At 53.5% G+C, this 57,671-nt stretch carries 53 protein-coding genes, 4 tRNA genes and 2 pseudogenes (1 of these 59 running past the window's edge); 15 read left to right on the plus strand and 44 right to left on the minus strand.

Going from position 1 to position 57,671, the window contains the following annotated elements; genetic code table 11:
• Positions 1 to 154: 154 nt before the first annotated feature.
• From hemG to pepQ, 4 genes are read right to left on the minus strand one after another with little or no spacing between them, the layout of a single operon-like run.
• Positions 155 to 700, minus strand: coding sequence for a menaquinone-dependent protoporphyrinogen IX dehydrogenase (gene hemG, locus F4V72_RS21830; protein ID WP_053511014.1), 546 nt, complete (start codon positions 698 to 700; stop codon positions 155 to 157).
• Positions 701 to 711: 11 nt separating this feature from the next.
• Positions 712 to 2,163, minus strand: a complete 1,452-nt coding sequence (gene trkH, locus F4V72_RS21835) for a Trk system potassium transporter TrkH (protein ID WP_023247422.1) — start codon at positions 2,161 to 2,163, stop codon at positions 712 to 714.
• A 38-nt stretch (positions 2,164 to 2,201) separates the two neighbouring features.
• Complete coding sequence (locus tag F4V72_RS21840; protein WP_053528811.1) at positions 2,202 to 2,816, minus strand: IMPACT family protein; 615 nt, start codon at positions 2,814 to 2,816, stop codon at positions 2,202 to 2,204.
• The gene (gene pepQ / locus F4V72_RS21845) at positions 2,816 to 4,147 is read right to left on the minus strand and encodes a Xaa-Pro dipeptidase (RefSeq protein ID WP_023247420.1); all 1,332 of its coding nucleotides are present in this window, start codon (positions 4,145 to 4,147) and stop codon (positions 2,816 to 2,818) included. Before pepQ ends, F4V72_RS21840 begins: the two co-directional genes overlap by 1 nt.
• Positions 4,148 to 4,336: 189 nt before the next feature.
• Here pepQ and fadB point away from each other — a divergent pair, with 189 nt between their 5' ends.
• Together fadB and fadA are read left to right on the plus strand one after the other, a co-directional pair.
• Positions 4,337 to 6,526: a fatty acid oxidation complex subunit alpha FadB gene (gene fadB, locus F4V72_RS21850; protein ID WP_136058582.1), complete on the plus strand. Its 2,190-nt coding sequence runs from the start codon at positions 4,337 to 4,339 to the stop codon at positions 6,524 to 6,526.
• 9 nt (positions 6,527 to 6,535) lie between these two features.
• A complete protein-coding gene (gene fadA / locus F4V72_RS21855) occupies positions 6,536 to 7,699 on the plus strand; it encodes an acetyl-CoA C-acyltransferase FadA (RefSeq protein ID WP_023247418.1) in 1,164 nt (387 codons plus the stop codon).
• A 135-nt stretch (positions 7,700 to 7,834) separates the two neighbouring features.
• Here fadA and fre read toward each other — a convergent pair whose 3' ends face one another.
• Both fre and ubiD read right to left on the minus strand, forming a co-directional pair.
• Entirely contained in the window at positions 7,835 to 8,536 is a 702-nt protein-coding gene (gene fre / locus F4V72_RS21860) for an NAD(P)H-flavin reductase (protein ID WP_023247417.1), read from the minus strand.
• An 85-nt stretch (positions 8,537 to 8,621) separates the two neighbouring features.
• Entirely contained in the window at positions 8,622 to 10,100 is a 1,479-nt protein-coding gene (gene ubiD / locus F4V72_RS21865) for a 4-hydroxy-3-polyprenylbenzoate decarboxylase (RefSeq protein ID WP_024149612.1), read from the minus strand.
• Between the two features lie 185 nt (positions 10,101 to 10,285).
• Between ubiD and rfaH the strand changes: the two genes are divergently transcribed.
• Complete coding sequence (rfaH, locus tag F4V72_RS21870; protein ID WP_001192410.1) at positions 10,286 to 10,774, plus strand: transcription/translation regulatory transformer protein RfaH; 489 nt, start codon at positions 10,286 to 10,288, stop codon at positions 10,772 to 10,774.
• Positions 10,775 to 10,781: 7 nt separating this feature from the next.
• On the opposite strand, the gene tatD is transcribed toward rfaH, so the two are convergent.
• The 9 genes from tatD to udp form a co-directional block, all read right to left on the minus strand.
• Positions 10,782 to 11,564, minus strand: a complete 783-nt coding sequence (gene tatD, locus F4V72_RS21875; protein ID WP_023247415.1) for a 3'-5' ssDNA/RNA exonuclease TatD — start codon at positions 11,562 to 11,564, stop codon at positions 10,782 to 10,784.
• A 41-nt stretch (positions 11,565 to 11,605) separates the two neighbouring features.
• Complete coding sequence (tatC, locus tag F4V72_RS21880) at positions 11,606 to 12,385, minus strand: Sec-independent protein translocase subunit TatC (RefSeq protein ID WP_023247414.1); 780 nt, start codon at positions 12,383 to 12,385, stop codon at positions 11,606 to 11,608.
• Positions 12,386 to 12,387: 2 nt separating this feature from the next.
• Positions 12,388 to 12,936, minus strand: coding sequence for a Sec-independent protein translocase protein TatB (gene tatB, locus F4V72_RS21885; RefSeq protein ID WP_023247413.1), 549 nt, complete (start codon positions 12,934 to 12,936; stop codon positions 12,388 to 12,390).
• Between the two features lie 3 nt (positions 12,937 to 12,939).
• Positions 12,940 to 13,194 (minus strand): Sec-independent protein translocase subunit TatA, encoded by a 255-nt coding sequence (tatA, locus tag F4V72_RS21890; protein ID WP_000508972.1) that lies wholly within the window; start codon positions 13,192 to 13,194, stop codon positions 12,940 to 12,942.
• 205 nt (positions 13,195 to 13,399) lie between these two features.
• The gene (ubiB, locus tag F4V72_RS21895) at positions 13,400 to 15,040 is read right to left on the minus strand and encodes a ubiquinone biosynthesis regulatory protein kinase UbiB (protein ID WP_000187557.1); all 1,641 of its coding nucleotides are present in this window, start codon (positions 15,038 to 15,040) and stop codon (positions 13,400 to 13,402) included.
• Positions 15,037 to 15,642, minus strand: coding sequence for a ubiquinone biosynthesis protein UbiJ (ubiJ, locus tag F4V72_RS21900; protein ID WP_023247411.1), 606 nt, complete (start codon positions 15,640 to 15,642; stop codon positions 15,037 to 15,039). Before ubiJ ends, ubiB begins: the two co-directional genes overlap by 4 nt.
• A gap of 9 nt (positions 15,643 to 15,651) precedes the next feature.
• Entirely contained in the window at positions 15,652 to 16,407 is a 756-nt protein-coding gene (ubiE, locus tag F4V72_RS21905; RefSeq protein ID WP_000229009.1) for a bifunctional demethylmenaquinone methyltransferase/2-methoxy-6-polyprenyl-1,4-benzoquinol methylase UbiE, read from the minus strand.
• 95 nt (positions 16,408 to 16,502) lie between these two features.
• Complete coding sequence (gene rmuC, locus F4V72_RS21910; RefSeq protein ID WP_082324025.1) at positions 16,503 to 17,933, minus strand: DNA recombination protein RmuC; 1,431 nt, start codon at positions 17,931 to 17,933, stop codon at positions 16,503 to 16,505.
• Between the two features lie 140 nt (positions 17,934 to 18,073).
• On the minus strand, positions 18,074 to 18,835 hold the full coding sequence (gene udp / locus F4V72_RS21915; RefSeq protein ID WP_136058583.1) for a uridine phosphorylase: 762 nt from the start codon (positions 18,833 to 18,835) through the stop codon (positions 18,074 to 18,076).
• Positions 18,836 to 19,094: 259 nt separating this feature from the next.
• On the opposite strand from udp, the gene F4V72_RS21920 reads away from it, so the two are divergent.
• A complete protein-coding gene (locus F4V72_RS21920) occupies positions 19,095 to 19,907 on the plus strand; it encodes a dienelactone hydrolase family protein (RefSeq protein ID WP_079796627.1) in 813 nt (270 codons plus the stop codon).
• Positions 19,908 to 19,986: 79 nt separating this feature from the next.
• Here F4V72_RS21920 and F4V72_RS21925 read toward each other — a convergent pair.
• Together F4V72_RS21925 and metE are read right to left on the minus strand one after the other, a co-directional pair.
• Positions 19,987 to 20,118, minus strand: a pseudogene (locus F4V72_RS21925) (SEC-C metal-binding domain-containing protein); the annotation flags it as partial.
• 215 nt (positions 20,119 to 20,333) lie between these two features.
• A complete protein-coding gene (gene metE / locus F4V72_RS21930; protein ID WP_023247406.1) occupies positions 20,334 to 22,598 on the minus strand; it encodes a 5-methyltetrahydropteroyltriglutamate--homocysteine S-methyltransferase in 2,265 nt (754 codons plus the stop codon).
• Positions 22,599 to 22,846: 248 nt separating this feature from the next.
• On the opposite strand from metE, the gene metR reads away from it, so the two are divergent.
• Positions 22,847 to 23,800, plus strand: a complete 954-nt coding sequence (metR, locus tag F4V72_RS21935; RefSeq protein WP_053510994.1) for an HTH-type transcriptional regulator MetR — start codon at positions 22,847 to 22,849, stop codon at positions 23,798 to 23,800.
• Here metR and F4V72_RS21940 read toward each other — a convergent pair.
• From F4V72_RS21940 to pldB, 3 genes are all read right to left on the minus strand, one after another.
• Entirely contained in the window at positions 23,688 to 24,587 is a 900-nt protein-coding gene (locus tag F4V72_RS21940; RefSeq protein ID WP_023247404.1) for a carboxylate/amino acid/amine transporter, read from the minus strand. The genes metR and F4V72_RS21940 overlap by 113 nt on opposite strands.
• A gap of 80 nt (positions 24,588 to 24,667) precedes the next feature.
• Positions 24,668 to 25,468, minus strand: a complete 801-nt coding sequence (yigL, locus tag F4V72_RS21945; protein ID WP_023247403.1) for a sugar/pyridoxal phosphate phosphatase YigL — start codon at positions 25,466 to 25,468, stop codon at positions 24,668 to 24,670.
• A gap of 15 nt (positions 25,469 to 25,483) precedes the next feature.
• Complete coding sequence (gene pldB / locus F4V72_RS21950; protein ID WP_023247402.1) at positions 25,484 to 26,500, minus strand: lysophospholipase L2; 1,017 nt, start codon at positions 26,498 to 26,500, stop codon at positions 25,484 to 25,486.
• A gap of 110 nt (positions 26,501 to 26,610) precedes the next feature.
• Between pldB and rhtB the strand changes: the two genes are divergently transcribed.
• Entirely contained in the window at positions 26,611 to 27,231 is a 621-nt protein-coding gene (gene rhtB, locus F4V72_RS21955; protein ID WP_023247401.1) for a homoserine/homoserine lactone efflux protein, read from the plus strand.
• A gap of 39 nt (positions 27,232 to 27,270) precedes the next feature.
• On the opposite strand, the gene rhtC is transcribed toward rhtB, so the two are convergent.
• The 3 genes from rhtC to pldA all read right to left on the minus strand — a co-directional run bounded on the left by rhtC (position 27,271) and on the right by pldA (position 30,737).
• Positions 27,271 to 27,891, minus strand: coding sequence for a threonine export protein RhtC (rhtC, locus tag F4V72_RS21960; protein WP_023247400.1), 621 nt, complete (start codon positions 27,889 to 27,891; stop codon positions 27,271 to 27,273).
• A 63-nt stretch (positions 27,892 to 27,954) separates the two neighbouring features.
• A complete protein-coding gene (gene recQ, locus F4V72_RS21965) occupies positions 27,955 to 29,784 on the minus strand; it encodes an ATP-dependent DNA helicase RecQ (RefSeq protein WP_023247399.1) in 1,830 nt (609 codons plus the stop codon).
• A gap of 83 nt (positions 29,785 to 29,867) precedes the next feature.
• The gene (gene pldA, locus F4V72_RS21970) at positions 29,868 to 30,737 is read right to left on the minus strand and encodes a phospholipase A (RefSeq protein ID WP_023247398.1); all 870 of its coding nucleotides are present in this window, start codon (positions 30,735 to 30,737) and stop codon (positions 29,868 to 29,870) included.
• 164 nt (positions 30,738 to 30,901) lie between these two features.
• Here pldA and yigI point away from each other — a divergent pair, with 164 nt between their 5' ends.
• From yigI to F4V72_RS21990, 4 genes and pseudogenes are all read left to right on the plus strand, one after another.
• On the plus strand, positions 30,902 to 31,369 hold the full coding sequence (gene yigI / locus F4V72_RS21975; protein ID WP_001277136.1) for an acyl-CoA thioesterase YigI: 468 nt from the start codon (positions 30,902 to 30,904) through the stop codon (positions 31,367 to 31,369).
• A 43-nt stretch (positions 31,370 to 31,412) separates the two neighbouring features.
• The gene (gene rarD / locus F4V72_RS21980) at positions 31,413 to 32,309 is read left to right on the plus strand and encodes an EamA family transporter RarD (protein WP_053510992.1); all 897 of its coding nucleotides are present in this window, start codon (positions 31,413 to 31,415) and stop codon (positions 32,307 to 32,309) included.
• Between the two features lie 201 nt (positions 32,310 to 32,510).
• Positions 32,511 to 33,355: pseudogene (locus F4V72_RS21985) on the plus strand (YPO3983 family protein).
• On the plus strand, positions 33,355 to 33,831 hold the full coding sequence (locus F4V72_RS21990; RefSeq protein WP_079796628.1) for a DUF943 family protein: 477 nt from the start codon (positions 33,355 to 33,357) through the stop codon (positions 33,829 to 33,831). The pseudogene F4V72_RS21985 and the gene F4V72_RS21990 overlap by 1 nt, the downstream one beginning before the upstream one ends.
• Positions 33,832 to 33,925: 94 nt before the next feature.
• Here F4V72_RS21990 and corA read toward each other — a convergent pair whose 3' ends face one another.
• The 8 genes from corA to lptM all read right to left on the minus strand — a co-directional run bounded on the left by corA (position 33,926) and on the right by lptM (position 41,027).
• On the minus strand, positions 33,926 to 34,876 hold the full coding sequence (gene corA, locus F4V72_RS21995) for a magnesium/cobalt transporter CorA (RefSeq protein WP_000947142.1): 951 nt from the start codon (positions 34,874 to 34,876) through the stop codon (positions 33,926 to 33,928).
• 154 nt (positions 34,877 to 35,030) lie between these two features.
• Positions 35,031 to 35,087 carry a YsgD/CorL family protein gene (ysgD, locus tag F4V72_RS24555; RefSeq protein ID WP_212723238.1) on the minus strand — a complete coding sequence of 19 codons (57 nt, stop codon included), beginning with the start codon at positions 35,085 to 35,087 and terminating at the stop codon, positions 35,031 to 35,033.
• Positions 35,088 to 35,345: 258 nt separating this feature from the next.
• Positions 35,346 to 37,508: a DNA helicase II gene (gene uvrD / locus F4V72_RS22000; protein ID WP_000383436.1), complete on the minus strand. Its 2,163-nt coding sequence runs from the start codon at positions 37,506 to 37,508 to the stop codon at positions 35,346 to 35,348.
• Positions 37,509 to 37,643: 135 nt separating this feature from the next.
• Positions 37,644 to 38,360, minus strand: coding sequence for a 5-amino-6-(5-phospho-D-ribitylamino)uracil phosphatase YigB (yigB, locus tag F4V72_RS22005; protein ID WP_023247395.1), 717 nt, complete (start codon positions 38,358 to 38,360; stop codon positions 37,644 to 37,646).
• Positions 38,360 to 39,262: a tyrosine recombinase XerC gene (xerC, locus tag F4V72_RS22010; protein WP_000132874.1), complete on the minus strand. Its 903-nt coding sequence runs from the start codon at positions 39,260 to 39,262 to the stop codon at positions 38,360 to 38,362. The genes yigB and xerC overlap by 1 nt, the downstream gene beginning before the upstream one ends.
• Positions 39,259 to 39,966, minus strand: a complete 708-nt coding sequence (locus tag F4V72_RS22015) for a DUF484 domain-containing protein (protein WP_023247394.1) — start codon at positions 39,964 to 39,966, stop codon at positions 39,259 to 39,261. Before F4V72_RS22015 ends, xerC begins: the two co-directional genes overlap by 4 nt.
• Complete coding sequence (gene dapF / locus F4V72_RS22020; RefSeq protein ID WP_063389951.1) at positions 39,963 to 40,787, minus strand: diaminopimelate epimerase; 825 nt, start codon at positions 40,785 to 40,787, stop codon at positions 39,963 to 39,965. Before dapF ends, F4V72_RS22015 begins: the two co-directional genes overlap by 4 nt.
• Before the next feature lie 36 nt (positions 40,788 to 40,823).
• The gene (lptM, locus tag F4V72_RS22025) at positions 40,824 to 41,027 is read right to left on the minus strand and encodes an LPS translocon maturation chaperone LptM (protein ID WP_023247392.1); all 204 of its coding nucleotides are present in this window, start codon (positions 41,025 to 41,027) and stop codon (positions 40,824 to 40,826) included.
• 138 nt (positions 41,028 to 41,165) lie between these two features.
• On the opposite strand from lptM, the gene cyaY reads away from it, so the two are divergent.
• The gene (cyaY, locus tag F4V72_RS22030; protein ID WP_053510983.1) at positions 41,166 to 41,486 is read left to right on the plus strand and encodes an iron donor protein CyaY; all 321 of its coding nucleotides are present in this window, start codon (positions 41,166 to 41,168) and stop codon (positions 41,484 to 41,486) included.
• 95 nt (positions 41,487 to 41,581) lie between these two features.
• Here cyaY and cyaA read toward each other — a convergent pair whose 3' ends face one another.
• Complete coding sequence (gene cyaA / locus F4V72_RS22035; RefSeq protein WP_023247390.1) at positions 41,582 to 44,128, minus strand: class I adenylate cyclase; 2,547 nt, start codon at positions 44,126 to 44,128, stop codon at positions 41,582 to 41,584.
• 376 nt (positions 44,129 to 44,504) lie between these two features.
• Between cyaA and hemC the strand changes: the two genes are divergently transcribed.
• The 4 genes from hemC to hemY are packed head-to-tail and all read left to right on the plus strand — an operon-like array spanning position 44,505 to position 48,573.
• Positions 44,505 to 45,446, plus strand: coding sequence for a hydroxymethylbilane synthase (gene hemC, locus F4V72_RS22045; protein WP_023247389.1), 942 nt, complete (start codon positions 44,505 to 44,507; stop codon positions 45,444 to 45,446).
• Positions 45,443 to 46,183, plus strand: a complete 741-nt coding sequence (gene hemD, locus F4V72_RS22050) for a uroporphyrinogen-III synthase (RefSeq protein ID WP_023247388.1) — start codon at positions 45,443 to 45,445, stop codon at positions 46,181 to 46,183. The genes hemC and hemD overlap by 4 nt, the downstream gene beginning before the upstream one ends.
• A 21-nt stretch (positions 46,184 to 46,204) precedes the next feature.
• On the plus strand, positions 46,205 to 47,374 hold the full coding sequence (gene hemX / locus F4V72_RS22055; RefSeq protein ID WP_023247387.1) for a uroporphyrinogen-III C-methyltransferase: 1,170 nt from the start codon (positions 46,205 to 46,207) through the stop codon (positions 47,372 to 47,374).
• 2 nt (positions 47,375 to 47,376) lie between these two features.
• Entirely contained in the window at positions 47,377 to 48,573 is a 1,197-nt protein-coding gene (gene hemY, locus F4V72_RS22060; RefSeq protein WP_044136175.1) for a protoheme IX biogenesis protein HemY, read from the plus strand.
• A gap of 588 nt (positions 48,574 to 49,161) precedes the next feature.
• On the opposite strand, the gene F4V72_RS22065 is transcribed toward hemY, so the two are convergent.
• The 12 genes from F4V72_RS22065 to rfbA form a co-directional block, all read right to left on the minus strand.
• A tRNA-Pro gene (locus F4V72_RS22065) sits at positions 49,162 to 49,238 on the minus strand.
• Between the two features lie 42 nt (positions 49,239 to 49,280).
• A tRNA-Leu gene (locus F4V72_RS22070) sits at positions 49,281 to 49,367 on the minus strand.
• A gap of 20 nt (positions 49,368 to 49,387) precedes the next feature.
• Positions 49,388 to 49,463: transfer RNA gene (locus tag F4V72_RS22075), tRNA-His, on the minus strand.
• Between the two features lie 54 nt (positions 49,464 to 49,517).
• A tRNA-Arg gene (locus F4V72_RS22080) sits at positions 49,518 to 49,594 on the minus strand.
• Positions 49,595 to 49,696: 102 nt separating this feature from the next.
• The gene (thrP, locus tag F4V72_RS22085) at positions 49,697 to 51,082 is read right to left on the minus strand and encodes a bifunctional threonine/serine APC transporter ThrP (RefSeq protein WP_023247385.1); all 1,386 of its coding nucleotides are present in this window, start codon (positions 51,080 to 51,082) and stop codon (positions 49,697 to 49,699) included.
• Between the two features lie 206 nt (positions 51,083 to 51,288).
• Complete coding sequence (wecG, locus tag F4V72_RS22090; protein WP_023247384.1) at positions 51,289 to 52,029, minus strand: lipopolysaccharide N-acetylmannosaminouronosyltransferase; 741 nt, start codon at positions 52,027 to 52,029, stop codon at positions 51,289 to 51,291.
• Positions 52,026 to 53,384 carry an ECA oligosaccharide polymerase gene (gene wzyE / locus F4V72_RS22095; protein WP_063389949.1) on the minus strand — a complete coding sequence of 453 codons (1,359 nt, stop codon included), beginning with the start codon at positions 53,382 to 53,384 and terminating at the stop codon, positions 52,026 to 52,028. Before wzyE ends, wecG begins: the two co-directional genes overlap by 4 nt.
• On the minus strand, positions 53,381 to 54,460 hold the full coding sequence (locus F4V72_RS22100) for a TDP-N-acetylfucosamine:lipid II N-acetylfucosaminyltransferase (RefSeq protein ID WP_053510977.1): 1,080 nt from the start codon (positions 54,458 to 54,460) through the stop codon (positions 53,381 to 53,383). The genes wzyE and F4V72_RS22100 overlap by 4 nt, the downstream gene beginning before the upstream one ends.
• The gene (gene wzxE / locus F4V72_RS22105) at positions 54,457 to 55,707 is read right to left on the minus strand and encodes a lipid III flippase WzxE (RefSeq protein WP_023247381.1); all 1,251 of its coding nucleotides are present in this window, start codon (positions 55,705 to 55,707) and stop codon (positions 54,457 to 54,459) included. The genes F4V72_RS22100 and wzxE overlap by 4 nt, the downstream gene beginning before the upstream one ends.
• A 1-nt stretch (position 55,708) precedes the next feature.
• Positions 55,709 to 56,839: a dTDP-4-amino-4,6-dideoxygalactose transaminase gene (gene rffA, locus F4V72_RS22110; RefSeq protein WP_023247380.1), complete on the minus strand. Its 1,131-nt coding sequence runs from the start codon at positions 56,837 to 56,839 to the stop codon at positions 55,709 to 55,711.
• Between the two features lie 4 nt (positions 56,840 to 56,843).
• The gene (gene rffC / locus F4V72_RS22115; protein WP_136058584.1) at positions 56,844 to 57,521 is read right to left on the minus strand and encodes a dTDP-4-amino-4,6-dideoxy-D-galactose acyltransferase; all 678 of its coding nucleotides are present in this window, start codon (positions 57,519 to 57,521) and stop codon (positions 56,844 to 56,846) included.
• Positions 57,499 to 57,671, minus strand: the final stretch of a protein-coding gene (gene rfbA / locus F4V72_RS22120) for a glucose-1-phosphate thymidylyltransferase RfbA (RefSeq protein WP_023185210.1). 709 nt of this gene lie beyond the right edge of the window; 173 of the gene's 882 nt are visible here — the last part of the coding sequence; its start codon lies beyond the right edge, outside the window; the stop codon is at positions 57,499 to 57,501. Before rfbA ends, rffC begins: the two co-directional genes overlap by 23 nt.

The raw sequence follows: 57,671 nt of genomic DNA on the forward strand, positions 1-57,671 counted from the left end.
TTTTCTCCGTGAGGCTCTGGTCTGAACCCCGCTGACCCGGCGGCCTGTGTGCCGTTGTTCCGTGTCAGTGGTGGCGCATTATAGGGAGTTATTTCCGCCTGACAAGAGGAAATTTAAAATAATTTTCTGAGTGCGCACTTTTTATGCTTTACGCTTATTTTGCCGACGATTTGTTAGTTAAATGGGCTATTTCACGGGCAAAGTTCGCAACCTGATCCCAGTCGGTGTACACCACTTCTTTACTGGTATCCGTTTCGCCGCCCGACATCTTCATAATAAGCTTGATCATCAGACGGTCATACCAGCGATAGCGGGGATAGCGAAGCGCGCCGGCAATGACAGCGCAATGATCAGGTCGCCACGGAGAACTCATCAAAAACTTACGCGCGTAGCTGTTAGTCTGCGGCGTCCGTTTTTCCGCTTTACGCGCCACCAGGTTAACGGAATAAAAGGCGCTCGGCATTCCGTTCAACCGCGGAGCGTATTTCTTAACGAACTCCTGGAAGGCGCTGTGGTAATGACCATAACGAATGGACGCGCCAATCACTACGCGATCATAGCTATCCCAGTCTGGCTCTTCTGCGCGATGGAGATTAACGACATCGGCCCAGATCCCCATCTCTTTGAGTTCAGAAGCCAGATAAGAGGCAATTTCGCGCGTTTGTCCGTCCCGGGTAGAGAAAAGAATCAATGTTTTCACGTGTTACTCCATTATTCACGCCAGAAAGTCGGGGTAAAAAGTACCAGCAAAGTGAATACTTCCAGACGACCAAATAGCATGTTGGCGATGAGTATCCATTTCGCAACCGGATTCATACTGGCGAAGTTATCAGCAACAACCCCCAGCCCCGGTCCCAGGTTATTAAGCGTAGCCACTACCGAGGCGAAAGCCGAGAAATCATCTACGCCTGTAGCGATAATGGCCAGCATACTGACAATAAATACCAGCGCGTAGGCAGAGAAGAATCCCCAGACGGCTTCCAGAATACGTTCTGGCAGCGCCCGGTTCCCCAACTTAATACTGTAAACGGCATTCGGATGCACCAGACGTTTGAGTTCGCGGTTCCCCTGTTTAAACAACAGCAGAATGCGGATAACCTTTAACCCCCCGCCCGTTGACCCGGCGCAACCGCCAATAAACGCAGAACATAGCAGCAAGACTGGCAAAAACAGCGGCCAACGCGCAATGCTGTCCGTGGTAAACCCTGCCGTTGTCGCCATCGACACAACCTGGAAGAACGCCTGATTTAGCGTTGTCAGCGCCGAGTCGTAGATATTATGGAACCACAGTACCAGCGTGCAGATCACCACCAACGTCAACTGTACGCCGATGAACATGCGGAATTCCGGATCGCGCCAGTATACTTTCAGGCTACGCCCACTTAATAAAGAGAAATGCAAACCATAGTTACAACCGGAGATCAGTAGGAAAATAGCGATGATGGTATTAATAGTGGGACTATCAAAATAGCCTACGCTGGCGTCATGCGTTGAGAAGCCGCCGATAGCGATAGTGGCGAAGCTGTGTCCGATAGCGTCAAACGCGGGCATCCCCGCAAACCATAGCGCCAGTGCGCAGGCTGCCGTTAGCAAGACATAGATAAGCCACAGCGTTTTCGCCGTCTCCGCAATACGCGGGCGCATTTTGTTATCTTTCAGCGGCCCCGGCATTTCCGCCCGATAGAGTTGCATCCCCCCGACGCCGAGGATAGGGAGAATCGCCACCGCCAGCACAATGATCCCCATGCCGCCAAACCATTGCAGCATCTGACGATAAAAAAGAATGGCGTGCGGTAATGAATCCAGCCCCACCAGCGTAGTGGCACCCGTGGTGGTTAACCCAGAGAACGATTCAAAAAAAGCATCGGTAATGGTGAGGTTAGGGCTTTCCGAGAAAATAAACGGCAGCGCACCCACGCTGCCCAGCACGGTCCAGAACAGCACCACGATAAGAAATCCTTCGCGGGATTTCAGCTCGCCCTTTTCCCTGCGGTTCGGCCACCACAGCATGGAACCGATCGCCAGCGCGACAAAAAAGGTCTGCGTGAACGCCCTTCCTGCGCCATCACGATATATTAGCGCTACCAGTCCCGGGAGAATCATTGTCCCCGAAAATAAGATAACCAGTAGTCCAACGATTCGGGTAATGGCGCGAAAATGCATCTCTGCCGCTTCCTTTATTCTTAACAATGAGGTGGGGATTATTCTTCAATCGCTAACAATTGCAATGAACCACGGCTAAAATCCGCCAGTTTTGTGGAAAATGCATTCACATGAGTAAAAGGAAGCGCCACCCTGAGCCAAACAGACGCCTGGTAATCGCTGGAAACGATCTTCCCGGCAAACTGTCCTAATAATGCTTCGATTCCGGCCAACTGACCGTACTCACACTGCAAAGTATATTCGGTTAATGGCGTCTTGCGCTGTGTGGCAAGCTGACGTAATGCTTGATTCACGCCGCCGCCATAGGCTTTTACCAGCCCGCCCGTACCCAGCAGAATACCACCATAGTAGCGCACGACGACGGCGGTAATCTCTCCGACGCCGCTGCCCATCAATTGCGCAAGCATCGGCTTGCCTGCCGTTCCCGCCGGTTCACCGTCGTCTGAAAAGCCCAGTTGCTGTGAGTCGTCCGGCGCCCCCGCCACCCACGCCACGCAATGGTGACGCGCATCAGGATGCTCAGCTCTGACTGACTCAACAAACGCTTTCGCCGCGTCTACGCCATCGGTATGCGCCAATAGCGTAATAAAGCGGCTTTTTTTGATCTCTTCAACAACGGTGACCGACGCTGCAGGGATTAACCAACTGTCCATTACGCCAGTTTTAAATCCCGCGTCATGTTTTCCACGCCGTTTTCGTGGATGATCACGTTATCTTCAATGCGAATACCGCCGAAAGGCTTGAGCGCTTCAATTTTCTGCCAGTTGAAGTGCTTGCTGAACGGCCCTTCGCGCCACGGCGCTAACAGCGATTCGATGAAGTAAATCCCCGGCTCAATGGTCAACACCATTCGCGGCTGTAACACACGCGTGCAGCGCAGATACGGGTATTTGGACGGCGCAGCGAGATGCGTACCGGAATCATCCTGCATAAACCCGGCCACATCGTGTACCTGCAGACCCAACGGATGACCAATACCGTGCGGCATAAACGGCCCGGTGAGATCATTTTCCACCATCGCCTCTTCACTCATGTCGGTAATGATTTGATGTTTACGCAGCAGCGTCGCGATGCGCTGATGGAACTGAATATGATAATCCACATAGCTGACGCCCGCCTTCATGGTAGCGATCAGCGCCAACTGTTCGTCGTTAACATCTTTCACCAGGTGGGCGTAGTCGTTATCGCTTTTCGCTGACCAGGTCCGCGTCAGATCCGCCGCGTAGCCGTTGTATTCCGCGCCCGCATCCAGCAGGAAGCTGCGCATTTCAGACGGCGCCTGATGATCCAGTTTAGTGTAATGCAGCACGGCGGCATGTTCGTTCAGCGCCACAATATTGCTGTACGGAACATCGGTATCACGATGACCCGTGGCGGTCAGGTACGCCAGGTTGATGTCAAACTCGCTCATGCCGGAACGGAAGGCTTCTTCTGCCGCGCGATGGCCGCTCACCGCCATTTTCTGCGCTTCACGCATACAGGCCAGCTCATAATCCGTTTTATAGGCGCGGTAGTAATGCAGATAGTCGATAACACCTTTCGGGTTGATGTTGTTGGCGGCGATATCCAATTGTAGCGCGCGCTCAGGAACCGGGCCGATATAGCCGATATTGCCACGCGCGGCAGGCAGTTGGCTGCCGATGCCATCCGCTTTCGGCAAGGCGACGACCTCGACTTCTTCCGTCCAGAAGGACGTTGGCAGCGGTTCAACGTTATGCCAGTAATCGACGGGCAGATAAAACCACAGTTTGGGTTTGTTGACGCCATCAACCAGCAACCAGCAATTTGGAACCTGAGTTACCGGCACCCACGCTTTAAACTGTGGATTCACCTTAAACGGATAAGGGTGATCGTCGAGAAAGACGTTGAATAGCTCGCCGGAGTGAATAAGTAACGCATCCAGCCTAAAGCGCGCCAGAACATCACGCGTCCGTTCTTGTAAGGTAACGATATGATTTTTATAGAGCGCGGCCAGTGATTCCATTTTTTACCCTTCTGTTTTTTTGACCTCAAGTCCCCGCATCTTAGCACATCGCTCCATGAGAGCGTGATCTCTGCCGAGCGTGATCACATCGGCATTTCTTTAATCATTCATTTGCATTTTATTAACACAAAATACACACTTTGCCTCATCTGGTACGACCAGATCACCTTGTGGATTCAGGAGACTGACATGCTTTACAAAGGCGACACCCTGTACCTCGACTGGCTGGAAGATGGCATCGCCGAACTGGTGTTCGATGCTCCAGGCTCGGTCAATAAACTCGACACCGCAACCGTCGCCAGCCTCGGCCAGGCGCTTGAGGTGCTGGAAAAGCAACACGATTTAAAAGGGCTGCTGCTGCGCTCTAATAAAGCGGCCTTTATTGTCGGCGCGGACATCACCGAATTTCTTTCACTGTTCCTCGTACCCGAAGAGCAGTTAAGCCAATGGCTGCATTTCGCTAACAGCGTCTTTAACCGTCTGGAAGATTTACCCGTACCGACCCTTGCCGCCGTAAACGGCTATGCGCTGGGTGGCGGGTGCGAATGCGTGCTGGCGACCGATTACCGTCTGGCGACACCAGACCTCCGTATCGGTCTGCCGGAAACCAAACTGGGCATCATGCCGGGCTTCGGCGGCTCCGTTCGTTTGCCGCGTATGCTGGGCGCGGACAGCGCGCTGGAGATTATCGCGGCGGGTAAAGATGTCGGTGCTGAGCACGCGCTGAAAATCGGCCTTGTGGATGGCGTGGTCAAACAAGAGAAACTAATTGAAGGCGCGATAGCGGTGTTGCGCCAGGCCATTGCCGGCGACCTTGACTGGAAAGCCAAGCGCCAGCCGAAGCTGGAGCCGTTGAAACTCAGTAAGATTGAAGCGGCGATGAGCTTTACCATCGCCAAAGGCATGGTCGCACAAACGGCAGGTAAACATTATCCGGCGCCGATGACCGCAGTGAAAACCATTGAAGCCGCTGCGCGTTTTGGTCGTGAAGAAGCGCTGAATCTGGAAAATAAAAGCTTTGTTCCACTGGCGCATACCAATGAGGCTCGCGCGCTGGTCGGTATCTTCCTCAACGATCAGTATGTAAAAGGTAAAGCCAAAAAGCTGACCAAAGATATTGAGACGCTGAAACAGGCAGCCGTACTGGGCGCGGGCATTATGGGCGGCGGTATCGCTTACCAGTCGGCCTGGAAAGGCGTACCGGTCATCATGAAAGATATCAACGATAAATCGTTGAGGCTGGGCATGACCGAAGCGAGCAAGCTGCTGAACAAACAACTGGAGCGCGGCAAGATCGACGGTCTGAAGCTGGCGGGCGTCATTTCGACCATCCACCCGACTCTCGATTATACCGGTTTCGATCGCGTAGATGTTGTTGTCGAAGCGGTGGTCGAAAATCCGAAAGTGAAAAAAGCGGTACTGGCGGAAACGGAAGAGAAAGTGCACCCAGAAACCGTGCTGGCCTCGAATACCTCCACCATTCCGATCGGTGAACTGGCAAACGTCCTGAAACGTCCAGAAAACTTTTGCGGAATGCACTTCTTTAACCCGGTACACCGGATGCCGCTGGTTGAAATTATTCGCGGTGAGAAGAGTTCAGACGAAACCATTGCCAAAGTCGTCGCCTGGGCAAACAAAATGGGCAAGACGCCGATTGTGGTCAACGACTGCCCCGGCTTCTTTGTTAACCGCGTGCTATTCCCCTATTTCGCCGGTTTCAGTCAACTACTGCGTGACGGCGCGGATTTCCGCAACGTCGATAAAGTGATGGAAAAACAGTTCGGCTGGCCGATGGGCCCAGCCTATCTGCTGGATGTTGTCGGTATTGATACCGCGCATCACGCACAGACGGTAATGGCGGCAGGCTTCCCGCAACGGATGCATAAAGAGTATCGCGATGCGATCGACGCGCTGTTTGACGCCAGCCGTTTTGGGCAAAAAAACGGTCTGGGCTTCTGGCGCTATAAAGAAGACAGCAAGGGTAAGCCGAAGAAAGAAGAAGATGCCGCTGTGGATGACCTGCTGGCAAGCGTCAGCCAGCCGAAACGCGATTTCAGCGACGACGAGATTATCGCCCGCATGATGATCCCGATGATTAACGAAGTGGTTCGCTGTCTGGAAGAAGGCATTATCGCAAGCCCGGCGGAAGCCGATATGGCGCTGGTCTACGGCCTGGGCTTCCCTCCGTTCCACGGCGGCGCGTTCCGCTGGCTGGATACACAGGGCAGCGCGAAATATCTTGATATGGCGCAGCAGTATCAACACCTCGGCCCGCTGTATGAGGTGCCGGAAGGGCTGCGTAATAAAGCGCGCCATAACGAACCGTATTATCCCCCGGTTGAACCAGCCCGTCCGGTTGGTTCTCTGAAAACGGCTTAAGGAGTCACAATGGAACAGGTTGTCATTGTCGATGCTATTCGCACCCCGATGGGCCGTTCGAAAAGCGGCGCGTTTCGCAACGTGCGGGCAGAAGATCTCTCCGCCCACTTAATGCGTAGCCTGCTGGCGCGTAATCCGGCGCTGGAAGCGGCGACTCTCGATGATATTTACTGGGGCTGCGTACAACAAACGCTGGAACAAGGCTTCAACATTGCCCGTAACGCCGCGCTGCTGGCAGAAATTCCCCATTCGGTACCGGCGGTCACCGTCAACCGTCTGTGTGGCTCCTCGATGCAGGCGTTACACGATGCAGCGCGAATGATCATGACCGGCGACGCACAGGTTTGTCTGGTAGGCGGCGTGGAGCATATGGGGCATGTGCCAATGAGCCATGGCGTCGATTTTCATCCGGGTCTGAGCCGCAACGTCGCCAAAGCGGCAGGGATGATGGGGCTGACGGCGGAAATGCTCTCCCGCCTGCATGGTATCAGCCGGGAAATGCAGGACCAGTTCGCCGCGCGTTCTCACGCCCGCGCCTGGGCCGCCACCCAATCTGGCGCATTCAAAACGGAGATTATCCCGACTGGCGGTCATGATGCCGATGGCGTACTGAAGCAGTTTAATTACGATGAAGTGATCCGCCCGGAAACCACGGTCGAAGCGCTATCAACGCTGCGTCCGGCATTTGACCCTGTCAGTGGTACGGTTACGGCGGGCACCTCATCCGCGCTTTCCGATGGCGCAGCCGCCATGCTGGTAATGAGCGAAAGTCGCGCCCGTGAGTTGGGCCTGAAACCTCGCGCCCGTATTCGCTCAATGGCAGTGGTAGGTTGTGATCCGTCAATTATGGGTTACGGGCCGGTGCCGGCGTCAAAACGGGCGTTGAAAAAAGCAGGACTATCGGCCAGCGATATCGATGTATTTGAGATGAACGAAGCATTTGCCGCGCAGATCCTGCCATGCATTAAAGATCTGGGACTAATGGAGCAGATAGACGAGAAGATCAACCTCAACGGCGGCGCGATCGCGCTTGGTCATCCGCTCGGCTGCTCCGGAGCACGTATCAGCACTACGCTTATCAACCTGATGGAGCGTAAAGACGCGCAGTTTGGTCTGGCGACGATGTGTATTGGCCTGGGTCAGGGCATCGCCACGGTGTTTGAGCGGGTTTAATTATTTCAGCCCGGGCACCCGATAAAACATGCCGGATGACGACGCTGGCGCGTCTTATCCGGCCTACAACGTATCGTTTCCACGAGAAAATTTAGTTGCCGTTCTTCCCGCCTGTCAGGGGCGGGTTTTTTGCTTTTAAATGAATGCGAATGCATCACCAAACAGACGATCTTCCCGCGCGTTACGCTCGTTACAGAACAGATCGCGGGCGATTTTCGCCATCTCAAAACGTCCGGCAATATAAATATCGTGCCCCGCCAGCGTACCGTGATCCTGCAATACTGCTGTAAGTACCGTTCCTGTACGTCCACGCCAGCCCTCTTCCGGCTGCTCGACAACAGGTTCAATACGCAAATTCGGATGGTTAACAGAGAGCGCTTCCAGCTCAGAGAGATCATAGAGGTGCTTTTCTTCGCGACCGCCCCAGTAAATGGTAACATCGCGGGCCGGGTTGCGCGCCAACGCCGTCAACAGGATGGAGCGCACATAAGAAAAGCCCGTACCGCCCGCGATCAGAATCAACGGACGATCTTCATCGTCACGTAGCCAGGCGTCGCCATGCGGAATATCGACGACGATTTCCCGGTCTTTCAGAATCCGATCCATGACCGCCATCGCATACAAATTGAGCTCGGAAGCGCCAATGTGTAATTCAATAAACCCTTTCTCGTCCGGCGTTGAGGCCATCGAAAACGGGCGTTTATCACGCTCGTCCATTACGACCATCAAATACTGACCAGCGCGGAATGAAAACGCCGCGTCCGGCACTAAACGAACCCGATATACGGTATCGGTGATAGCTTCTACCGAGGTCACTTTACAGCTTAAGGTTGTCATGCGCTCCCTCTGTCGGGTGTCGGGTCAATACCGACATTTTTCAAGCCGCGTCGCCGCTGCCTGAAATGTCGGTGTCCGCTTTCAGTTATTTAAAGATAGCCAGCTCATCCCAAATCGCATCAATACGCGCGGTAACTTCAGGATCTTTAACAATAGGACGACCCCACTCGCGTTGGGTTTCGCCCGGCCATTTGTTTGTGGCATCCAGCCCCATTTTTGAACCCAGCCCGGAGACCGGCGAGGCAAAATCCAGGTAATCAATCGGCGTATTTTCAACCAGCACCGTATCCCGCGCAGGGTCCATACGGGTGGTAATCGCCCAAATCACATCATTCCAGTCGCGTGCGTTAACGTCATCATCGCAAACGATAACAAATTTCGTATACATAAACTGGCGCAAAAACGACCAAACTCCCATCATGACGCGTTTCGCATGACCAGCGTACTGCTTTTTCATCGTCACTACCGCCAGGCGATAGGAACACCCTTCCGGCGGCAGATAAAAGTCGACGATTTCCGGAAATTGTTTTTGCAGAATAGGCACGAAAACTTCATTGAGCGCCACCCCTAATACCGCTGGCTCATCGGGCGGACGTCCGGTATAGGTGGAGTGATAGATGGCATCCTCACGTTGCGTAATATGCGTAACGGTAAAGACCGGGAAGTTATCCACTTCATTATAATAGCCCGTATGATCGCCATAGGGTCCCTCCGGCGCCATCTCTCCCGGCTCAATGTAACCTTCAAGAATAATCTCGGCGCTGGCAGGCACTTCCAGATCGTTAGAAAGGCATTTAACCACTTCAGTTTTCGTGCCGCGCAGCAAGCCCGCAAAGGCATATTCCGACAGAGTATCGGGAACGGGAGTCACGGCGCCAAGAATTGTCGCCGGATCGGCGCCTAATGCGACGGAGACCGGGAAACGTTCGCCCGGACGCGCGGCTAACCACTCCTGAAAATCCAACGCGCCGCCGCGATGGGACAGCCAGCGCATAATCAGCTTATTTTTACCTATCAACTGCTGACGATAAATGCCCAGGTTTTGCCGTTCTTTGTGCGGGCCGCGCGTTACCGTCAGTCCCCAGGTAATCAGCGGCGCGGCGTCGTCCGGCCAACAGGTCATGATAGGGAGGCGCGTTAAATCGACATCATCGCCAGAAGCGATTTTCTGCTGACAAGGCGCGCCGCGTAACCGTTTCGTTGGCATGTTCAGCACTTGCTTAAACTGCGGCAGCTTGTCAAACAGATCGCGAAAACCTTTCGGCGGCTCAGGTTCTTTCAGAAACGCTAATAATTTACCCACTTCCCGTAATGCGGAAACATCATCCTGCCCCATGCCCATCGCCACGCGCTTTGGCGTGCCAAAAAGGTTGCACAGCACCGGCATTGAGTAACCTTTAGGATTTTCAAACAGCAACGCAGGCCCACCGGCACGCAGCGTGCGGTCAGCGATTTCCGTGATTTCCAGATGAGGATCCACAGGTATTGTGATGCGTTTTAGTTCCCCCTGCAGCTCAAGTAGCGTCAGGAAGTCGCGTAAATCGTGATATTTCATGGCGTCCATAGTAGCCTCTTGGTAAGCGCATCATTATACGGCGTTCATCATCGGGATGCTGTAGTTTTGTTAAATTAGCGTGAACTCTGGCAACCAACGCAAACCCAGATGCGGCTTGAAGGATGAAGTGTATAATTAACTTCGCGCATGGCTTTTGCTATGCTTGCGCCCCGAACAAGCGGATAAGAGTCATTATGCAATCCTGGTATTTACTGTACTGCAAACGCGGGCAACTTCAGCGTGCCCAGGAACACCTCGAAAGACAGGCGGTAAGCTGCCTGACGCCGATGATCACCCTGGAAAAAATGGTGCGCGGAAAACGTACCTCCGTCAGCGAGCCGCTCTTTCCTAATTATCTGTTCGTTGAATTCGATCCGGAAGTGATACATACCACTACGATCAACGCCACGCGCGGCGTCAGCCATTTTGTGCGCTTTGGCGCGCATCCTGCGATCGTGCCCTCCAGCGTTATTCATCAGCTTTCTATCTACAAGCCCGAAGGGGTTGTCGATCCTGAAACCCCCTATCCCGGCGATAGCGTCATCATCACGGAAGGCGCATTTGAAGGGCTGAAAGCGATTTTTACCGAACCGGATGGCGAAACGCGTTCGATGTTACTGCTTAATTTACTCAATAAAGAAGTGAAGCAGAGCGTAAAAAACACCGGTTTTCGCAAGATTTAGCGATCGTTCAGAATACGACCTCAAATAAGGTTCTGGCGTTGGCATCTGTCATCGCCGCTAACCATTGCGGATCTTCACCACGCCATAGCGCGATGCGCTCCAGGATGTGAGGCAGATAAGCGGGCTCGTTGCGTCGTGACATCGGTTTCGGCGTAAGATCGCGAGGCAACAGATACGGCGCGTCGGTTTCTATCAGTAGCTTTTCCGCTGGAATAAACGGTAATAGTTCACGTAGCTCAAGCCCGCGTCGCTCGTCGCAAACCCACCCGGTAATACCGATATAGATTCCTCTGTCCACACAGGCCTGCATTTGCTGGCGTGAACCGGTAAAGCAGTGCAGTATTGCGCCGGGAAGACTATCCAGCCAGGGATCAAGCAATGCCAGAAATCGCTCATGCGCGTCCCGGCAGTGCATAAAGATTGGCATCTGTAATTCGGCGGCAATTTGTAGCTGCGCCTGAAAGGCACGCTCCTGCTCCTGCGGCGTGGAAAAATTGCGATTGAAATCCAGCCCACACTCACCGATAGCGACGACTTCCGGCTGGTTCGCCAGCGCAATAATGGTGTCTTCAGACGCGGATGACCACTGGCTGCTGTCATGGGGATGGACGCCTGCCGTCGACCAACAATGAGGGTAGCACCGCGCCAATTTTAACGCCTGCTGACTTTCATGGATGTTCGTTCCGGTCAGTAGCATACCTTTTACTCCCGCCGCAAACGCACGGGCGACCACATCATCACGATCTTTTGCAAACTGGCTGCTGGTTAAATTAACGCCAATATCAAACATGCTTGCCCCCATATGACAACCGCCCTGGCGGGCGGTTGTACTTAGTCTTCAGTATGCGCGGCCTTTTCGGTCTCGGCCTCGTTATCTTCGTCGCGCGTCCGTCGCTTACCGACATAAAAGCGTGAGCAGAAAACGCCAATTTCAAACAGGCAGTACATCGGTATCGCCAGCAACGTTTGCGAGAAAACATCCGGCGGCGTAAGCAGCATTCCCACAATGAATGCCCCGACCAGGATATAAGGTCGTTTTTTACGCAAATCTTCCGGCGTGGTGATGCCCATCCAGCATAGCAACACTATCGCCACCGGCACTTCAAAGGCTACGCCAAAGGCCATAAATAGCGCCATGACAAAGCTAAGATAGCTGGCGATATCCGTCGAAACCTGTACCCCTTCCGGCGCCGTATGCGTCAGGAAACCAAAGGCCAAAGGGAATACGACAAAATAGGCGAAGGCCATACCAATGTAGAAAAGCAGCGAGCTGGATACCAGCAACGGTACGACCAGGCGGCGCTCATGCTTATACAGCGCCGGGGCGATAAAGGCCCAAACCTGGTACAAAATGACAGGCGCGGATAAGATCAAAGACACCATGAAGGTGAGTTTGATAGGCGTAAAAAACGGCGACGCCACATCCGTCGCAATCATTGTCGCCCCTTGCGGCATCTGTTTAATCAGCGGTGCGGCGACTAAATGATAAATATCATTGGCGAAATAAACTAACGCCAGAAAAATCAGAAGTACTGCGACGATGCAGTTTAGCAGGCGCTTACGCAACTCAATCAGATGCGTGATAAGCGGTTGAGTATCTTCTACAGCCATGTTTACGGTTTATCACTCGACGAGGGGGATGATTCGACAACAGGCGCAGCGGATTTCTTCTCGGCGTCTATCGTGGCTACGGAGGCGGTTTCCGTCGACTCAGGCACGTTAGCTTTAACGGGCTCCGGCTTTTGTTCCGGCGCGCTCACCTGTGTTTCAGCGGCGGCAGGGGTGACACCCTCATGCTGCGTTTCGTTCCCTTTTACCACCGGATTATGGATGGTATGCGCTTCATCGCTCGCTTGTTCGGGATCGTTAGCGCTGTAGGTGCGTTTCATCGACTCTGCGGCCTGACGCAGTTCATCCATAGATGCTTTCAGTTCGGGAGTCAGATTTTCCAGGCTCGCCTTTTCGACTTTTTTCAGACTGTCCTGGAACTCCTGAAGTTTCAGTTCCTGAGTCAGTTCATTCTGAACCGTTGTCGCAAGGGACCGCAACGCGCGAATCCAGCCCGCTACCGTTTTTACCGCTACTGGCAATCGTTGCGGCCCCAACACAATGAGGCCGATAACGAACACTAACAGCAGTTCGCTAAAACCGATATCAAACACGGATTATACCTGCTCTTTATCTTGGCTTTTAGCGTCTTCCTTTTTCGCTTCGCCTTGCTTATCCGCGATAGATTTAGCGGTAAAATCAGCGTCCTGACTGGTTTTATCCTGTTTGGCATCATCATCGCTCATGGCCTTTTTAAAGCCTTTGATAGACGCGCCAAGATCGGAACCGATGGAACCGAGTTTTTTGGTGCCGAACAGCAGTACGACGATGACGGCAACAATCAACAACTGCCAAATACTGATACCACCCATACATGTTCCTCTGTGATAGATGATGAATTATTAGGGCCGCATTATACACATTATCCTTCGCGCTGCCTCTTTGTTAGCCGCTTTCGCCCGCCCTATTCACATACTTTTACATACGACCGGGACGACATTGACTTGCGGCCTGAGAACTGCCTCGAGTGATAATATGTACCTGCGTGACACAACCGGCGTTGAGCGATAAAAAATCTCAACGAGTTTTACGCCAGCCAACCAGCCAGACAACTACGCCGCCGACCATGAGCCAGCCAGGCATCAATCCCCATTCAGGACGGTTGACGAGTAAAAATGACCCGCTCAGTAACAGCGTTGCGCCAATTCCCAATAAATAACGAGACTGACTTTGACGCACATGGTTTACCTGTAACTCGCGCGCAATCTTATCAACACTGTGCTGTAAATATTTGCCCTGGCGCAAACTGTCGTACACCAGTTCAGGTATTTCTGGCATTTTTTCGACCCAGAACGGCGCTTTTTCTTTAAGAGCCCGCGTGAGAGCCGGAATACCCACCTGATCTTTGATCCATGACTCAAGAAACGGCTTCGCCGTTTTCCACAAATCAAGCTGAGGATAAAGTTGCCGCCCAACCCCTTCAACATACAATAATGTTTTCTGCAACAACACCAGTTGCGGCTGGACTTCCATATTAAATCGACGTGCTGTATTGAAAAGGTTTAACAACACATGACCAAACGAGATTTCCGCGAGCGGCTTTTCAAAGATAGGTTCACAGACAGTGCGGATGGCAAACTCAAAATCTTCAACGTTGGTATCTGGTGGAACCCAGCCTGAATCGACATGCAGCTCCGCCACCTTTCGGTAATCGCGATTAAAGAACGCGATAAAGTTTTCTGCCAGATAGCGCTTATCTTCTTTGTTTAGCGACCCGACGATACCGCAATCAATGCCAATATATTGCGGATTTTCAGGGTGTTCATAGCTGACAAAAATATTTCCCGGATGCATGTCCGCATGGAAAAAGCTATCGCGGAAAACCTGGGTGAAGAAAACTTTGACCCCGCGTTCCGCAAGCAGTTTCATGTTGGTGCCGTTCTTTTCCAGCGCCGCCACATCCGAAACCGGAATGCCGTATATCCGCTCCATCACCATCATGTTCTGGCTACAGTAATCGGAGTACACCTCCGGGATATACAGCATGGGACTATTTTCAAAATTGCGCCGTAGCTGAATCGCGTTGGCCGATTCCCGCAACAGATTCAGCTCATCGATCAGCGTTTTCTCATACTCACGCACCACTTCCGTCGGGCGCAGACGACGCCCATCCGGCAACAGGCGTGGCACCCAACGGGCAAGGCGATAAATCAATTTCAGGTCTGCCTGAATTACCGGCAAAATATCCGGGCGAATGACTTTAATGACTACGTCTTTACCGTTTGATTTCAATCGCGCGGTATGTACCTGGGCGATTGACGCCGACGCTAAAGGCTGGATATCAAAGTCGTCAAACCAGGCTTCGACAGGTAATCCCCCCATCGCTTCTTCAATCTGGGCTTTCGCCAGCCGACCATCGAATGGCGCGACTTTATCCTGGAGCAACGCGAGCTGATCGGCGATTTGCGGCGGGAACAGGTCACGGCGCGTGGAGAGCATCTGACCAAATTTGATCCAGACCGGCCCCAGCTCTTGCAACGCCAGTCTTAATCGTTCACCCAGCAATTTATCTTTATGCCGGTTTGGCATCCAGAACAGCGAATAGCGCCATAACCGGAGTGGCAGTGTAAGACGCATTCGGGGAATGAGTTCATCAAGGCCGTAGCTTAAAAAGGTGCGGATGATGAAATATAGGCGCCGTACTTCACCTGGCGTCATTTGGCCTCCAGTTTTTCCAGCCGTGTGGTCAGAGCCTCTACGGCGCGCTCAACAGCCGCGGTTTCTTCTGCAAACCATGCGACTTCCAGCGGGCCAGGCGCCATACGCCACTCTTCAGTGATCGCTTCAGCGGCATAACGCTGCTGGCGCTGAAACCCGTGGCGCAGGAATTTAGCCCCGCCACGCAGGACCTTACCGATACTTTCCGCCGCAATATCGCCAGTGTATGGCGCCAACAGCTCCGCAGGATCGAATTCGGCGAGATCGGCGAGCGCCACAAAATTTTGCACGACCTGAATATCGCCCTGCACTTCCAGTTCGCCGCTGCGAATCAGCGCGGCCAACTGCTGACGATCGCGTAGTTTTGGCAAAACGCCAGCTTGTGTGATTACCGTACAGTCCGCTTCGCCTTCCCATGCCCCCAGCACATCAACCTGGCGTTCGCTGAATACCAGGACTAATGGCGTCGAAAATCCCTTGAGCTCCACACGCAGTACTTTTCCCTGTAAGCGCGTTCTGGCTGATTTCAGCGCTGGCGAACGATACAGAAACGTATTGAGGAGACCTTCAATTCCTGCGGTCACTAAGGGTTTAAAAGGCATTCCACCCTCCTAGAATTTATAACCACGGTGCAATGCCACAACGCCCGCCGTCAGATTGTAATAATCCACGCTCTCAAATCCGGCATCCTGCATCATGGCTTTTAAGGTATCCTGATCGGGATGCATACGGATGGATTCCGCGAGATACCGATAGCTATCCGCATCGTTCGCGACCATCGAGCCAATACGCGGTAAAATATGGAAAGAATAGGCGTCATACGCTTTACTCAGCGGCTCAATGATAGGCTTAGAAAATTCAAGCACCAGTAAACGTCCGCCGGGTTTCAACACACGGAACATTGACCGCAGAGCTTTTTCTTTTTCCGTTACATTGCGCAAACCAAACGAAATGGTAATGCAATCAAACGTATTGTCAGGGAAAGGCAGTGCTTCGGCATTCGCCTGCACATACTCTACGTTGCCGATCACGCCGATATTACGCAGCTTCTCACGCCCCATTTTGAGCATAGAATCATTAATATCCGCCAGGATAACTTTGCCAGTTTCCCCGACCATACGTGAAAATTTCGCGGTAAGATCGCCCGTACCGCCCGCTAAATCGAGAACGGTTTGTCCACGACGCACGCCACTGCAATCAATGGTGAAGCGCTTCCACAAACGATGAATGCCAAATGACATTAAGTCATTCATCACATCGTACTTTGACGCCACAGAATGAAAAACGTGGGCCACCATGTCAGCTTTCTGCTCTTTAGCGACGGTCTGAAAGCCAAAGTGCGTCGTTTCTTGTGAATCTTCCACCATCTCAGTGCCTGCTTATCGATAAAAATGTTCAAGAAGTGTAACAGATTGGGCCAATTTGCCCTACTCTGCGCCAGGACTAAACTACTCCGTATGGGTTAACTTAACTGCTGCTTCACCCGTTCATCATTGGGATAATGTTCGTCTTGTCGCCCTTCAGGAATCGATCGTAAACGATATTCTTCATCTTGCGTAACGGCCTGTTCCGCTAAATCCGGATTAATCTCGCGTTTGATTTCCACGCCTAACCCCCGGAAGGCCTCCGCCTGCGCCAAAACGTTGCCACGCCCCGACGCGAGTTTTTTCATCGCCTGGCGGTAGTTATCCTGCGCTTTATCCAGACTCTGGCCGATCGCTGACATATCATCAACGAACAGCCGCATTTTATCGTAGAGCTTACTGGCTCTGTCCGCGATGTGCTGCGCATTGCGGCTCTGGTGTTCATAGCGCCACAGGTTGGCGATTGTCCGTAATGCCACCAGTAGCGTCGTGGGACTTACCAGCATAATGTTATTTTTCAGCGCCTCGGTTATCAGTTCGGGCTGTTTATCTAACGCCAGCAGGAAAGCGGGTTCTACGGGGATAAACATCAGAACATAGTCCAGCGAGCGGAGCCCGGGAAGCTGCTGATAGTCTTTACGCCCCAGTAAGCGAATGTGATTGCGCACCGAGGCGATGTGCTCCTGTAAAGCAGCCTCGCGCGTATAGTCATCTTCAGCATTAAAGTAACGCTCATAGGCGACTAACGTCATTTTAGCGTCGATGACGACATCTTTGCCCTGCGGCAAGCGGACGATGACATCCGGCTGCATCCGCGAGCGCGCATCGTTCTCAATACTGACCTGGGTTTCGTATTCGTAGCCTTCACGCAGTCCGGATGCCTCCAGTACCCGCGTCAGCACAACTTCGCCCCAGTTTCCCTGCGCCTTATTGTCCCCTTTCAGGGCGCGCGTCAGGTTGATTGCTTCCTGCGCCATCTGCGCATTAAGCTGCTGCAAGTTACGAATTTCGTGCGCCAGCGTATGCCGCTCCTGCGCTTCTTTGCCAAAACTCTCCTGAACCTGACGGCGAAAACCGTCCAGTTGCTCACGCAGCGGCGTCAGCAGGCTATTCAGGCTTTGTCGGTTTTGTTCGTCTACACGACGATTACTGTGTTCAAAGATACGGTTCGCCAGATTTTCAAACTGTTCGCTTAAACGCTGTTCGCTGTTGATCATCTGACGGATTTTGTCTTCCGCGTGTTGCTGAGTCGCTTCCAGACGGGTCGTGACTTCACGTAGATCGGCTTCCAGAGAGGTATTAATACTGTGCAGGCTACGCAGTTCGTTATTAAGTAACTCGCATTCGCTACGCCAGTGCGCTTCTTGCGCTAATTGCTGCCGGGCTGCGCTCAGTTCGATATCCAGCTCCCGCCGTTCTTCGATAAGCTCGGCGCGGATTTGATCGGCGTGCGCTTTCGTCGCCAGCCAGCCAATAACCGCCCCAGCCGCCAGCGCCACGACGGCACTTATCATAAGAGTAATATCCACAACGCCTCCCCCTGGAACCACACAGTCCTGCACAAAATAGAATTGTGCTGTATAAACGTCCAGTTTAAAAGGAATTTCCTGCGAGGCGCCACGCAAAAAGAAAAGGCCGAACACGTCGGCCTTTGCAAAAGAGAGGGGAATTACAGCAGACGACGGGCCGCTTCCACGACGATTTTCACCGCGTGGCTTTCAGTTTGTTTCATCGTTTCCGCATTCGGAATCTCTTGTTGGGTACGGTTGACGATAACCCCCGCCACCATACCTGCGCGTAAACCCTGGCTTGCACACATGGTTAACAGCGTAGCGGATTCCATTTCGTAGTTCATCACGCCCATCGCCTGCCACTCTTCCATAGAACCTTTGAAGTGACGAACAACGCGACCAGAATAGGTGTCGTAACGTTCCTGACCCGGATAGAAAGTGTCGGAAGAGGCAGTTACGCCAACGTGAGTCGTGGCGCCAATCGATTTCGCAGCTTCAACCAGCGCAGTGGTGCAGGAAAAGTCGGCAACGGCCGGGAATTCCATCGGCGCAAAATGCAGGCTCGCCCCATCCAGACGAACGGATGCGGTCGTTACCAAAACGTCGCCGACATTGATGTGCGGCTGAATCGCCCCCGTGGTGCCGATACGCAAGAAAGTACGAATACCCAGTTGCGCCAGTTCTTCCACGGCAATAGAGGTAGACGGGCCGCCGATACCGGTAGAGCAAACGATAACTGCTTTGCCATCCAGCTCAGCGCGCCAGGAGGTGAATTCGCGGTGAGATGCCAGCTTAACCGGCTTATCCATCAGCGCGGCGATCTTTTCCACACGCTCTGGATCGCCAGGGACGATGGCGAGCTGGGCCCCTTGTAAATCGTTTTTGGTGAGGCCGAGATGAAAAACATCAGACTTGGACATATAAAACTCCTCTGTGAATCGGGTTTGTCAGAAGAAGCAAAAAGACACTTTACCTAAGGCATAAAGATATTTTCGTGACAGCCATCACTATGGCGTAAAACAATTGCACTCGCTTACCATTAAAAAGTGATGTGCATCACAATAAATAATCAATATCGCCAGGCGTTGCACAAAAGATAGCCGCTTTAAGGCAATGTGGTTTGTTACACACTGTCTATAGTTAAGATTGCGCTATTTTTTTAAGGGTACGGAGAATACCATGACAACGACACATCCATCCGGCTTTGCACCTGCAGCCTCCCCGCTTGCCCCTACGATGATTCATACGCCTGATGAGGCCATTAGCGCGGGGATAACGTCCATTCCTTCTCAGGGCGACGATATGCCAGCCTATTACGCCAGACCAAAAACGAGCGACGGCGCGCTGCCTGTGGTCATTGTGGTGCAGGAAATTTTTGGCGTACATGAACACATTCGCGATATTTGCCGACGACTGGCGCTGGAAGGCTATCTCGCTATCGCGCCGGAACTCTATTTCCGCGAAGGCGACCCCAATGATTTCGCCGATATACCCACATTATTGAGCGGGCTGGTGGCTAAAGTACCGGATTCGCAAGTCCTTGCCGACCTGGATCACGTCGCCAGTTGGGCTTCGCGCAACGGTGGGGATGCGCATCGGCTGATGATCACCGGTTTTTGTTGGGGAGGCCGGATAACCTGGCTGTACGCCGCGCACAATCCACAGTTAAAAGCGGCGGTAGCGTGGTACGGCAAGCTAGTGGGCGACACGTCGCTCAACTCGCCGAAGCATCCCGTTGACATTGCCACCGATCTTAACGCGCCGGTACTGGGTTTATACGGCGGGCAGGATACCAGTATTCCACAGGAGAGCGTGGAAACCATGCGTCAGGCGCTACGCGCCGCTAACGCGAAGGCGGAAATCGTGGTCTATCCCGATGCAGGGCACGCATTTAATGCCGACTATCGTCCGGGCTACCACGAAGCCTCAGCAAAAGACGGCTGGCAAAGAATGCTGGAATGGTTCGCGCAGTACGGTGGGAAAAAAGGCTAACAACAGCGCATTACGATGTTTGTTGGGTCTACGATACCGGAGTCGGTGTAGGCTCAACAACGCGTCATAACCACGTTAGCTATGCTTTACCGCAGCATTTTTTATATTTTTTGCCGCTGCCGCAGGGACAGAGGTCGTTGCGGCTGACGACGCTCCCATTTTTACGCGCGTCCTGCGCCAGCCAGCGCATGAGCGACGCCATCGGATAGACCGCCACAATACTTTCCAATGACGCTATCCACCTGGTGATCATTCATACGTCGGATCTTTTTATTATCATGATCGCCAAGTAGCCAGATCAGAAAATAAAAAAAGAAATGAGAAGAACGGTAAACAGTGACAACAGTTGGTCAGGTAAAGCGCAGGCGCTACCCGTCAAAGGGTAGCGCCGCCTTGATGCCGGATAAACGCAGCGGCCAGGCTGGATTATTTCGCCTGACGCAGATTGTGTGCCGCTTTGACCATGTTCGCTAACGCCGCGCGGGTTTCCGGCCAACCGCGAGTTTTCAGACCGCAGTCCGGATTCACCCACAGGCGTTGTGCCGGAATACGCTGTGCCGCTTTCTTCAGCAAGGCTTCGATCCACTCGACGCTCGGCACGTTCGGCGAATGAATATCATACACGCCCGGCCCGATTTCGTTCGGATAATCGAACGCTTCAAACGACTCCAGCAACTCCATATCGGAACGCGAGGTTTCGATGGTGATCACGTCCGCATCCAGCGCCGCAATGGAGTCCATGATGTCATTAAACTCGCAGTAGCACATATGGGTGTGAATCTGGGTGTCGTCTTTCGCTACCGCCGCGTTGATGCGAAAGGCTTCTACGCCCCATTCCAGATAGGCGTCCCAGTCGCTGCGACGCAATGGTAAACCTTCGCGTAGCGCCGGCTCGTCGATCTGAATAATCCCGATCCCCGCAGCCTCCAGATCCGCTACTTCATCACGCAGCGCCAGCGCAATCTGTTTCGCAATCGTTTCGCGGGTCACGTCTTCGCGGGGAAACGACCAGCAAAGAATAGTCACCGGGCCGGTCAGCATCCCTTTTACCGGCTTGTCGGTCAGCGACTGGGCATATTTTGCCCACTCCACGGTAATCGGCGCCGGACGACTGATATCGCCGATTACCACCGGCGGCTTCACGCAGCGGGAACCATAGCTTTGCACCCAACCATTCTGGGTAAAGACGAAGCCGTCCAGGTGCTCGCCAAAATATTCCACCATGTCGTTACGCTCGGCTTCGCCGTGTACCAGCACGTCCAGCCCTAAACGTTCCTGCTCAATGATCGCCTGCTTGATATGTTCAGCGATGCCGGTGCGGTAGTTATTCGCGTCGAGGTTGCCCTTTTTGAAGTCCAGGCGCAGACCGCGAATCTCCGTGGTTTGCGGGAACGAACCGATAGTCGTCGTCGGCCAGGCGGGAAGCTTAAAACGGGCGCGTTGCGCTTCAGCACGCACCTCATAAGGATTCTCACGCTGGCTATCCTGCGCGGTGATCGCCGCCAGGCGTTTTTCTACCCCGGCATTATGGACGCGGGTTGAGTGGCGACGAGCCTGAATCGGCGCGCTCCACTCGGTAATCGCCGATGTGTCACCGCTGTTCAGCGCATCACGCAGCAACGCCAGTTCACCGCATTTTTGCAGCGCAAAGGCAAACCAGCTTTTTACTTCCGCATCCAGACGCGTTTCGACGCTGAGATCGATCGGACTGTGCAGCAAAGAGCAGGAGGATGCTACCCACAGCGCGCGTTTGCCCACAATGTCGTTAATCTGCGCGTGTTTCTCGGTCAAATCGGCGCGCCAGACATTACGCCCGTTAATCAAACCCGCAGAGAGCAGCCAGTCGGCCGGCAGACGTTGATGCAGTTCCGATACATCATCTTTGCCATGAATGAGGTCAACATGTAGCCCCTGTACCGGCAGCGCGATAATAGTATTAAGGTTTGGCGTCACGCCTTCAAAATAGGTTGTCAGCAACAGCTTCACCTGGCCGGCGAGCGCGTCGTAAGCCAGTTTGAAGGCATCCAGCCACGCCTGCGGCAGTTCCAGTACCAGCGCTGGTTCGTCAATTTGTACCCACTCGATACCACGCTTTGCCAGCTCAGCCAGCACTTGCTGATACACCGGCAAAATGTCTTTCAGCAACGTCAGGCGGTCAAACGGCTCGCCTTTCACTTTGCCCAGCCATAGATACGTGACAGGCCCCAGCAATACGGGTTTGATCTTATGACCCAGCGCCAGCGCTTCATCCACTTCCTCCAGCAATTGTGTCCAGGTGAGTCTGAACTGCTGGCCTTTGCTGAATTCCGGCACCATGTAGTGATAGTTAGTATTAAACCATTTGGTCATTTCCGCTGCCGCCGCCGGTTCGCCAGTCGGCGCGCGACCGCGGCCAATGCGGAATAGAGTGTCAATGTCCACGGAACCGTCGTTGTTCTGATGACGAGCCGGCACATTGCCTAACAGCAGGCTGGTGGTCAGAACATGGTCGTACCAGGCAAAGTCGCCTACCGGCAGCAGATCAATACCCGCTTGTTTCTGCTGCTCCCAGTGACGCGCGCGCAGTTCGCGCCCAACCGCCAGCAGTTCTTCACGGGTAGCGTTCCCCGCCCAGTAGCTCTCTTGCGCTTTTTTCAGCTCGCGACGCAGGCCAACGCGAGGAAAACCGAGGGTGTGAGTCAATATTGTCATTTTACTTCCTCTCTTATTTTATTGAATCTGAAAGTAAAACTCTAAATAGTTCGGCTTGCAGGAAGGCGGCGACACAGCGCATCCCCAGGAGCTTACTGAAGTAAGTGACTGGGGTAAGCAAGGAAGCCAACGCATCTGCAAGTCGAAATATGACGAGTTTTGGACGTCTGGATGTTTACACATCCATAATGTAAAGGTACTGTATATTCCTCAAGCGCAATTTGTTCATGGCGAAGTGAAGGACTTTCATGATCGAGATTAAACACCTGAAAACACTCCAGGCATTGCGGAATAGTGGATCGCTGGCTGCCGCGGCGGCGGTGCTACACCAGACCCAATCCGCTCTGTCTCACCAGTTCAGCGATCTGGAACAACGCCTTGGCTTCCGCCTGTTCGTGCGTAAAAGCCAGCCGCTGCGCTTTACGCCGCAGGGGGAGATTCTGCTGCAACTGGCAAACCAGGTGCTGCCGCAAATCAGCCGTGCGCTACAGGCATGCAACGAACCGCAGCAAACTCGTCTGCGCATCGCTATTGAATGTCATAGCTGTATTCAGTGGTTGACCCCGGCGCTGGAAAACTTCCGTGCAAACTGGCCGCAGGTAGAAATGGATTTCAAATCCGGCGTCACTTTTGATCCACAACCAGCCTTGCAACAAGGCGAGCTGGATTTGGTGATGACGTCGGATATTTTGCCGCGCAGCGGGCTGCACTATTCGCCGATGTTCGATTTTGAAGTCCGACTGGTGCTGGCACCCGACCATCCGCTGGCCAGCAAAACGCAGATTACGCCGGAAGATTTAGCCAGCGAAACGCTGTTAATTTACCCGGTGCAGCGCAGCCGACTGGATGTCTGGCGACATTTCCTGCAACCGGCGGGTATCAGTCCGCCGCTGAAAAGCGTGGATAATACGCTATTGCTGATTCAGATGGTGGCAGCCAGGATGGGGATTGCCGCCCTGCCGCACTGGGTGGTGGAAAGTGTTGAGCGCCAGGGTTTGGTGGTGACCAAAACCCTGGGCGATGGTCTGTGGAGCCGTCTGTATGCCGCCGTGCGCGACGGCGACCAGCGCCAGGCGGTGACCGAGGCGTTTATTCGCTCGACGCGGAATCACGCCTGCGATCATCTGCCGTTTGTGCGGAGCGCGGAGCGACCCATTTTCGATGCACCCACAGCGAAGCCAGGATCACAGCCGCGCCTGTAATAAAACTTGGCCAGTGGGGCTGCTGATGCCAAATTGCGAGATTAACCAGCAGTCCTGCGGGAACATGCATATTATTCATAATACCCAGCGTCCCGGCGTCCACCTGGGTAGCGCCATAGTTCCACATAAAGTAGCCAATGCCGGACGCCACCACGCCGAGAAACACCAGAATGCTCCATTGCAGCGTGGTTTCCGGCAACTGTTGCGCGTTCCCCAACAGCGACCATGCCACCGCCGCCACCAAAAACGCCCCCAGATAGAACCACGCAAAGGCGTTGTGCTGCGGCATGGGGCGGGTCTCCATCAGACGTTTATACCCCACCATTCCGATAGCGAAACTGATATTAGAAAGCTGCACCAGGAGCAAACCTACCCAAAAATGGTCGGTCACACGATCGTAGCGAATAATCCCGGCACCAATCACCGCCAGCAACGCGCTAAATGCATAGCCCCAGCGTAAACGACGCTGACTCATCACATCGTAAATCAGCGTGATATAGAGCGGCGTCAGAACGGTAAACAGCAGCAGTTCGGATACGGTCAGGTAGAGGTAGGCATGGAAGCTCAACATATACATGATGCCAAGCTGCATCGCCCCCACCAGCATATACAGGCTGATGGTTTTTAGGTTGTGCCCGCGAGTACGCAAAAACGGCAGAAAAACGAGCGCCGCCAGCCCAACGCGTATGAGCACCGCGAAATAGCTATCGACATGCCCGGCAAGATACTCGCCAAATAGACTAAAGGAGAAAGCCCACAGGATAGTGGTAATGATAAGTAGCGCCACAATGGATGTCTCTTAAAACAGGGAACACCCATTGTAGCGGAGAGCGAAGTTGACAACTGGTCAACTAACAAACAATCACGTCAGCGTAAGAAGAGTTCGCGTAGGTAATGCGGCACGGCGTTATCAGCGTTGATGCCGATCACCTCAAGTTCGGGATACAGGTCTTTCAGACGCTGGTGCGCATTGCCCATGATGCAGCCTTTACCCGCCATTGTGAGCATTTCAGCGTCGTTCATCCCGTCGCCAAAAGCGATACACTCTTTCAGGCTGTACCCCATCGCATGAGCGACCGCTTCCAGCGCATGACCTTTCGACACTCCGCCCGCCATCACTTCCAGACAGGTCAGCGTGGAGAAGCTCACGTTTACCCGATCCCCCCAGCGCGCGTTAATCGCCTGCTCCAGCGGCAACAACTTTTCATGGGTATCGCTGGTGAAAAACACTTTGCTGACGCCCTCCGGCTCCAGCAGCGCAGGCTCAAACAGCGAGTAGTTAAATACCGCCTCTTTGAAAAAACGCATTTCATCCGGGCGATGACGGTTCATAAACCATTCGTCGTCGCGATAAACGTTGGTGACGATGTCCGGGTTCGCATTCACCACCCCGAACAGGTCGCTGGCAATGTCGCGATCCAGATTATGCGTAAAAACCAAATTCCCGTCGGTATCGTGCACTCGCGCACCGTTGGAGGTGATCATGTAAGACTTGATTTCAAGATTATCGCGGATTTGCCCTACATCGACATGATGACGACCAGTGGCAAAGACAAAATGGATACCGCGTGCGGTCAACAGCTTCAGAGTCTCTTTGGCATAAGGGGACAACGTATGGTCGGGGGAGAGCAGCGTGCCATCTAAATCAGACGCAACAACCTGATACATAATAAAATTTAACCTCTAAGCAAAGCGATTTCCGCTGGATAAATTAGGCTTGTTGAAAAATCCAACAATGGCGTTAAGCGCGACTGAGCGCATGGCGTCCTTTTCAAAAAGGATCTCATGGTACGCGCCTTTGATAACCAGCGGTTTTCCCCCTTCACAAGGGTGCCCCGCCGCAGCGCGAATTTCACAAAAACGATCGTGGGTGCGGTTATCCACTACCCGCTCTTCTTCCGCCTGAATCAGTAGCGTAGGCGTCGCGTCATCGCTCGCCCCCGCCAGTACCTGCTCACCCGCCAGAATGCCTTCGCGCACCCAATGCCAGGTGGGGCCGCCGACGCGCAGTTGCGGCTCGTCGGCATAAAATCGTAAGTTGCGCTGATAACGCTGGCGGCTGTGGGTCAGCGCATTCATCCCAAACGGTAACGCCCGCCACTGACCGGTACCAATGGCGTAATCTTCACGGATGCGCTGGTGCCCTTCGGCCCAGTCGAGAATATGGCGCACCATGAAGGAAGGCAAGCGTATCACAATACCAAACATCGGCGCGGTGAGCGCAATAGCGTCGCACCGCACACGATGGCGTTGCAGGAACAAGGTGGCTATCGCGCCCCCCATTGAGTGCGCAAGAATATAACGCTTACGCCACGGCCCCGGCTCAATTTCCTGTTGCCAGAACGCCGCTAAGTCCTCAACATAATCGTTAAAATGATCAACATGACCCCGATGCGGGTCCGATAACATTCGCCCGGAGCGCCCTTGCCCACGGTGGTCGATGATGAAGATATCAAAACCGAGATGAAAGAGATCGTACGCCAGTTCAGCGTATTTTACGTAACTCTCAATGCGGCCAGGACAAATGATGATCGTCCGATCGTTGGAATCGGTCCGAAAACGGACAAAACGTACCGGAATGTTGCCCACGCCGATAAACTCCGCCTCTTCCCGCTGACGCCAGAAATCAGTCAACGGCCCCATAGCAAAAGCAGCGAACGCATTTTCTCTTGTTTCCCAGTCCTTTTGCTGCTGAAACATCGGGTATCCGGCCTCATTTACCAGGTAAAATCGTTTTTTGCGTCGTGTCTGACACAACACAGCGGCAGTAGCGTATTGTGGCACAAAAACAGACAACCAGGGAGTTTCACATGACCTTTGAATGGTGGTTCGCCTATCTGCTGACCTCAACTCTGTTGAGTCTTTCTCCGGGTTCTGGTGCCATCAATACCATGACGACGTCTATCAACCATGGATATCGTGGCACAGCGGCTTCTATCGCCGGACTCCAGACCGGGCTGGGTATACATATCGTACTGGTGGGCGTCGGACTGGGTACGCTCTTTTCGCGCTCGCTCATCGCTTTTGAAATCCTGAAATGGGCTGGCGCGGCTTATCTTATCTGGCTGGGTATCCAGCAGTGGCGCGCCGCAGGCGCTATCGATCTGCATACCCTCGCCCAGACGCAATCGCGGGGCCGATTGTTCAAACGCGCGATATTTGTCAATCTAACCAATCCCAAAAGCATTGTCTTTCTTGCCGCCCTGTTTCCGCAATTCATCATGCCGCAGCAACCGCAACTGGCGCAGTACCTCATTCTCGGCGTCACCACGATTGTGGTTGATATGATTGTGATGACCGGTTACGCCACGCTGGCGCAACGCATTGCCGCCTGGATTAAAGGACCAAAACAGATGAAGGCGCTGAATAAAGCGTTTGGTTCGTTATTTATGCTGGTAGGCGCGCTCCTGGCGTCGGCAAGACATGCATGATAGTAGTGCCGGATGACGTTTATCCGGCCCGGAGGTAAATTAACGCGAAATAATCAGGTGAATGCCAAAGCCCGCAAACAGAGCGCCGGCAAAGCCATCAATCCATTTCGCCAGACGCTGATAGCCGCGGCGCATTTTCGGCAGCGCGAACAGGCTGGCGACCACAGTAAACCAGGCCAGCGTTTCCAGGGTGATTAACGCGAAAATACCCCAGCGCGCCGCAGCGCCGACGTTATCGCCGACGAACAGTGAAAAAACGGAACCAAAATAGATAATCGCTTTCGGATTTGACAGATTGGTCAACAGCCCTTTGAGAAAGCTGCGCCCGCTCTGCGCCAGTTCAACGTGCGGAGAAGGCACCGCCGCATCTTGTTTTTTCAACGCGCCGCGCAGCATCTGATAGCCCATCCAGCACAGGTACAGGCCGCCGCCTACCATAATGATCGTATGCAACCAGGCCATTTTTTCGATGATAAGATGCAGGCCAAGCAGCGCCACGCCCGCCCATACCATCACGCCGCAGGTAATGCCCAGTACGCCCATCATCGCTTCTTTACGCGAACGGCTGACGGCAGTTTGAGACACGAAGAAAAAGTCGGGGCCGGGGCTCATTAGCGCAACGATGTGCACCATTGCCACGGTGAAAAATAGCATCATCATAAAAATGACTCGCGGGAAAATAGTTCAGTGAGTCACCATCCTGGCACTTTTTTGCCGGGCTGACTACTCTTCGTCATCACCATCGACATGCGCGCGGATGAGCGCCATGAATTCTTTCCCGAAGCGCTCCAGTTTTCGCATCCCAACCCCGTTAACGCTCAACATCTCGCTGGCGGAAACCGGCATCTGTTCCGCCATCTCTATCAGCGTGGCGTCGTTAAAGACCACATACGGCGGGATATTCTCTTCATCAGCGATAGCTTTACGCAGCTTGCGCAACTTAGCGAACAATTTGCGATCGTAATTACCGCCGAATGATTTCTGCATCACGCGGGGTTTGAGGGCGACAATGCGCGGCACCGCAAGCTTGAGCGGAACGTCTCCACGGAGTACCGGACGCGCGGCATCCGTCAACTGTAATGCGGAATGCTGCGCAATATTTTGCATTACCAGCCCCAGATGAATGAGCTGGCGAATCACGCTCACCCAGTGCTCATGGCTCTTTTCTCGTCCCATGCCATAAACCTTGAGTTTGTCATGACCGAAATCGCGGATGCGTTGGTTATTCGCGCCGCGGATCACCTCGACGACGTAGCCCATGCCAAAACGCTGGTTAACCCGACCAATGGTAGAAAGCGCAATCTGGGCATCGTTTAAGCCATCATATTGTTTGGGCGGATCGAGACAGATATCGCAGTTACCGCACGGTTCTTGTCGGCCTTCGCCAAAGTAATTAAGCAATACCAGGCGACGGCAGGTTTGCGCTTCGGCAAAAGCGCCCATCGCATTCAGTTTATGCCGTTCAATATCCTGAAGCTGTCCGGCTGGTTTCTCTTCCAGACAACGACGCAGCCAGGCCATATCAGCCGGATCGTAAAATAACATGGCTTCCGCAGGCAGTCCGTCGCGCCCGGCGCGGCCCGTTTCCTGATAGTAGGATTCAATATTGCGCGGGATATCGAAATGCACGACGAAACGTACGTTAGGTTTGTTTATGCCCATTCCAAAAGCGACGGTCGCCACCACGATTTGCAGATCGTCGCGCTGAAATTTTTCCTGCACATCGGCGCGAATAGCGTTTTCCAGCCCCGCATGATAGGCCGCCGCGCTAATGCCGCGGCTTTGCAAGCGCGCGGCAGTATCTTCCACTTTCGCCCGGCTGTTACAGTAGATGATACCCGATTTGCCGCGTTGCTCCTGAACATAGCGCATTAGCTGATCGAGCGGCTTAAACTTCTCCATCAGCATGTAGCGAATATTTGGTCGGTCAAAGCTACTGATCTGGATTAACGGATCGTTAAGCCCAAGCAAACGAATAATATCCAGACGCGTGGTGTCGTCGGCGGTGGCGGTCAACGCCATAAACGGCAAAGCGGGAAAACGCTGGCGAAGCTGACCGAGAGCCGCATATTCCGGACGGAAATCATGTCCCCATTGCGAGATACAGTGCGCTTCATCCACCGCTAGCAATACCGGATTCCAGTGCGCCAGATGATCAAGAAAGTTGTCCAGCATCAGGCGTTCCGGCGCAATATACAGCAGACGAATCTGTCCAGTACGGCACCCCGCCATCACCTCAAGCTGCTGCTCGCGGCTTTGAGTGGAGTTCAGACACGCCGCCGCCACACCGTTCGCCAGTAGCTGATCGACCTGGTCTTTCATCAACGAGATCAACGGCGAAACGACAACGGTCAACCCGTCCAGTAACAACGCGGGGATTTGATAGCACAAAGATTTGCCGCCGCCGGTGGGCATGACGACCAGACAGTCGCGACCGGAGAGCACAGTATCAATAATCGCTTCCTGGCCCGGGCGAAACTGTTGGTAGCCAAAGGTTTCCTGCAAAACCTGTTTAGCCCCTGATTCCAGATTCAACACTTCCGCCTGCGCCACATTAACCCCGTTCACCATAAATCAAAACAGGCGCTATTTTCAGCGCCTGCGAGAGAAACTGCAATGTTTAAAATACAATCCGATCAGAAGATATCGTTGAGCATCACGCCGACGCCGACACGTGTCTGATTAAAATTATAGTCGATCAGTGATTCGCCATAGCCGCTGTACACCTGGGTATAAAGTCGGACATGTTTGGTGACCGGATAGCTTAATCCAAGCTCCGCGCCGCCATATCCTGTATTCCAGTTGTACTGGCCTTTGGCGCTTAATACCGCCTCGCCCAGGTGATAACCGATTTTAAGCTGGTAATAACCCATATATTTGGTAATGTCCGGATTATCGTCGGTACTGCCAATCACGTACCACGGTTTGACCTCTACCAGCCAGTTGCCGTTTTCGGCCATCAGACGGGTATACAGACGGTTCCAACTGCGCGAGGTGGGGTCCGAACGTCCGTTAGAGTCATGGTTGTAGCCCATCTCTACGTCGCGCAGCGTCCAGCCGGCAAAGCGATAATCCGTAGCAAAACCAAGAAAAAGCTGCGGTTCGTAGTTGGTTTCACGAAACGGCGAAGACTCTTTACTGTTGGAAAGCTGCCACCAGGATTTCTGCGTATAGGAAGCGCCCAGTACCGAGTTCGGCCCCAGTATTCCGCGCCACAGCGGAAACGCCAGACTCAACTGAAATTTCACTTCATCTTTACGTGCGTTTTCAGACCAGTTGTAGGTACGAATGGCCTCTTTGTTCAGATCGCTGGTGTTCGTGTAGATCAAGTAGTTCGTGTCATAAGGGTAAAGCGTAAAAGGGTTATCATGCTCCTGTAGCATGTTAGCGATGATACTTCCCCGCACTGCAGGCGCATCATGAACCTCTTTTATCGTAGCTTCTTGTGCATATACCGCTAGTGGCAGTAGCGTGGTTGGCAACAACCAACTCAGAATCGCCCGCATTCTTGGTGTTCTCCTGACGAAATATTTTCAGCTTGAATCATTCTCTGCCAACCATTTTTACATATTTACACACATAGCCGTTAGTTATCCCTTCTTAAAGTAGAAAACAACAATTAAGAAGCATAATATCAACATTTAATTAACTAATGGAGTGTCAGGAACCTATGTCCGCTGTACTTACCGCTGAACAAGCTCTGAAATTAGTGGGTGAAATGTTTGTCTACCACATGCCGTTTAATCGGGCGTTAGGACTGGAGCTGGAACGCTATGAAAAAGCGTTCGCCCAACTGGCCTTTAACAACCAGCCGATGATGGTCGGCAACTGGGCGCAAAGCATTTTACACGGCGGTGTGATCGCCTCTGCGCTGGATGTCGCCGCTGGACTGGTATGCGTCGGCAGCACGCTAACTCGTCACGAAACAATCAGCGAAGATGAATTACGCCAGCGCCTGTCGCGGATGGGAACGATTGACCTGCGCGTCGATTACCTGCGTCCGGGCAGAGGCAACCGCTTTACGGCCACCAGTAGCCTGCTGCGCGCAGGGAATAAAGTGGCCGTCGCCCGCGTGGAATTACACAATGAAGATCAGCTGTACATCGCCAGCGCCACCGCCACTTATATGGTGGGATAAAAGCAGGTAAACTGTTGTTACACTTCAGATACGAGTTTTCCGGATGGATGCAAAACAAACACGGCAGGGCGTATTACTCGCTCTTGCCGCCTATTTTATTTGGGGGATCGCCCCCGCGTATTTCAAGCTGATCTATTATGTTCCCGCAGATGAGATCCTGACGCACCGCGTGATTTGGTCATTTTTCTTTATGGTGGCGCTGCTTAGCGTCAGCCGCCAGTGGCGACAGGTTAAGAACCTACTGAAAACGCCAAAGAAGATTTTCCTGCTGGCCTTATCCGCCGTACTGGTCGGCGGTAACTGGCTATTATTCATTTGGGCGGTAAATAATCACCATATGCTGGAGGCCAGCCTGGGTTATTTTATTAATCCGCTGGTTAACATCTTGCTGGGGATGATTTTTCTCGGTGAACGGTTCCGACGTATGCAGTGGCTGGCGGTGATTCTGGCGGTGTGCGGCGTACTGGTGCAGCTTTGGACATTTGGCTCGCTGCCGATTATCGCGCTGGGGCTGGCGTTTAGCTTTGCGTTTTACGGCCTGGTTCGTAAGAAGATCGCCGTTGAAGCGCAGACCGGTATGCTGGTTGAGACGCTATGGCTGTTGCCGGTCGCAGCGGTTTATCTGTTTGGCATCGCCGATAGCGCCACCAGCCATATGGAACAGAATCCCCTGTCATTGAACCTGCTGTTGATTGCCGCCGGTGTCGTCACCACCATTCCGCTGCTGTGCTTCACCGGCGCGGCAACACGTCTGCGCCTCTCTACGCTAGGCTTCTTCCAGTACATTGGCCCAACGCTGATGTTCCTGCTGGCAGTCACCTTTTATGATGAACATCCGGGCGCGGATAAGATGGTGACGTTCGGGTTTATCTGGGTAGCGCTGGCGATTTTCGTGATGGATGCGCTGTATACCCAGCGCAGAACGCGTAAAGGATTGTGATTGCGGTTTACTTATCAGGCCTACAAATTCCGTAGGCCTGATAAGTCGTAGCGCCTGCTTTTTAACCCCACTTGAAGTAACAATCCTGATTTAATAGTTCATAAAGATGTGTGAAGCGAAGCCACTTTTCTGCCATCCCTTTCTTGTAACATTCATCCGCAGCAAGAGATAAGTTACTGATTATTAATGAGATAAATGGAAATTACTCATATATTCAATTCATCAATGTATCTCCCTTATACCCTCTTTGAACCCGTCACACGCTTCAACGATAATTCTGCCGGTGACATACAATGTGGCGACATGGGAGAAGAAGAGCTTCTGGCGCTCGGCCTGAATGACATATCAGAAAAAGTCGATCCTTATCGCCTTATATATTATGATTTTCCCCGACCTTACATGGTAGATGGCGTGTTTAGCTTAACAAACCTCGGCAGAGAAATATCTCACGATGAATGTGTCGATATTCTATTCACAGAAATGAAAGAACTGGAAAAAATGTTTTCATTCTATGGTGAATATCAAACACTAATAGATGAACTCATCAGACATTTCAGATATGGAAATGGCAGCGCATTTTATAGCCAGCAACTAAATTCCGCCTTTCATAAAAGAGTAAAGAAGAATATAAAAGACAGCCCTCTTTTTATAATTAAAGACTACATTCAGAGGGAATTTAAAAAAACATAAGACAAATATATTTACCCGTAATATTGCATGGAATCAAAACAAACTTGCTTAGTTCACATCTCGCTAAATTTAATAATCTGGAGGACAGAATCAATGGACTGGGGATCTGCGTTCACAATATTGCTGCGCAAAAGATAACCCTCACGAATCTTCAGAAGTACGCCATGGGCTGGAGCACTACGCTACATTTCGCTGCGCAGGATCATTTTGGGCTGGATGTTGCCGATATCAAGAATAAATTTTATCGCAAATTTCGTTTTTTCCGCATATGGTTCTTTTTACAGCGGCACAAAGATTTTGCCTTTAAACCTTTTTTCACAAATTTTAATACAGTCACCAGAATCGGTGCTTACTGATGAATAATAAATGTAAAAAAATAGCGCTGTGTTTATTCTTGCTGGCCGGGACCTATAATCTGTGGACCCTGCGGCCGGTTAAAATTCTGTATACCTATTCATATTTTGGCTCGACAGTTTTTCTGGTTGTGGATCATCTGCCGTGGACTGACAGAGATAAAATCAGGTGGTACCTGACGTACAGGGAAGAATTTAAGAGGAAATACCCTTTACTGGATCAGGACTGGTTTCGCTATTATGTAATAAATATTGGCAACGGCTTTACTAATGCTAAAAATTATCACGATGGGCCGTATGAAGATTTATATTGCTTTCCGACCATTAAGGATGATGCTGATTGTATTGTGAAAGACTATTTATTCATCGTTGATGAGTATTCCGATAGTAATACTACTTTTGGTGTAACCGTTATTGATGGCGAGCATGAGTACCAGTTAACGCCCGAGAAACAAATAGAGAGAGTTTTCTATCCGTAAAGCATAGCGGGAGCTGTGCTGAACCACCGCTATGACTCTGCGTTCCGCTGAAACTGTAGGCCGGATAAGGCGTAACCGCCATCCGGCACCAGAATTACAGCCAGTTCTTCCGCTTAAAGTAGAGATACGGCGCCAGCCCGGCAAGGATCATAAAGATAATCGCGCCAGGGTAGCCGAAGCTCCATTTCAGTTCCGGCATAAACTCGAAGTTCATCCCATAGCTGGAAGCGACCAGCGTCGGCGGCAGGAACACCACGGAAACCACCGAGAAGATTTTGATGATGCGGTTCTGCTCGATGTTGATGAACCCCATCGCCGCCTGCATCAGGAAGTTCACCTTCTGGAACAGCGATTCATTGTGCGGCAGCAGAGATTCGATATCGCGTAGAATCTCGCGTGCCTGCTCCAACTGTCCGCCCGGTAAGCGCGCCTTGCGCACCAGGAAGTTCAGCGCGCGCTGGGTATCCATCAGACACAGGCGTACCTTCCAGCCGATATCTTCCAGCTCCGCCAGCGTGGAGAGCGCTTCGTCGTATTCATCGCCCTGATGCCCTTCCATAATGACGCGGCTCAGTTTTTCCAGATCGCTGTAGATGTTTTCGATTTCATCCGCCAGTTGTTCAATTTTGGTTTCGAACAGATCGAGCAATAATTCATAAGCATTACCGTCGACCATCGCCTGACTGCGGGCGCGCATACGATACAAACGGAAGGCGGGCAGCTCGCGTTCACGCAGCGTAAACAGACGGCCATCGCGAATAGTGAATGCCACCGTAGAGTTACCGGCATGATCTTCCGCATCTTCGAAGAAGAAGAAAGAGTGGATATGCAGTCCGTCTTCGTCTTCAAAGAAGCGCGCGGATGCTTCGATATCTTCCAGTTCAGGACGCGTTGCCAGACTCTGGCCCAGCTCAGATTGTACGCGCAACCGCTCGTCGTCGTCCGGTTCGACCAAATCGATCCATACGGCATCAATCAGGGTTTGTGACTCCTCGACTTCCAGCCGGGTCAGTCGGTTTTTTTCCAGTTGAAATGCGCTCAGCATGACCGGGACTCCCAATGCGTAAAAATATCGGACAGCTCAGATGGGCACACAGAAACAAATTGGGTTTCAGACCATTAAACAGCCTGACTCAACGCGACGGGAAAAATGAAAGGTCGCTGACAACCGCTAAGGCTATCAGCAAAAAGGGATAGCCTTAGGAGTTGATCCTGGATGACAGGATAATGAGCCAGTATCTACTGGGTGTGTCCAAGGCGAATGTCCTCTTAGCGTAATCGTGGGCGCATGTTACGCCAGCAAAAATTTGCCGTCAACACGCAACGAAACGCGAAAAAGCAATAATTTCCCCTTATGCAGAAAGGTTAGCAGAGAGAGGCTATTTATCTATGATTTCAGAATATTAACATCACTATATCGCTGGATGGCGGCTTCGCCTTATCCGAACTCAAATCAACATGTTAACCACCGCGTAGGCCAGATAAGACGCGTCATCCGGCAATATGTGATTCGGTCAAACCGTTTCCAGTTTCGCATACGCGGCAACCAACCATTTGATCCCTTGCCCCTGAAAAGCCACCTGCAACCGGCTATGCTCGCCGCTGCCCTCCAGGTTGACAATAGTACCCTCGCCGAACTTCGCATGGCGCACACGTTGGCCGAGTTTATAGCCTGTGTCGTTTTCCGCCAGCGGCGTTCCCATTCGTTGATGGCTCACCGGACGACTGACGGTGGCGCGCAGACGAACCTCCTCCACGCACTCCTCCGGCAACTCGCCGATAAAACGCGACGGGCGATGGTAGACCTCTTTACCGTACAGACGACGCGTTTCGGCATAGGTTAACGTTAGTTTCTGCATGGCACGGGTCACACCGACGTAGGCCAGACGACGCTCCTCTTCCAGACGCCCGCCCTCATCCAGCGACATCTGGCTGGGGAACATCCCTTCTTCCATCCCGACGATAAATACCTGCGGAAACTCCAGCCCTTTTGCCGAGTGCAGCGTCATGAGCTGTACCGCATCCTGCCAGGTATCCGCCTGCCCCTCGCCCGCCTCCAGCGCCGCGTGAGAGAGGAAGGCCTGAAGCGGCATCAAATCTTCATCTTCGTCGTTGTAGCTGAACTGCCGCGTCGCCGTTACCAGTTCCTCTAAGTTTTCGATGCGCGTCTGGCCTTTCTCGCCTTTTTCTTGCTCATACATTGTGCGCAGGCCGGAGTCTTTGATCACCCGGTCGGTCTGCACATGCAGCGGCATGTCGGCGGTCTCCTGCGCCAGGGCGTCGATCAGCTCCATAAAGCGTTGTAGCGCGCTGGCCGCACGCCCGGCCAATGCCTTCTCCTGCAACAACTCACGACACGCCTGCCACAATGTTAGCTGGCGGTCGCGCGAGGTCTGGCGCACCACGTCCAGCGTGCGGTCGCCGATACCGCGCGTCGGGGTATTCACCACGCGTTCAAACGCAGCATCATCGTTGCGATTGGCAATCAAACGCAGATAAGAGAGCGCATCTTTGATCTCCTGACGTTCGAAGAATCGCATACCGCCGTAAATCCGGTACGGCATACTGGCCTGTAATAAAGCTTCTTCCAGCACGCGCGACTGGGCGTTACTGCGATAGAGGATGGCACATTGTGCAAGCGCGCCGCCGTTGTCCTGCCAGGTTTTGATGCGGTTAACCACAAAACGCGCTTCATCCAGTTCGTTGAAAGCGCAGTACAGCGATATTGGTTCGCCGTCAACGCCGTCAGTCCACAGTTTTTTACCCAAACGCCCATTGTTATTCTCAATCAGAGCGTTCGCCGCACTAAGGATGTTGCTGGTCGAGCGGTAGTTCTGCTCCAGACGAATGGTCTGCGCGCCGGGAAAATCATTGAGGAAGCGCTGGATATTCTCTACCTGCGCCCCGCGCCAGCCGTAGATCGACTGGTCATCGTCGCCGACAATCATCACTTTGCCGGTATCACCCGCCAGCAGACGAACCCAGGCGTACTGAATGTTGTTGGTATCCTGAAATTCGTCCACCAGAATGTTAGTAAACCGCTCGCGGTAGTGCTGCAGGATGTGCGGCTTGTTCAACCATAGTTCATGAGCGCGCAGCAGTAGCTCGGCGAAATCCACCAGACCAGCGCGATCGCACGCTTCCTGATAGGCCTGATACACCTTCTGCCAGGTTTGCTCCACCGGGTTACCATAGCTTTGGATATGGTGCGGGCGCAGCCCTTCGTCTTTCTGGCTATTGATGTACCACATCGCCTGACGCGGCGGCCACTGCTTCTCATCAAGATTCATCGCCTTAATCAGGCGTTTAAGCAAACGCATCTGATCTTCGCTGTCGAGAATCTGGAAATCCTGCGGCAGATTAGCGTCCATATGATGCGCGCGCAGCAGGCGGTGCGCCAGACCGTGGAACGTCCCCACCCACATTCCGCCCTGGCTTGTACCCATCAACTGGCCAATACGATGGCGCATTTCCGCCGCCGCTTTGTTGGTAAAGGTCACCGCCATGATGGAGTATGGCGAGTTGTTTTCTACGCTCAGTAACCAGGCGATACGGTGCACCAGCACGCGGGTTTTCCCGCTTCCCGCGCCCGCCAGCACCAGCATGTTGCTACGTGGCGCGGCCACCGCTTCGCGCTGTTTATCATTAAGGCTGTCGAGCAGGTAAGAAACGTCCATTGGCACCGCCGCGTAAAAACATGAAAACTAAAAACGCCCGGCGGCGCTTCGCTTACCGGGCCTACTTATCGTAGGGCGGATAAGCATAGCGCCATCCGCCAGAATGACTGGGAATTTATACAGAACTACTGGTGATTATATCAGCGAGGTGAGAGATGCCAACCGCGAAATTTCAATATGCGGCAGTAAACGGCTGTCCAGTGTCCGCATCAGGTCGGCATTTTCCGGCTTAATCCAGCAAGCCTGCATCCCACAGCGAATAGCGCCAGCCACATCGGTAGTCAGATCGTCGCCGACATGTAGGATCTCGCCGATCGGCACATGCAGTTTTTCCGCCGCCAGGAAATACATGTCGCTAAACGGCTTGGAACGCCCATCCGGACCAGCGCGCAGTACAAACTTAAAGTAATCACCGAGGCCAAACAGTTCCGGCTGGGCGTTGCCGTTAGTGATCGCCACCAGCGGCCATTTTTTCGCAAGCCGCTGTAACGTCTCATGGGTAGCCTGCGGAACCTCAATCTGGCTACGCCATTTGGCAAAATGCATCATCGCCGCATTCGCGCCGGCAATGGCCTCCTGCGCCGATAGTCCCGCATCCCGCATGGCCTGCTCTATCGCGCGATGGCGCCAGCGGGTAACGTCATGATAAATTTCCGGCTCCACTTCACGCACCGCCTGCCGTATCCGCTGTAAATCGACGTTTTGAAACGAACGTAGCAACGGGTGATAATTTTGCATAAAAGCGAGCGCTTCCTGCTCAGTACGCAAAATCACCGGACGGTTATCATAAAGGGTATCATCCAGGTCAAAGGTGAGCGCGGCAATACGCCCCAAAGGCCGGTAAAAACGCATTATTTCCCCCGTTTAGCGCGCGGATGCGCCGCGTCGTACACCGAAGCAAGGTGTTGAAAATCAAGATGAGTATAAATTTGGGTGGTGGAAAGGTTGGCATGACCCAGCAGCTCTTGCACGCCGCGCAGATCGCCGCTCGATTCCAGCATATGGGTCGCGAACGAATGGCGCAGCTTATGCGGATGCACGTGGCTGTTTAGCCCCTGCTTTATGCCCCATTCGGCGAACCGTTTTTGGACATTGCGCGCGGAGATACGCTTGCCAAGTTTCGACAGGAATAACGCCTCTTCATCGCTGGCGAACAGACCGCGCAGATCCAACCAGTGCTCAATCCACGTCACCGCGTTACGGCCAATCGGCAGGCGCCGCTCTTTGCTGCCTTTGCCCATTACCCACACTTCGCCGGTATCGAGATCGAGGTGTTTTATATCCAGGCCAACCAGTTCGGATAAACGCAGCCCCGCGCCGTACATCACCTCCAGCATCGCCCGGTCGCGTACTGCGAGCGGATCGTTGAGATCGATGTCCAGCAGGCGGTTAACGTCGTCGACATCAATATTTTTCGGCAGATGACGCGGCGCTTTCGGTGCGGAGACGCCCTTCGCCGGGTTAGCTTTCAATTCGCCCTGACTGACTAACCAGTCAAAAAAGCTCCGCAATGCCGAGAGACGTAGCGCCAGACTGGCAGGACCAAGCCCTTTGCGCCGACTGCGAACCGCAAAACTGCGCACTATCGCAGCGTCACATTGCTGCCAGCTTTTCAGCCCGGTTTCTCCGGCTAAAGCGATAATGGCATCAAGCTGACGCTGGTAGTTCAGCAGGGTAATGGGGCTAAGCTGGCGCTCCACGCCTAAATAGCGCAGGAACCGCGAGACATCCTGAGAAAGCGCGACATCCGTCATACGCGTTCAATCCAGCGCTCCAGCAGTTCCGGCAGCATCAGCGCGATCTCCTGCAAAAGCTGCGTCCCCTGTTCTGGCTGATAGTGATGAACGTCGCGGCTACTGAAAAGCACGACGCCGAGATCGGCGTCACGGCCCAACATGGACATCGCAACCGAACCAATCGCTTTCGCCTCTGGCAAAACTACCAGCAGTTCCGGGCCGTTTAGCGGACCAAGATAATGTTGCGACTGTCCCAGTCGCTGAATACGCAGCGGCTCGAAAGCCTGACGGTTTAACGCCAGATGCGTATAGCGCGACGGCGCGCCAAGTCGCCAACGATCCGGGAACAGACGCAGCGTCGCGCCGGCAAGCCCCAGATCGCGCGCCCAGCGGTGCAATCGCATCAGCATCTCATCCAGACTATCCGCGGCGACCAGACGGCTTTGCAGATGCAGCAGTCGATAAAACAGACTTTCATTGGCATGAGCCTGTTCCATCAGCAGCGTCATATTTTCTTCAAGCGCATTGATGTGATTACGCGCGCGGGCCATATGCCACTCAACGAGCGAAACCGTTCCCCGCACGGGATGGGGAACACGCATCGCTTCCACGGCATGGGCATTACGGATAAAAAACTCAGGGTGGTGGCGCAAGTAATCGACGACCGCTCGATCGTCCAGTTCCATGAGCGTTTCCTGTAGTTCTTCCTCTGGTTGCTTCATAAATGGATAAATCCGTCGTAGACATGTGCCGCCGGGCCAGTCATGTATAACGGATGACCCGGACCTTTCCAGGCGATATCCAGCCGACCGCCCGGTAATTCCACGCGTACCTCTTCAGCCAGCAGTCCCTGCTGAATCCCCACGGCAACGGCAGCACACGCGCCGCTGCCGCACGCGCGGGTCTCCCCTGCGCCGCGTTCATAGACTCGCAGCCGGATATACTCGCGTCTTACAACCTGCATAAAACCGATATTGGCGCGTTCAGGAAAACGCTCATGGCTTTCCAGAACCGGTCCCAGCGTTTCAACGGCCGCCGTATCGACGTTATCAACCTGAATGACACAGTGCGGATTGCCCATTGAAACTACGCCGCACAGTATGGTCTGTTCCGCCGCTCGCATAATATACGTCTTTTCCGCTTTGTTGGCGCGAAAAGGCACCTGCGTGGGTTCAAAGTTTGGCTCCCCCATATTCACCCGCACCAGTTCATCTTCCGTGACGCTCAGTACCATCCGGCCCTTCGCGGTACTGACCCGAATATCGCGTTTATTGGTTAGCCCTTTCAGGCGAACAAATCGCGCGAAACAGCGCGCGCCATTGCCGCACTGCGAGACTTCACTGCCGTCGGCGTTGAAGATGCGGTAATGAAAGTCCAGCTCAGGATCATAGGGCGGCTCAACCACCAGCAGCTGATCGAACCCTACGCCCAGGTGTCTGTCGGATAGCCGACGAATCAGCTCCGGCGAAAAAAAGACATTCTGCGTTACCGCGTCGACGACCATAAAATCGTTGCCAAGGCCATGCATTTTAGAGAATTGCATCATTCACTCCGTTCACGCGGGGACAGAAAACTATCCTCAGTAATTGACCTGGGACGGGCCATCTCCCGTTGCGCGATCGTTCTTATCGGGCATCGTGGACTGCGTTTGTGAATCGACTTTTTTCGTCGGCGGCGGCACACTTTTATCGGCTGGCGGGAAATAAAGCGGCCCTTTCAAACCGCAGCCCGTCAGGCTGAACAGAGTCAGAAGTACAGCGAGTGTCTTAAACACGTTTTTCATTATGGATTGCCTGTAAGTTCATGCTTTCTGTTTTCTATCATCGCAGGAGAAGGCGTAAAAGCAAGAGTTTGGCGGTAAACTGCAACGCCTTTTGTTCCAGGTTATACTGCCGCCATCACGAAAAAACGGGAAACGACAATGAATGACAGTGAATTTCATCGCCTGGCTGACGCTCTGTGGCTAACCATTGAAGAACGCCTCGATGACTGGGACGGCGACAGCGATATCGACTGCGAAATCAACGGCGGCGTGCTGACCCTCAGCTTTGAAAACGGCAGTAAGATCATTATCAACCGTCAGGAGCCGCTGCATCAGGTATGGCTGGCGACCAAACAGGGCGGCTATCATTTCGATCTGAAAGGCGACGAGTGGATTTGCGATCGCAGCGGCGAAACCTTCTGGGATCTGCTGGAGCAGGCGGCGACACAGCAGGCGGGCGAGGCGGTGAGCTTCCGCTAAGTGCTTTATTGCCCGGTGGCGCTGCACTTACCGGGCCTACCGGAGCCGAACGTAAGCCGGATAAGACGCGTCAGCGTCGCCATCCGGCCCGCTAACTATAAAAAATACTGCTGCAATAGCGGTGCGTCATGATCCTGGTTTGCCGGCGGCACGGTGTTGATAGGCTGCGTACGGAATGGGATCACCTGCGCGCGGCCATCGGTTTTCACTATCTGGTAGAACTGCGGCAGGTTAAAGTTGATAAAGCTGGAGCCATACGTGAAACGATCATGCGATGACGAATAGAAGCGACTGACGTCGCGCACCAGTTCTTCCTTACTACCTTCGCAGTGGTGATACACTTCCGCCCGGTTACTTTCGTCCAGGATATAAATATTAAAGCCTTTCTCATCGCCCGTTTCTTCAAAGAAGAACTGGATAATCCCTTCGCTGGCGAAGCCATCCACCACTGACGGCAATTTCACATGGTTGGTTTCCACCTGTACCGACAGCCCGTGCAGCTTGTTATGCGAAATAGCGCCGTAGAATTCGATAGCATTCTCCAGCTTCTGCACCGAGACATTCAGGCGTTCGAAGAATAGTCCCCACGTCTGCCCGGAAACCCGCAGCGCCTTGAAGCGACCGGTCTCCTGACGGGTGCTGGAAAGGCGTAGCTCAATACATTCGGAGACCAGTTGCTGCACGCGGGTGCGAATCAGGCCGCGAAGATGCTGACTGTAGCAGAACACCTCCACGCTATCCGGCGGCGCGGCATCCTGGTGCATTTTCCCCAGAATCGTTTTCAGCGCTTCGATCATCGCCTGCTCGCCGTTAAAGTGCAGAGTACGCACTTCGTTCCACGAGTTGCGATACAACAAGTCGATGCTGCCTACCAGACAGTTTTGCTCTTCGCCAAAGCTGAAAACGTCCAGCTTACGGAAGTCAAAATGCACCACTTTATTGCGGAACGCCGCCGTCGGGTCATATTCGAGGTTAACGATAATCGCCAGATGACGAATTTCACAGGGGCTGTAGAGCGCTTTCGGCGTCGGGGCAGGCAAGCGCAACGGGAAATGGTGCGAAACATCGGCGACCATCTCCTGCAGCTTAGGCAGGTCGACAATACCGTTGCCCTTAATAAACAGATGCGTTCGAGACGTCAGCAGGCCATTGAACCACGCCCACGCGACCAGCTTATTAAGATAACGGTTATATTCCAGCGGCTGATGGCTGATAATGGAATCCATGTTCGGCGCGCGGTTGTAGAGATACCAGCCTGAACGGTTGGCGCGCCCCGGCGGCACATGAATAAAGGTTAAATTCGGCTCGGACAGATCCGGTGATATCTGCGGGTTCACCAGCGTGACTTTACCCGGCAACGCTTCAAAAGCGGCGTACAGCTTACGCGTCAGTACGCCGATATCCTGCGGGCTGGCGCTCACGCTGAGGTTGTTGCGCCGCGCAAAGCGAATCAGATTGCGGTAGCTCTGCATCATTGCGTCGAGCAATTCGTTGTGGGCTTCGCGCACCTGATCGATTTTCCAGTTTGCGCGATTATCGAGCATGGTCAGACGCGCGTCGTCCCATCCCCACTCGCTGACTAACTGGCTTAATACTTCCCGACGCCAGCCTACGCAGGCGCGCTCACGGCTTAATTTCTCGCACACTTTCAGGTAGAAGCAGCGGCGGACTAAATCCAGCCGCGTCGGATCTTCAATTGCCGTCAGGTATTCAGTGACCCGTTCCAGCATCATGCAGTAGGGATCGAGTCCAAACGATACGATTTCACCGTCATGCAGACGTTGTTTAATGTCTTTCGCCAGCAGTCGTGGGTTGGGATATTCCCATGAGTAGGCTTCCAGCAGCAGCGTTTTCAGCACCGCTTTGTACGGCGAGTCAATGCTCTTGTATAGCTGCCACAGGCTGGCGCCAAAGTACTCTTCGGCAGAGAGCGAACTTAAGCCCCCCAGATCCAGCCACTCGTTTGGCGTTAATACGCCCTGCGCGTAGAGCGTCATGACATAGTCGTCGTAATGCTCTTCTTCGTCGCACGGCACCATACTCCACAAAATACGCTTCCCAGCCAGGCGCACAGCGGTACGATAAAACTCATCAAGCAACAGGATGTGCTGCGTAGAACCGCAGTCTTCCCCGCCCAGACTGCCGCTTTCGTTATGGCGGAAACGGTTTTCATCGATCAGGAAGAAGCTCACCTCAACGCCAAGCGAGGCGGCCCAGCTTTCCAGCAGGCTACACTTACGTTGCAACAACTGACGCTCTTCGCCGTCGAGCCAGGCCTGATGGCACACCCAGATATCCAGGTCGGACGAGCAACTCTGCCCGACCGAAGAGGTGCTGCCCATAGTATAAACGCCGGTAATCGGCAGCTCGCCCTTTGGCGGGTCCTGCGGCGACATACCGCGGTACAACTCAAGTTCGTTCAGATAGTGGCGTTGGGTTTCATCAGGCGTGTAGAAGCAAATACCGCTGGGAACGTTACCATCAAGGTAACCCGGCATCAGTGGATGGTGATAGTGCAATAATGTCGGCAGAAGACTGTAAACCTGCTGAAAAGCGGGCCCCATGGCAGCAAGCGCGCGATCCACGCGCAGTTGATTTATGGCATCCAGTCTCTGTTTCAGAGTCTCAATATAGAGGTACAAGACGTATCGCCTGATGTTGCTACCCGTCATGGTTCAGGTCAGTACTTCGCCGTCGCCATTCGGGATAAACCGTATGTCAAAAATAACCGTTACCCTTTCTCGTCTGCATATTTTTATCTAATACCGACGAAAAAATGGTCTAAAACGTGATCAATTTAACACCTTGCTCATTGACCGTAAAGAAAGATGCACTACATACAAGTGTAGCACCGTTCGCTGCGTGTAAATTCTTAAATACGGGCTGGCGGTTTCTCGTCATTATTCACTGCCATTGACGACACAGCGCCTTATCCTCTCACTCACGGTGACCGGAAAACTAACATCCTCTCTATAAGGATGTTAGGATGGTCAATGATTGATAATGACGGTAACAAGCATGTTAGACAATGTTTTAAGAATTGCCACACGCCAAAGTCCCCTTGCGCTTTGGCAGGCACATTATGTCAAAGACGCATTGATGGCAACCCATCCGGGACTGACGGTAGAACTGGTGCCGATGGTCACACGCGGCGACGTGATCCTCGATACTCCCCTGGCGAAAGTGGGCGGTAAGGGACTGTTTGTTAAAGAGCTTGAAATCGCGCTGCTGGAAAAACGCGCCGATATCGCCGTGCACTCCATGAAAGACGTTCCGGTGGCCTTCCCGGACGGTCTCGGCCTGGTGACGATTTGCGAGCGCGAAGATCCACGCGATGCTTTTGTCTCGAATCAATATCACAGTCTGGACGATCTGCCTGCGGGTAGTATCGTCGGGACGTCCAGTTTGCGTCGTCAGTGTCAACTGGCGGAGCGCCGTCCGGACCTCATTATTCGTTCATTGCGCGGTAACGTCGGCACACGCCTCGGCAAGCTGGACAACGGCGACTATGACGCCATTATCCTGGCCGTGGCCGGTTTGAAACGCTTAGGTCTGGAGTCGCGCATTCGCACAGCCTTGCCGCCCGAAATTTCGCTGCCTGCCGTAGGCCAGGGCGCCGTCGGGATTGAGTGTCGTCTTGACGACGAGAGAACACAGGCGCTGCTCGCACCGTTGAATCACTCGCAAACCGCGCTGCGCGTAACGGCGGAACGCGCCATGAACACCCGCCTGGAAGGCGGTTGTCAGGTACCGATTGGCAGCTATGCGGAAATCATCAACGGCGAAATTTGGCTACGTGCGCTGGTTGGCGCGCCGGACGGTTCGGTGATGGTCCGCGGCGAACGTCGTGGTTCACCCGAGCAGGCGGAGCAAATGGGCATCTCGCTTGCGGAGGAACTGCTGGAAAACGGCGCACGCGCGATTCTGACGGAAGTTTATAACGGCGAGGCGCCCGCATGAGTATTCTGGTCACCCGCCCCTCTCCCGCAGGGGAAGCGTTAGTGAGCCGTCTGCGCGCACTGGGGCAGGTGGCCTGGAGTTTTCCGCTGATTGAATTTGTCGCCGGTCGGGAGCTGCCCACCCTGGCCGACCGTCTGGCGACGCTGACGGAAAACGATCTGGTTTTTGCCCTTTCACAGCACGCCGTCGCCTTTGCCCACGCCCAGATCCAGCGGGATGGTCGAAACTGGCCTGCGTCGCCGCGCTATTTCGCGATTGGCCGCACCACGGCGCTCGCCCTTCATACCGTTAGCGGATTCGATATTCGTTATCCATTGGGTCGGGAAATCAGCGAAGTCTTGCTACAATTACCTGAATTACAAAATATTGCGGGCAAACGCGCGCTGATTTTGCGTGGCAATGGCGGTCGCGAACTGCTGGGCGAAACCCTGACAGCTCGCGGAGCCGAAGTCAATTTTTGTGAATGTTATCAACGAAGTGCGAAACATTACGATGGCGCGGAAGAAGCGATGCGCTGGCATGCTCGCGGCATAACAACGCTTGTTGTCACCAGCGGCGAGATGTTGCAACAGCTCTGGTCGCTGATTCCCCAGTGGTATCGTGAGCACTGGTTACTACGCTGTCGGCTGTTGGTCGTCAGTGAGCGTCTGGCGCACCTCGCCCGGGAACTGGGCTGGCAAGATATTAAGGTCGCTGATAACGCCGACAACGATGCGCTGTTGCGCGCATTACAATAACTCTCATAATGGGATGCCATAATGACGGAACAAGAAAAATCCTCCGCCGTGGTTGATGAGACCAGGGAGACCGTGGAAACCACGCCACAGCCAGTCAATACCGAGAAAAAAAGTAAGAACGGCGCCGCGCTGGTATTAAGCGCGGTGGCGATCGCGATTGCCCTGGCGGCAGGTATTGGGCTTTATGGCTGGGGAAAACAGCAGGCAACCGCGCAAACGGAAACCAGCGATGCGCTGGCGAATCAGCTGACCGCCTTGCAAAAGGCGCAGGAGAGCCAAAAATCAGAGCTGGAAGGGATTATCAAAAAACAAGCGGCGCAGTTAGATGACGCGAATCGCCAACAGGCGGCGCTGGCGAAACAACTTGATGAAGTACAACAAAAAGTCGCCACCATTTCCGGCAGCGACGCCAAAACCTGGCTGTTGGCGCAGGCTGATTTTCTGGTGAAACTCGCCGGACGCAAGCTGTGGAGCGATCAGGACGTCACTACCGCCGCTGCGCTACTCAAAAGCGCTGACGCCAGTCTGGCAGACATGAATGACCCCAGCCTGATTACCGCACGACGTGCGATTACTGACGATATCGCCAGCTTGTCATCCGTTGCGCAGATCGACTACGACGGCATTATTCTCAAACTCAATCAGCTTTCTAACCAAATCGATAACCTGCGTCTGGCGGATAACGATAGCGATGACTCGCCGATGGATTCAGATAGCAGCGAGCTGTCCAGTTCGCTAAGCGAATGGCGCGTTAACCTGCAAAAAAGCTGGCAGAACTTTATGGACAGCTTTATTACCATTCGCCGCCGCGATGATACCGCCGTACCGCTGCTGGCGCCGAACCAGGACGTCTATTTACGCGAAAATATTCGCTCCCGCCTGTTAGTCGCCGCACAGGCCGTCCCACGCCATCAGGAAGAAACATACCGCCAGGCGCTGGATAACGTTTCGACCTGGGTTCGCGCTTATTACGATACTGACGACGCCGCGACAAAAGCCTTCCTGGAGGAAGTCGATAAATTAAGCCAGCAAAATATCACGATGGATCTGCCGGAAACCCTGGAAAGCCAGGCGATTCTTGAAAAACTGATGCAAACCCGCGTGCGTAATCTGCTGGCGCAACCGACAGCCTCTACGGAAGCGCCCGCCACGCAGACAGACGCTCCGGCAACCGCGCCGCAAGGAGAATAATGATGCTAAAAGTATTATTGCTCTTTGTGTTGTTGCTCGCGGGTATCGTGGTCGGCCCGATGATAGCCGGTCACCAGGGCTATGTGTTAATCCAGACCGATAACTACAACATTGAAACCAGCGTAACCGGACTGGCGATCATTCTCATCGTCACTATGGTGGTGCTATTCGCCATTGAGTGGTTGCTACGCCGTCTGTTTCGTACCGGCGCGCACACCCGCGGTTGGTTTGCCGGACGTAAACGCCGTCGCGCCCGCAAACAGACCGAACAGGCGCTGCTGAAGCTGGCGGAGGGCGACTATCAGCAGGTTGAAAAGCTGATGTCAAAAAATGCCGATCATGCTGAACAGCCGGTGGTGAATTATCTGCTGGCGGCAGAAGCGGCGCAGCAGCGCGGCGATGAAGCGCGCGCCAATCAGCACCTTGAACGTGCGGCAGAGCTGGCGGGGAACGACACCATCCCGGTCGAGATCACGCGCGTGCGCTTACAGCTAGCGCGCAATGAAAATCATGCGGCGCGTCACGGCGTGGACAAACTGCTGGAGGTCACGCCGCGTCACCCGGAAGTCCTGCGTCTGGCGGAGCAGGCCTATATTCGCACCGGCGCATGGAGTTCTTTACTGGATATCATCCCATCCATGGCAAAAGCGCACGTCGGCGATGAAGCGCATCGCGCCATGCTCGAACAACAGGCGTGGATAGGACTGATGGATCAGGCGCGCGCCGAGCAAGGCAGCGAGGGATTACGCACCTGGTGGAAAAACCAAAGCCGTAAAACCCGCCATCAAGTGGCGCTTCAGGTCGCGATGGCCGAGCATCTGATCGAATGTGACGATCATGATATGGCGCAGCAGATTATCATCGACGGTCTGAAACGCCAGTATGACGATCGGCTGGTGCTGCCAATTCCTCGCCTCAGAACCAATAATCCGGAACAACTGGAGAAAGTACTGCGCCAGCAAATCAAGACGGTAGGCGATCGCCCGCTGTTATGGAGCACGCTCGGCCAGTCGCTGATGAAACACGGTGAATGGCAGGAGGCAACCCTGGCTTTCCGCGCCGCGCTGAAACAACGCCCGGACGCGTATGATTATGCCTGGCTTGCCGATGCGCTCGATCGACTGCATCAACCGGAAGAAGCCGCCACCATGCGGCGCGACGGCCTGATGCTGACGCTACAGAACAATTCCCCGCAGTAATCGTCTGCTGCCCGGTGGCGTTTTTGCTTACCGGGCCCGCACTGCCTCCCGGCAAAAATCTCTTTTAGCCATAAATAAAAAAACGCCTGCCGGTTAGGGGCAGGCGTCAAAACAGGTCTGTATGACAACATAAAGGGGTGCTTCACTCAACGTTGTGTCCAGGGTGTTTGATGAGGCATAAGCGACATCTGTCAGTGGACGATAAGCACCGTAAACGGCTCTGCATCATTCCTGAGTTTATGAGGCCAAAAGGCGAGCATAAGAGATGGAATGAGCATCTACCCGTATATTATTGCACATAACGTGCCATCTTTGCACCGCTAAAAAACAGGCGCTGGTGTTAAAAAAACGTAGAGAATTCACGCGATTGTCATCTTCCCGCCGCTGGCGAGGCTTTAGCATGTCGCCCGATGGAGACAGAACAGGATGCTTTTTATAAAGTGATTATTAATCAATAGATTATTCGTCACCGAACAGCGACAAATGAAGACAAGGATATCGCCAATAAATCACAATGATAACTCGTGCGGGATAAAAGGTTGAAAAGGAACAGAAAACAAAAAACCCCGCCGAAGCGGGGTTCAAAATTGGTCGGCGAGAGAGGATTCGAACCTCCGACCCACTGGTCCCAAACCAGTTGCGCTACCAAGCTGCGCTACTCGCCGATATACTGCTTTTTTGAATTTTTAGTTCAATTCATTGAGTCGTGGTGCGAGGGGGGGGACTTGAACCCCCACGTCCGTAAGGACACTAACACCTGAAGCTAGCGCGTCTACCAATTCCGCCACCTTCGCGTTTCACAACTCTATATTAATGGGGTGGCTAATGGGATTCGAACCCACGACAACTGGAATCACAATCCAGGGCTCTACCAACTGAGCTATAGCCACCACTGAAACTTTTTACGCGGTATTAAACCACCGCAGCTCAAGCACCTAAATAAATGGTACGCCCGACAGGATTCGAACCTGAGACCTCTGCCTCCGGAGGGCAGCGCTCTATCCAGCTGAGCTACGGGCGCTTAGCGCCGTTGCGGGGGTGGATAATACGGACTTCACACCCCGCTGTCCAGTGCCTTTTTAAATAAAATGCGCGTTTGGTTATGCTTTGCGCATTTTGGCGCTTATTCCCCCACCTTGTGGGCGGTTCCGTGACGATTCAGGCCGAAAACTTTATAGATCAGCGTCACGGCCAGCAGGAAGATGACGCCGACAAACAGCGACATGCGCGTATCTTCATTAAAGTACATGCCGATTAAAACGCAAACCAGAAACGCCATCGTCAAATAGTTCGCCCACGGGAACATAATGGAACGAAAAGGATGATCCGCAATCGCTTCTTTATGCGCCCGACGAAAGCGCAGTTGGCTAATCAGAATGACAAACCACGGCACCATCCCCGGCAGTACGCTGGCGCTATAAACGTACACAAAGACGCGCTGCGGATTGGGGATGATGTAGTTCAGGCAGGAACCTACCAGCAAAATCAAAATAGAGAGCGCCACGCCCGCGACCGGTACGCCGTGGCGGGAGACTTTCGCGACTGCCGCCGGCAGTTGACGGTTTTTCGCCAGCGCGTAAAGCATACGCCCACAGCTATACATTCCGCTGTTACAGCCGGAGAGCGCCGCCGTCAGCACGACAAAGTTGATAATGCCTGCCGCAGCGGTGATGCCAATTTTCGCGAAGGTGAGCACAAAGGGGCTGCCGTTGCTGCCAATCTCATTCCACGGGAAAATAGTGACGATAACGAAAATCGCACCCACATAAAAAATCAGGATACGCCATAGCACCTTACCCACCGCGCTACGCAACGTCACCTGCGGATTCTTCGCTTCACCGGCGGTAATTCCGATCAGCTCAACCCCCTGATAAGAGGCCACCACGATACATAATGCGGTCAGAAAGCCTTTCCAGCCGCCGGCAAAAAAGCCGCCATGCTCAGTCAGATTACCAAAGCCAATCGCCTGGCCGCCGTTACCAAAACCGAAGAAAATCACCCCCAGGCCGATGATGATCATCACAATAATAGTGGTGACTTTGATCATCGCAAACCAGAACTCGATTTCACCATACAGGCGCACCGCAGCCAGATTCGCCAACGCGACCAGTCCTACAGCAATCAGCGCCGGTATCCACTGCGCCATCTCCGGAAACCAGAACTGGACGTAGACCCCAATGGCGGTAATTTCCGAGATCCCGACCGCCATCCACATAAACCAGTATGACCAGGCGGTAAGATAGCCAAAAAAGGGACTCATATACCGGTGGGCGTACACGGCAAAGGAGCCGGTAACAGGTTCCAGAAAGAGCATCTCCCCCATTGAACGCATGATGAAAAAGACGAACAATCCGGCGATGATATACGCCAGCAGCACTGACGGGCCCGCCCATTTCAGCGTACTGGCAGCGCCCATAAAGAGTCCGACGCCGATGGTGCCCCCGAGGGCAATCAATTCAATATGACGAGCTTCCAGCCCACGCTGTAGCTCCGGTTTTTTCTCTGCCATAAATCCTCATGTCGTGTTTGCAACGGTTCCGGTAGTACCGGTTATTGTTATGGGTACATCGATTGTTGCGAATATTTTCTTAAATTTGGACAAATGGCAAATGAAGCATTAAAAAAATGCACTTATTGTGTAAGAAAGCATCGATTATGTTATGAATAAGCAGCGCCATAAGCACAATCCGCTGCTCAAGTCATCAGAAGGGGGAATTAGAGATCGCCAGTATAGTGCCAGCGAAGGTAGCGCAGCAGACGCATCTGGCGGGTAATACGACTCGGTTGGGAAAGCAGACGATACAACCACTCCAGCCCCAGGTTCTGCCATATTTTCGGGGCGCGTTTGACGTGACCGGTAAACACATCATAGGTGCCGCCCACGCCCATATATAGCGCATGGGGATGCACTTCCCGACAATCGCGCATTAGCAATTCCTGTTTTGGCGATCCCATCGCGACGGTGACAATTTTCGCGCCGCTGGCATGGATTCGCCCAAATAGCGCCTGACGCTGCTCCGGCGTAAAGTAACCATCCTGGCTACCCACAATATTGACGTTCCACTGCGTCCGCAGTTTTGCTTCCGTCTGCGCCAGCACCTCAGGCTTGCCGCCGACAAGAAATACCGGCGTGCCTTCTTTACCCGCGCGCGCCATTAACGCTTCCCAAAGGTCGGCGCCAGCCACGCGAGAGACCTGCGCCTGCGGAAATTTTTTACGTATTGAACGCACCACGCTGATGCCATCGGCATATTTAAATTCCGCCGCTGCTATCAACGCGCGTACTTCCGGATTATCTTCCGCCGTCAGCAGCTTTTCGGCGTTGATCGCCACCAACGTGCCTTGCTTCAGTTGACCATCGGCAAACAGATAATTCAGCGCATGTGACATGTCGCGCCAGCCAATCAGAGGTAAGCCACGCAGCGAGTAAAGGGGCGCAGCGGCATTATTGGTCATAGTTTTCCTTCCACCTGTGCCTGAGGGAGCGAAGTTGTACGTTTATGAATTAGTCCGGCGCTATCAAATAGCCAGAACAGAAGCTTAGCGACCAGCAGGCTGGTGCCAAAAACCACCAGGAAGAAAACCACGCGCGAGACAAACGAATCCAGCCCTTCTCGCGCCAGCACAATCATATTAAAGATGGCGCCAAAGCAGAAACTGTGCAGAATCGCCGCCTTATAACGATTGGTCTCCCGGTTACCCAGTTCATACAGCCAGTCGAACCATTTGATAATCAGCCCGACGACGATCGCGCCGAGCGGAATAAACAGCGCCCCGCCCATGACCACCAGCGAACCGATAAGCGTTGGCGATATCGCCAGGCCGGAATGGTTATTCAGGACTTCCCAGGTAAAGTAATTCGCAGAATTCAGCACGATACTGGGTCGTCCCGGCCATAGCCAGGTGGGAATAAAGACGTAGAAATCACGCACGATAGGGGCCAGCCCCTGAAAATCAATATTATGGTAATTTTGCAATAGCAGCGCCAGATTCTCCCACGGCGAAAAGGTATCGCGCGTCAGATAAAGAAACGTATAGAACGCTTCATCGCCGCTCACATTTAATCCGTAGCGTTTGAGCGCCAGCCAGAACATACCGACAATCCCCAGTATGCCCGCCGCCGCCAGCATCCACAGGCTGATCCAGCCCCGAATAATGCCGATAAACAGGAAGATAGCAAACGCAATAATGATGTTGGCGCGCGTACCGCCGACAATCATATAGGTCAACAGACCAAACGCGACGGTACTCACCAGAAAGAACAGCCACGCTTTGCTGTCCTGGCGCAGGAAATAGACCACCAGCATTGCCGGAATGAAGAAATAGAAGAACCGTTTTAACGCCACACCGGAAACTTCGCTGGAAAAGATCTGGCTGTAGGAGTGCAGCCGGAACAGCAAAAAACCGTTATGCATAAAGAAAATCCCGACGCTCACCAGCGCGATGCCCATCAGGATCACCCAGGTAAGGTGGGTTTCCACCCGATTCATGGTAAATAGCGGCTTGCGTGGTACATCCACAACGCGTTTGCGTAAACGCGTTTTATAGGTCACGTAATACACGCCGTAGAAACAGGCGGCGGATAATAAAGCCTGCAATAAGATTTCCGGCGGCGCGACGCCAACGTCGAAACGGAACACCAGCACGCTGGTTAACGGAAAACCAAAAAAGAAGGTCAATAAAAACAGCAACGAAAAGAAAACGTTAAAATTAAAACGCACGCGGCGGAATTCAAACCAGGTCAGCGTGGCGATAAACAGCGTAGAAAGCAGCCAGACCACCAGCAGCCCGCTGAATTGCATCAAACTCATTCGGCTTCTCCTGCGGCGACTCTCAACGCATTATGCCACGGTTGCAGGTAATTGGGGCTAAAGAAGGTGATGCCGCTTTTATCTACCGATGCGAGCTGACGCTGCGCCTCGCGCACCACCTGCTCATTCAAATCATCGGTGGTAAACAGAACGGGCAGATGCTGTTCCGCCATATCCTGCCAGAAAGGGTTGTCACGATTCAGTACGCACGGGATATCGGCCTGAATTAGCAGACACAACGTCCCAATCCCCTGTTGGCGGGCAAAAATAAAATAACCGAGGTCGCACTGACGAAGCAGCGCAAGATAGGCATCAAATTCCATTTTTTCACTAAGAATTTGCAAATTTTCATCGCTAAATAGCGTCAGACCTGCCTGACGAACCTCATCAATATAGGCCTGGTTATTGACCGGATAGCCCATCGGCACCACCACGTTTACCGTATCGCCAAACTGCTGATACACCGCCCGTAACGCCGCAATATGCTCGTTACTGCGATCGCCGGAGTTACCTACCAAAATAGTCAATTTCCCCGCACGTTGGCGCTCTTTTGCCATAGAATTCAGGGAAGGGTCCATGCGCGTCGGGAAATAGAGTAACTCGCCGCGTACGCCCGGGTGCTGGCGCGCAAAATAGCTGAGATCGCCGCGCGTCGCGAATACGCCCCCTACTCGCCCCTGCGCGATACGACGAAGCGGGTAGAAAAGGCGGAATTTCAGCCCGCTGGACACTTCGTAGAGATCCGCGCCCCAGATATGCCAGTAAAACTGGGCGGGCTTAATACCGCCGCTTAACAGCGCCAGCCACAGGCTGGTGTTGAATTGACCGTGAAAGAAGAAGCGCTGTCGACGATTTGCTTTCGCTTTGGCGATGACCGCCTGAGCCAGCGCTTTCTTACTACCATAAAAGCGAAGCGAGAGCGCCGGACAGCTTTCCGTGAAGCCGTTATCCTCGCCGGCAACCATAAATTCGCGCGCGTGCTCGCTTGTGGCAGCCAGCGTATCATTGAAAAACCGCAGCACGGTGTGGTTATGGTGAGGGATATCCGATCCCAGGACGTGAATCAGTACAGTCATGCTCGCCTACGCCAGAGTAAAAATATGCCGCAACAAAGTGAAAAATAGACAATATAGGTGGCCATATAAGCCTGTGCCGCACCCAGTGCGCCGTGAGCGGGAATCAGCCAGTGAGCGAACGCCGTTAACAGAATGAACTGGCTAATTTCGGCCAGAATGTAAAATCGCAACGACGCTTTGGCAATCACCAGATAACCGAAAACATAGGCGCCGACTTTCAGCACGTCACCCACTAACTGCCAGGCGAACAGATCGCGCATCGCGGTGAATTTAGCGGAAAAAAGCAGCCAGATAGCAAAATCGCGCAGTAGCCAGACGGTAAAACTCGCGGCCGCGACCGCCGGTAAAACAAATTTCAGCGCTTTTACCACCTCACGCGTAATGTCCTGTTTTTCCGTCAGGCGTGAAAGCGTGGGTAACAGGTAAACACTAAAAGAGGCGGTGATAAATTGCAGATAGGCGTCAGAAATGCTGCTTACGCCCTGCCAGATCCCGACATCGCTCCAGCTATAGTGCGCGGCCAGTTGGTTTCGCATCATCACATAGGCGACCGGCATCGTAACGGAGGTAATCAGCGCCATCAGGGTAAATTTACTGAGCTGCCCTGCCAGACCGTTGTCCCAGGAGGGCCTGAGATAGTGTAGCGGGACGGTGCCGCGCTTAATCAATATCATACCGGCAGGCACTACCACCAGCGCCGGCACCAGCGCCAGGCCAAGCAACGCGCCTTCATAGCCGCCAACACGGTAGCAGAGATACCAGGCGGCGACGCCCAAAAAGCTGCCGACAATTAACGATAAGGCATTACCCGACGCGTCACGAAAGCCCTTCATCAGCGCCAGCAGCAGGTTCGCCCAGGCGATCCCCATTTGTACCAGCGCAACCAGACGCACCAGCCCTTGATAGTCCGTGTGACCGAACAGTCCCTGGCTAATCGGCGCCGCCGCCAGCAGGAAGACCAGCGCCAGTAGCGTAGAGAAACCCAATACCATCGCGGAGGAGGTTCCCACCACGGTACGTAACTGCGCCGGGTCATCATGATGTTGTGCGACGAGTTTGGTCACGCCGTTAAATATCCCGGCACCCGCCAATACGCCCAGCACGGTGATCATCTGGCGGAAGTTACCCGCTTGTCCGACGCCCGCCGGGCCAAAAGAGACGGCCAGCAGTTTCACCACCAGCAGTCCGGCGCCAATTTTTACCAGCGTACTGACCGCCGTCCACAGGGAGGCTTTAGCAAGCGACATATCAGGAGAAATAATTTAGCAAGGTGGCAATCACCGTCCGTTGATCGACGGGCGCAAGATTATAAAACAGCGGCAGACGCAGCAAACGTTCGCTCTCTTTTGTGGTGTAGACATCGTCCCCGATAAACTCGCCGAATTTATCGCCCGCCGGACAATCATGCAGCGGAATGTAATGGAATACCGCCATGATTTCCGCCTCTTTCAGGAAATTAATTAGCGCGCTGCGATCGGCGATATCCCGCAGTTTGATGTAAAACATGTGGGCATTATGCCCGCAGTTTTCCGGAATAGAAGGCAGCTCGATACGCCCGGCGCGCGCCAGCGGGGTTAACGCATCGTAGTAAGTCCGCCACAGCGACAGACGCTGTTGATTGATACGATCGGCGGCCTCCAGTTGCGCCCACAGGTAGGCAGCCTGCAGATCGGACATCAAATAACTGGAGCCGATATCCCGCCAGGTGTATTTATCCACCTGACCACGGAAGAACTGACTGCGGTTGGTGCCTTTTTCGCGGATGATCTCCGCGCGTTCAATCAGCGCCCGATCGTTAATCAACGTCGCACCGCCTTCGCCACCAGCGGTGTAATTTTTGGTTTCATGGAAACTAAAACAGCCGATATGACCGATCGTCCCTAACGCGCGGCCTTTGTACGTGGACATCACGCCCTGGGCGGCGTCCTCGACAACGAACAGATTATACTTATCCGCCAGCGCCATGATGACGTCCATTTCACAAGCGACGCCAGCGTAGTGTACCGGCACGATAGCGCGGGTCTTATCGGTGATCGCCGCCTCAATCAGCGTTTCGTCAATATTCATCGTATCCGGACGAATATCGACAAACACAATTTTCGCGCCGCGCAGGACAAAAGCGTTAGCGGTGGAGACAAACGTAAAGCTCGGCATGATCACTTCATCGCCGGGCTGAATATCCAACAACAGGGCCGCCATCTCCAGCGACGCGGTACAGGAAGGCGTCAGCAACACCTTCGCGCTGCCGAAATGTTGCTCCAGCCACTGCTGGCAACGACGCGTAAAGCCGCCGTCACCGCACAGTTTGCCGCTGCTCATTGCAGACTGCATGTATTCGAGTTCGGTTCCCACCACCGGCGGCGCATTAAAAGGAATCATGTTGTCACCTGTATAACCAGTACGCAGTGCTTTCGATGTTGGCACCGCTTTGTATGTAACGTTTAAGCGCGGCGGTGTTGCCCAACTGGGTCGCCACCCGCAATGTTGCTTTGCCGCGACGCAGCGCCCAACAGATCGCCGCCTGCATAAGTTCCGCTCCCGCGCCGCGTCCGGCCAACAGACCGATGCGCGCGTCGGTATCATTCAATTCCCGCAGCGAGACGTAACCGCGGATAGCGCCTGTTTCCGTGCGAAGCACCAGGCATTGGTGATCAAACGTGCCGCGTACCGCATTCTCAATCCACTGGGCGTAAAAACGGGCGCTGGCGTCGGGCGCATACCACGGCGCGCGAAAACGACTCTGCGTAAACGCCTCTCCGGCCAACTGACGCAAAGCAGGGATGTCCGTAAGGCGTGCAATTTCCGCGCCATGCTGGTAGGCATGCCCTTTTACCGGCAACGCAAAATCCACCTCGCCTTCAACCAAAGAGAATCCCAGCGATTGCAACGCCGACAGCCAGGCGATGTTTTCAGCCGGTACTTTTACCTGCACGCGTTGCCACGCCTGCAGCGCTTCTGGCGTTAATTCGGGCGCTGAGGCATCGATACGCACAATGCCGCTATTCACGCCAAAGAACGTATTTTCCCAGAGTAACGGTTCAATACTGGCGCGGACGGGCACGGAGCAACTCCAGTAAATATTGGCCATAGCCGGTTTTTTCAAGCTGACTGGCGGCGCGTTTCAAACCATCATCATCCAGCCAGCCGTTGCGCCAGGCAATTTCCTCCAGACAGGCAATTTTGAAGCCCTGGCGCTTTTCCACCGTCTGCA

The sequence above is a fragment of the Salmonella enterica subsp. diarizonae genome (assembly GCF_008692785.1).
In the GTDB taxonomy this organism is placed as follows: domain Bacteria; phylum Pseudomonadota; class Gammaproteobacteria; order Enterobacterales; family Enterobacteriaceae; genus Salmonella; species Salmonella diarizonae.

Excerpts from the sequence above, each read along its gene's own strand:
- fre (WP_023247417.1), bottom strand. The coding sequence starts at position 8,536 with ATGACAACCTTAAGCTGTAAAGTGACCTCGGTAGAAGCTATCACCGAT.
- dapF (WP_063389951.1), bottom strand. The coding sequence starts at position 40,787 with ATGCAATTCTCTAAAATGCATGGCCTTGGCAACGATTTTATGGTCGTC.
- hemX (WP_023247387.1), top strand. The coding sequence starts at position 46,205 with ATGACGGAACAAGAAAAATCCTCCGCCGTGGTTGATGAGACCAGGGAG.
- F4V72_RS21920 (WP_079796627.1), top strand. The coding sequence starts at position 19,095 with ATGACAACGACACATCCATCCGGCTTTGCACCTGCAGCCTCCCCGCTT.
- xerC (WP_000132874.1), bottom strand. The coding sequence starts at position 39,262 with ATGACGGATGTCGCGCTTTCTCAGGATGTCTCGCGGTTCCTGCGCTAT.
- yigB (WP_023247395.1), bottom strand. The coding sequence starts at position 38,360 with ATGCGTTTTTACCGGCCTTTGGGGCGTATTGCCGCGCTCACCTTTGAC.
- thrP (WP_023247385.1), bottom strand. The coding sequence starts at position 51,082 with ATGGCAGAGAAAAAACCGGAGCTACAGCGTGGGCTGGAAGCTCGTCAT.
- corA (WP_000947142.1), bottom strand. The coding sequence starts at position 34,876 with ATGCTGAGCGCATTTCAACTGGAAAAAAACCGACTGACCCGGCTGGAA.
- F4V72_RS21840 (WP_053528811.1), bottom strand. The coding sequence starts at position 2,816 with ATGGACAGTTGGTTAATCCCTGCAGCGTCGGTCACCGTTGTTGAAGAG.
- hemD (WP_023247388.1), top strand. The coding sequence starts at position 45,443 with ATGAGTATTCTGGTCACCCGCCCCTCTCCCGCAGGGGAAGCGTTAGTG.
- hemC (WP_023247389.1), top strand. The coding sequence starts at position 44,505 with ATGTTAGACAATGTTTTAAGAATTGCCACACGCCAAAGTCCCCTTGCG.
- pldA (WP_023247398.1), bottom strand. The coding sequence starts at position 30,737 with ATGCGGGCGATTCTGAGTTGGTTGTTGCCAACCACGCTACTGCCACTA.
- rarD (WP_053510992.1), top strand. The coding sequence starts at position 31,413 with ATGGATGCAAAACAAACACGGCAGGGCGTATTACTCGCTCTTGCCGCC.
- cyaY (WP_053510983.1), top strand. The coding sequence starts at position 41,166 with ATGAATGACAGTGAATTTCATCGCCTGGCTGACGCTCTGTGGCTAACC.
- wzxE (WP_023247381.1), bottom strand. The coding sequence starts at position 55,707 with ATGTCGCTTGCTAAAGCCTCCCTGTGGACGGCGGTCAGTACGCTGGTA.
- ubiD (WP_024149612.1), bottom strand. The coding sequence starts at position 10,100 with ATGGACGCCATGAAATATCACGATTTACGCGACTTCCTGACGCTACTT.
- uvrD (WP_000383436.1), bottom strand. The coding sequence starts at position 37,508 with ATGGACGTTTCTTACCTGCTCGACAGCCTTAATGATAAACAGCGCGAA.
- ubiJ (WP_023247411.1), bottom strand. The coding sequence starts at position 15,642 with ATGCCTTTTAAACCCTTAGTGACCGCAGGAATTGAAGGTCTCCTCAAT.
- rffA (WP_023247380.1), bottom strand. The coding sequence starts at position 56,839 with ATGATTCCTTTTAATGCGCCGCCGGTGGTGGGAACCGAACTCGAATAC.
- metE (WP_023247406.1), bottom strand. The coding sequence starts at position 22,598 with ATGACAATATTGACTCACACCCTCGGTTTTCCTCGCGTTGGCCTGCGT.
- wecG (WP_023247384.1), bottom strand. The coding sequence starts at position 52,029 with ATGACCAATAATGCCGCTGCGCCCCTTTACTCGCTGCGTGGCTTACCT.
- F4V72_RS22015 (WP_023247394.1), bottom strand. The coding sequence starts at position 39,966 with ATGAAGCAACCAGAGGAAGAACTACAGGAAACGCTCATGGAACTGGAC.
- F4V72_RS21990 (WP_079796628.1), top strand. The coding sequence starts at position 33,355 with ATGAATAATAAATGTAAAAAAATAGCGCTGTGTTTATTCTTGCTGGCC.
- pldB (WP_023247402.1), bottom strand. The coding sequence starts at position 26,500 with ATGTTTCAGCAGCAAAAGGACTGGGAAACAAGAGAAAATGCGTTCGCT.
- wzyE (WP_063389949.1), bottom strand. The coding sequence starts at position 53,384 with ATGAGTTTGATGCAATTCAGCGGGCTGCTGGTGGTCTGGCTGCTTTCT.
- udp (WP_136058583.1), bottom strand. The coding sequence starts at position 18,835 with ATGTCCAAGTCTGATGTTTTTCATCTCGGCCTCACCAAAAACGATTTA.
- lptM (WP_023247392.1), bottom strand. The coding sequence starts at position 41,027 with ATGAAAAACGTGTTTAAGACACTCGCTGTACTTCTGACTCTGTTCAGC.
- metR (WP_053510994.1), top strand. The coding sequence starts at position 22,847 with ATGATCGAGATTAAACACCTGAAAACACTCCAGGCATTGCGGAATAGT.
- yigL (WP_023247403.1), bottom strand. The coding sequence starts at position 25,468 with ATGTATCAGGTTGTTGCGTCTGATTTAGATGGCACGCTGCTCTCCCCC.
- yigI (WP_001277136.1), top strand. The coding sequence starts at position 30,902 with ATGTCCGCTGTACTTACCGCTGAACAAGCTCTGAAATTAGTGGGTGAA.
- pepQ (WP_023247420.1), bottom strand. The coding sequence starts at position 4,147 with ATGGAATCACTGGCCGCGCTCTATAAAAATCATATCGTTACCTTACAA.
- F4V72_RS22100 (WP_053510977.1), bottom strand. The coding sequence starts at position 54,460 with ATGACTGTACTGATTCACGTCCTGGGATCGGATATCCCTCACCATAAC.
- rfaH (WP_001192410.1), top strand. The coding sequence starts at position 10,286 with ATGCAATCCTGGTATTTACTGTACTGCAAACGCGGGCAACTTCAGCGT.
- hemY (WP_044136175.1), top strand. The coding sequence starts at position 47,377 with ATGCTAAAAGTATTATTGCTCTTTGTGTTGTTGCTCGCGGGTATCGTG.
- trkH (WP_023247422.1), bottom strand. The coding sequence starts at position 2,163 with ATGCATTTTCGCGCCATTACCCGAATCGTTGGACTACTGGTTATCTTA.
- rhtC (WP_023247400.1), bottom strand. The coding sequence starts at position 27,891 with ATGATGATGCTATTTTTCACCGTGGCAATGGTGCACATCGTTGCGCTA.
- ubiE (WP_000229009.1), bottom strand. The coding sequence starts at position 16,407 with ATGGTGGAAGATTCACAAGAAACGACGCACTTTGGCTTTCAGACCGTC.
- rhtB (WP_023247401.1), top strand. The coding sequence starts at position 26,611 with ATGACCTTTGAATGGTGGTTCGCCTATCTGCTGACCTCAACTCTGTTG.
- tatA (WP_000508972.1), bottom strand. The coding sequence starts at position 13,194 with ATGGGTGGTATCAGTATTTGGCAGTTGTTGATTGTTGCCGTCATCGTC.
- ubiB (WP_000187557.1), bottom strand. The coding sequence starts at position 15,040 with ATGACGCCAGGTGAAGTACGGCGCCTATATTTCATCATCCGCACCTTT.
- tatC (WP_023247414.1), bottom strand. The coding sequence starts at position 12,385 with ATGGCTGTAGAAGATACTCAACCGCTTATCACGCATCTGATTGAGTTG.
- fadB (WP_136058582.1), top strand. The coding sequence starts at position 4,337 with ATGCTTTACAAAGGCGACACCCTGTACCTCGACTGGCTGGAAGATGGC.
- fadA (WP_023247418.1), top strand. The coding sequence starts at position 6,536 with ATGGAACAGGTTGTCATTGTCGATGCTATTCGCACCCCGATGGGCCGT.
- tatD (WP_023247415.1), bottom strand. The coding sequence starts at position 11,564 with ATGTTTGATATTGGCGTTAATTTAACCAGCAGCCAGTTTGCAAAAGAT.